Raw genomic sequence first — 55219 nt, forward strand, 5'->3', positions numbered from 1 at the left:
AAGAAACTCGTCGTGGCGGACCTGTCGAACATCGAGGGCCGGGTGCTGGCCTGGATCGCGCGGGAGGAATGGAAGCTCAAAGCCTTCCGCGAGTATGACGCTGGCACAGGGCCGGATCTCTACAACATCACAGCGGTGAGCATCATCGGCGGCGACCCGTGGAACGTCGAGAAGAAAAACCGAAACGCTTTCGGCAAGGTCCCCGACCTGGCCTCCGGCTACCAGGGGGGCGTGGCTGGATACCAGACGTTCGCGCGCAGCTACGGCCTGAAGATGGCCGACTTCTGGGACACCATCCAGCAGATGGTGCCGGCCCAGCACGTCGCCAAGGCATGGGAGAACCTGGCCTCCTGGGGCCACCCCCAACTGGAGTCCCTGGAGATCGACGAAATCGAGTGGGTGGCCAGCGAGACATGCAAGCTCGCCTGGCGCGCGCGGCACCCGGCCACCAGCAAGTTCTGGTACGCCCTGGGCGGCGCGGCCAAGGACGCTATCCGCAACCCAGGCTCCGTTTTCACCGCCGGGCCCTTCATCAAGCTGCGCACCGTCTCGCATCGCGGTCAAAAGTGGCTGGTTGTGCGCCTGCCCAGCGGCCGGTTCCTGACGTACTTCGAGCCACACATTGTCGGCCAGGGGCGTGACGAGGCCATCGCATATTGGGGCGAGGCGTCCGAGGAAGGCAAGACCACGCGCCAGTGGGTGCGCGTCTTTACCCACGGGGGCAAGATGACCGGCAACTGCTGCCAGACCATCGCACGCGACATCCTGGCGCCCTCCATGGCCGTCGCCGAGAACCGCGGCTACCTGCCGGTGCTGTCGGTGCACGACGAGGCCTTGACCGAGGTGCCCGACACCGACGAATTCACGGCTGCCGGGCTGGTCCAGATCCTGGCCACCAACCCCGCTTGGGCGCCAGATCTGCCACTGGCCGCAGCGGGCTTCGAGGCATACCGCTACAAAAAAGACTGATGCTCCACAGCCCCGCAAGGGGCTTTCTTTTTTGCGATATTTCATTTAGCATTTGCGTTATAAATTTCGCAACCAAGGAGCACCGCATGCCCGTCACCACCCCCATCACAGCCAACAGCCTGGATATCACGAAGGAACGAGTCAAAGAATGGAGCGCCTGCGCCGGCGGCTACCGTTGGTTCCTTGAGCAGTTCCCCCAAGGCGGCCAGTTTGTACCCGTCTACCGCGCGTTGCGTGCAGCAGGCCGGGCTGACGACGCAAATTGGCTGGTTGGAAAGATCAGCCCGGAGCTGGACCCCGTACTGCGTGTCGCACAGATCGCCCAGGTGGTCGGCGCGGATCGCGAATGGGTGGCAGAGCAGGTGCAAGAAGTGATCAAGGCTGCCGACAAAGATGTCGCCACTGGCTACAAGGGCCACGCCGCAGCCACTGGCGACGACGGCCACGCCGCAGCCACTGGCGACGACGGCCACGCCGCAGCCACTGGCAACTACGGCCACGCCGCAGCCACTGGCTACAAGGGCCACGCCGCAGCCACTGGCTACAAGGGCCACGCCGCAGCCACTGGCAACTACGGCCACGCCGCAGCCACTGGCTACAAGGGCCACGCCGCAGCCACTGGCGAACACGCAATTGCAGCCGCCCTCGGTACAGCATCGAAAGCGATGACCGGTGAAAAAGGCGCAATCGTGCTGGCCCATTTCAACGACGACGGCGAACTGATTCACATCCGCGCGTCGAAGGTGGGCGAGAACGGCGTGGCGGCCGGCAAGTGGTATCTGCTGGACGCCGACGGCCAATTCGCGGAGTGCGAAGAATGACCTACCCCGACCTCGACTCCCTCGTCCAGCGCGCCAACCGGCAACTGGACGGGATGACCATCAACCGCGACCAGTTCTCGCGAGACACCATCGCCTTGGCCGGCGAGCTGAAGCGCTGGCGCGAGGCCCACGCCCGTTTGGAAGCAACCCGCCCTGTGGGGCAGGGCCACCCTTTCGACGGCATCTTCGGAGATCTGTTCAAGGGCCAGGCGCGATGACTCAATTCTTCGACCTGATGATCGACACCGAGACGATGGGGTTGCCGCCGGCCGGCGCGCTCCTGTCGATCGGCGCCGTCTTCTTTGACCTGCATACCCAGACCCTGGGGCCGACGTTCAACCGCACGATCAACCTCGCCTCCAGCGTCAAGCACGGCGGCACCATCGACGCAGGGACCGTGCTCTGGTGGTTGCGCCAGGGCGACGAGGCCCGCAAGGCGGTTGCCTACGGCGGCGAACCTATTGACCTGGTGCTCGCAGACTTTGCCACCTGGATCGCGCAGACCTGCCGCCATGACGACGTGCGCCCCTGGGGCAACTCATCGACGTTCGATCTGACCATCGTGGGCGGGGCCTTCCAGCGCCTGGGCCTGAAGGCTCCTTGGTATTTCACCAACGAGCGCGACTTCCGCACCGTGCGCAATATGTTCCCGCATATTGAATATGACCCGGGCGAAAAGGGTGCTGGCGCGCACAACGCACTGGCAGACGCACAGTTTCAGGTGGCCCATCTCTTCAAGATCAAGAACCGCAATAACCATGAGTAGCCCGACCATACCTCTTGTCGGTAGGTCTACCGTTCGATCGGTGTCCTGCCCTGAATGCGGAGCCATCCCGGGGCGCAAGTGTTTGGGACACAACGGCAAACCGCGAACCAGTTGCCACGCAGATCGCTGGATCGCCTATCGGCAACAAGCCTCAGCGGCACTTGTCCAACGTTCCTCGACTACCACGCACTGAATCCTGTATGCCCCGTGAATCCGCCATCGAGCGCGCTGACCGCAAGAACCACAAGTCTGCGGGCCACCTGCTGCTGAAGTTTGTCAGCCCAGGCCGAAACGGGATGCCCGATGACATTCTGCTGAAACCTATTCCACCAGAGCACCAAGAACTCGTGGCCCGTTATTTCCGCTTCGTTGAATACAAGAAGCCGAAAGCGACGCCGCGATCCGACCAATTGCGCCGCCATGCCGAATTGCGCGCATTGGGTTTTACCGTCGACGTGATCGACAGCCAATCCGCATAAGGACACATCCGCTATGCCTCTTATTCAAGTTCGAAATACCAACGACTCGGGCACGACAATTATTCAATCGGACCTGATTGAAAAAATGGAATGGGTGGGCCGTGCATGGCCGCCCTACACCGCGATCACGATATACGGCAAGGTCATGACTTCAGCCGAAAGCCCCGAGGAAATCCAATCGAAAATCCGCGCAGCTACCACCCAGCCCCCAACGGCACAGTCGAAGGCTGACACCCTGGCCCGCTACGCTGCGGCATTCGAGCTTTGGGAAGACGAGTTCCGGGCCGACCCCAGCACCTTCTTGACGGCGGAAGAGATCGCCGCCATGGAAGTCGCGCCACTGGCAGTACAGCGCGCCATGACTTTCGTGGGCTACCTGCGCGCCGGCGGACAGGAGGGCTGAACCATGCCCACCCTTCCACAAAACTCGGATGAGCGCGACGCCGCGCTGCGCGAACTCGCCACGGCCCTGTCGGCCACCGCCGCCGGCAACCCACTGGATATCTCGATCGGCGCGGCTGCGACCTTCATCGTCAGCCAGGTTGAGGCCGTCGGCGATCCTGACCTCTTCGCATACGCTGCGCGGACGCTGCGCCGGGTCGCAGACATCCTGCAGCCTCCGGCCGAATGACCAAGCGGTACACGCCCCGTCCGTGGCAGCCCCAAATGACAGAGCACATGCTGCGGGTGCCGCGGGGCAACGTGTTCGCTGGGATGGGCTCCGGAAAAACGGCGGCGACCCTGGAGGCCCTGGCCACCCTGCTGCTGTTCGGGGTCGTCCGGCGCATCCTGGTCATCGGCCCGAAGCGCGTGGCGCGCGACACCTGGCGCGACGCCATCCGCAGCTTCGGCCAGTCCTTCGGCTGGATGACCATTGCGGTTGCCATCGGCGACGAGAAAAAGCGGCGCGCGGCCATCCAGGCCGGCTGCCACATCACCGCGATCAATTTCGACAACCTGGACTGGCTGGTCGACAACTACGGCCCGGACTGGCCGTTCGATATGGTGGTCGTGGACGAGTCCACCAAGCTGCGCGGCCTGCGCGTCTCCATCCAGACGCACAAGAAGTCCGGCAAAAAATGGCTGGCCGGCCAGGGCGCCAGCCGGGCAAAGGCCCTGGCGCGCGTGGCGCACACCCGGGTGCAGCGCTGGGTGAACCTCACCGGCACGCCGGCCCTGGCCGGCCTGGAAGCACTCTGGGGGCCAACCTGGTTCCTCGACGCGGGCCACCGCCTGGGCAACTCGTTCACGGCTTTCTCGCACCGCTGGTTTCGTTCGGTGCCCGGATCAGACCCACAAAAGCAGGTGATCGAGCCCATGCCCTTCGCCGAAGAGCAGATCCGCAACGCCATACGCGACATCACCCTGGTGGTCGATATCAAGGACTACGTCGACGTGGGCGAGCCCCAGGAGAACGTGATCTACGTGGACCTGCCAGCGCCAGCCCAACGGCAATACGACGAGATGGCGCGCGAGCTGGCCACCGAAATCGACGGCCAGGTGATCGAGGCGTTTTCGGCCGGCACGAAAAGCCAGAAGCTGCTGCAGATCGCCAGCGGCGCGGCCTACACAGACGACCAGGGCGCCTGGGCACTGGTGCACGACGAGAAGATCGAAGCGCTGAAGTCTGTCGTCGAAGAGGCCCTGGGCATGCCACTGCTGGTCTTCTACCACTTCAAGAGCGATCTCGCCCGAATTCGCAAGGCCTTCCCCAAGGCGCGCACGCTCGACGACAAGGGCGCCAAAGAGGACTTCGAGTCCGGGCACCTGCAGATGCTGGTCGTGCACCCGGCCAGTGCCGGCCACGGCGTCGACGGCCTGCAGCACGGCACCAGCCAGTGCGTCTTTTTCTCCACGAACTGGTCTGCCGAGAACGACGCCCAGGCGATCGAACGCATCGGGCCCACGCGCCAGATGCAGTCCGGGTACGACCGCCCGGTCACCGTCCATCGGATCGTGGCGCGCGACACCGTGGAAGAGTCCGCGATGTACCGGCTGCGCAGCCGGGTGTCGGTCGATGAGGCCCTGCGCCAGGGGCTGAAGAAATATCGCAAAACTTAGCGAAATACTTTCGCATTTCGCTTTGTTTTGCTAAACTGAATTTCGCATTCAACAAAGGAGGTGCGAAATGGCAGTTCAAGGCATAGAGCTGGCGGTTGGCCAGCGGTGGCGGACCCGAGGCGGGGCGGTGTTCGAAATCAAGGATGTGGGCAGTAGCTTCGTTCACGAAGGGTATCCCTACCCTGTCATGGGCAACTTCGTCGGCGCCCACCCCGGGCCCGCCCCCATCTACTGGACTGCTGAAGGCGGCAATCACCGCCAGCAGGCTTCGGGGCTGGATCTCGTCGAACTGATTAGCCAGCCTGCCCCCGCGCCAGTGCCCCAGGCGGTAGACCTCCCGGTCGAGAGCATCGAGCTGGCGGCAGCGGATCTTCCCGGCCGTGCTCCAGACATCCTGGAAACTGCAGCGGGCCACCTGCGGGACCGTGCAGCAACCTACGACAAACCCGAAGGCGAACGGTCGATGGCCCAGACCGTGGCCATCTTCAACCAGTTTCACGGCGCCAGCATGACGGAGGCCCAGGGGTGGCACTTCATGCAGATCCTGAAGGACGTGCGCCTCTTCACGCGCGACGGCTACCACCAGGACAGCGGCGAAGACTGCGTGGCCTATGCGGCTCTGAAGTGCGAGGCCAAGGCCCGTGAAGGCGGTGCCGCATGCTGATCACTGCCTTTGCCATCCTCAGCGGCGTGGCGCTGCTGTTCACTGGCTACCTGGCCGGCTTGGCCCGGGGCTCGGCCACCGGCCGCGATACCCAGTTGCTCGACTTCCTGGAGGCGGGCGGCTACTCCCTGCAGTGCCTGCGCGGCATGAATGGCGATGACGACACCTGGGCGGTGACCGATGGCGCCAAGGGTGTCATCGGCTCGCCGACCTACGACTTGCGCGAGGCTGTGGAAGCGGCGACGGGGAACGAACCGGAGACGACCCATGGCTGACGAAGCAGACATCACCGCCGACCGCGAAGAGCGCGAGGCCCCCATGCGCCTGGCAGCGAGCCGGCGCAACCCCGGCCCGGCTGCCAACGGCCTGTGCCACTGGTGCGACGAGCCTGTCGCCTCCGGTCTGCGCTTCTGCGACGCAGACTGCCGTGACGACCACGCCCGGGCGCAGCGGGCGAAGGGAGTGGCGCAATGACCATGAACCCCTGGCCGGCCTTCTTGGCGGCTCGTAAAGATGCGATCCACCATTACGTGGCCGAAGGCTGCACTTTCGCTGACATCGCCCACGCACTGAGTTTGCAGAATGCTGAGCATGCACAGCGCATCTACGAAGCTACGAAAAATGAAGCAGTGCCGCCGTCGAATGAGCGAATGGTTGGTGCAAGGCCCGAACTGGCGGCGCCCTATGGCGACCACAAGCGCGCTCTAGCGGCCGCGCAACTCCTGAACTCTGCTGCGGCGTTCTTTGCCAGCGAGGCGGACCACGGCATGCGCGGCGCTGTGAAATGGGTCGAAGGGGCCGGTGGTGCATTGGTCATTTTCACCCGGGGAGAATACCGCGAGCAGTTGCTGCGCGCTGTCGACGGGCCGGACGACCCGACGCACCGGTTCGCACCGGCGGAAAAGCCCGAAATCAGCGACGAGGCGATCAAGGAAGCTGCGCTGGCGGCTGGCGCGGCCAAGTTCTACCCGGACGCCCAATCCAAGAAGCCGTGGGCCGAGGAAGCCTTCTTGGTCACGGGCGGCTTTTTGCAGCGGTTTGTGAAGGCGATCTGCGCAAATTTTCCGGCGGATGTCGAGACGATCAAGAAGGCTGCCCGCTGGCAACCATCCACACCACTCGACAGCTGCACAGACCCCTACAACTGCGCCCGTTGCAAAGCGCACCCTGCGCACCGACAAGGGCTGCATCACGCAGGCATTTCCAGTTCATCCCGCAGGGAGGACAGCGAATCATGAAAGCCGCACTTACCTACGGGGGAGTCGCATTTTTCGCAGCCTGCATGCTTTCCAGTGGCGTCTCTACTCTCAGAGACATGCAGTGCCACGCCCGTTGGGCAAATTCAGGCTTCAAGGCGTCCTATTCCATAAGTACCGGGTGCCTCGTTCAAAAGCCCAACGGCCACTGGATTCCAGAGTCGGCAGTGCGGGAAACGGGAGTGTTGACATGACGAAATGCATCAATTTGCTGGATGACGACGGCGAGAACCAAGCCGTGCGCATGTTCCTGCTGCTGTACGGCCAGCCCGGGCTGACGGTGGCCAGAATGCGTGAACACATGGAGTCCGCCGGCTGGCCACAGGTGCCGGAATGGGCGACAAAGCCCGAGGCGCAGGGGCACCTCACCAAGGCTGGCGCCCAGTCCTGGCTTCGCCACCTGTTCGCGCTGGAAACACCCTACGTCGTGATACCCCCTCTATCGGAGGCCGACGACAACGCCGTATCCCTGCTTTCCATGGCCATGACCACGAAGCTGCGCAAGATGCGCGCCAAGGGCCGGGCCGGCTGGGATTCTGAAAGCTGCACACAGCAGCGCCTCTCCAACCTCCTGCGCGCGGCCGTGGAGAAAGGCGACACGGTGGACGTTGCCAACTACTGCGCCTTCTTGCTGGCCCGTGACGAAAGCATTCTCCCCCGGCGAACAGCCGAAGCCGGTGGCTGGATGGAGCAGCTGGGATTCGAGGTGCGACAGCACGATGACATGCTGCGGATCGTCGTAGACGACTGCGGCAACGAGCGCGAGTCCACGCTGACCGAGCGCGTGCTGTGGGATATGCTTATGGCCGCGAACGCCGAGTTCGTCTCAGCGCCCCGGGCGCCTGCAGAAACCGATAGGCACCACGAAGCTGTTCTGCGCCTTGAGGCAACGCAGGCTGCGTTGCAAGCCGTCATCGATGCCGTGCTCCCAGCGAACCTGCGTACACCGGGAGCGATGGACCGCATGGACGCCCCGTGGCCTGAAGCGGCTCGCGCCCTGTGGGGTGCGCGGCAGGACTGCGCTGCTGCCGGCGCCGCCGTATGAAGGCATTACCCGTGCGACTCATCCGCGGCCAGGGGTACGAGCCATGCGGTGCAGATGAAGCCACTCATGTGACGCTGCACCTCCCTGGCCCGACAGGCCGGCTTACCTTACCCGTTATGCTCAAGGGAGCACGCGAAGGCACGGGCTGCTGGTCTTGGAACGGTTCCACCGATGCGCCAACGCTCAGGCCCAGCGTGCTCACCACCAGTCACGAAGGATGGCGTTGCCACTCGTGGATCAACGATGGCAGCGCGCAATTCTTGGACGACTGCTCGCACCAATTGCGCGGCCAGACTGTCGCGCTGCTAGACGTGGCCCCAGCCTCAACAACACGATAGATCAAAGGAAAGAACCAGTGAACGCAGCACCTGCACCAGAGTTACTGCCCTGCCCTTTTTGCGGCGGCAGACAAACAATTGTCCAAGAGGGTATCAAGCCCTTTCCCCGCCTGAACTACAGGCAGCCAGAAAGCGTCACCGTTACGCACCGCTGCACCCCCTCGAATGGACTCCTGACGCGCGCAATCTCGTTCGCGGCTCGTGACCGCGCCAGCGCTATCTCCGCCTGGAATCGACGTAACGCACCAGAGCAGCCGCACTCGTTGTCAGCGGAATCAACGCCTCAAAATTCGGATTGACGGCTACGCCACGGCTACGGCGACTTAAAAATAAAAAAGCCCGCTACTTTTCAGCAGCGGGCTTTTTGTTCTAAGTTCTTGTTTTTATTCAAGAATTCTTTGGTGGGTCCTGCGAGATTCGAACTCGCGACCAACGGATTAAAAGTCCGCTGCTCTACCGACTGAGCTAAAGACCCGAACCACGCTTTGCATGCATCAGATGCTGCTCAGCGAAGACATAGATTCTAGCACCAAATTTTACGCCTCAATTCTTGATGCGGCTCAGTTGATCGATGATCCAGCCTGCGGCGCACTGGCCGAAGGTGGCGGTGACGGCTACCACCGAGCCGTAGCCATGGCAGTTGAGCGTGCCGTCGCCTTCGATGGCGCAAGAGGCATCGGGCGGGGCGACGGCCTCGCGGCTGAAGACGCAGGCGATGCCGATGCGCTTGCCTTCCTTGGGCGCGCCATGCTCGCGGCGCAGGCGGTAGCGCAGTTGGGCCAGCAAAGGGTCGTGCGTGGTGGCGCTGAGGTCTTCGATGTCCACCTTGTGCGCCAGGCGCTTGCCGCCGGCCGCTCCGACCGAAATGAAGCACTGGCGCGTGGCGCGCGCATGGGCGGCCATGGCAGTCTTGGCCTTGACCTGGTCACAGGCGTCGATGACGGCGTCCGCGTTCTGGGGCAGCAGGCGCAGCCAGTTGTCCGGATCCACGAAGTCGTCGATGCAGTGCACGCGGCAGGCCGGGTTGATCTGGGCAATGCGATCGCGCATGGCTTCGATCTTGGCCTGGCCCACGGTGGTGGAGAGCGCGTGAATCTGGCGGTTGATGTTGGACTCGGCGACATGGTCCATGTCGATGAGTGTGAGCTCGCCCACACCGCTGCGCGCCAGCGCCTCGGCGGTCCAGGAGCCCACGCCGCCGATGCCCACCACGACGACGTGCGCGGCGCGGATGCGCGCGGCGCCCGGCACGCCATACAGGCGCTCCAGGCCGCCGAAGCGGCGCTGCAGGTCGGCATCAGAAAAAACAGCGCCTGCTTCAGGCGCTGTCTTGTCTTCTCCCGGAAGGGATGAAGAGACCGTGTCGTTCATCACTTGAGACTGGCGAGACGGTTCTTGGCCGCGGCTGTGGCTTCGGCGTTGGGATAGGCCTTGATCAGGTCTTCCAGCGTCTTGCGCGCGCCCTTGGTGTCCTTCATCTCGATCTGGCAGTTGGCGATGGACAGCGCCGCCTCCGGCGCCCGGCCATGCATGGGGGCTGCCGCCAGCAGCGCGCGGAAGTTGGAGATCGCGTCCTTGTAGTTGCGATTGGCGTACTGCGCGTTGCCCAGCCAAAAGCGTGCCGAGGGCACGTAGCCGCTCTTGGGCCACTGGTTCAGGAAGGACGAGAATGCCGTGCCGGCTTCGGCAAAGCTGCCTGCGCGGAACTGCGCCAGCGCGGCTTCGAAGTCGCGCTTCTCTGCCGGGTCGGCCGCGAATTCCTGGCCGTCCACCGTCACCGTGACCGGCTCGAACTGGCGCAGGCGCTCGTCCACGCCCTTGGCGATGTCGCGCTGGCCGCGCTGCAGCTCGGCCACATCGCGCAGCAGCTGCTCGTTCTGGCCGCGCAGCTTGGCTTGCTCGGACTTGAGCTGCTCGATCTGCGACTGCAGTTCGAGCAGGCCACGGCGCGTTTGCGCGCTTTCCTCGGTCATGCGCTGCTGCGACTGCTGCATGCTGTCGACACGCTGGCGCATTTCGAGGATGGCGCGGCGCGCCTCGTCATCGCCGAACAGCGCAGCATGGCCGCTGGCGGCGTAGCCGGCCATCAGGCCGGCAGCCAGCAGCGTGCGCAGCGCGGTGCGATGCAGGATCGGGGAGCGCTGCATGTTCATCAACGGTAGGACAGTTCAGCGCGGCGGTTTTGCGCGTAGGCGTCTTCGGAATGGCCTTCGGAGGCAGGCTTTTCCTTGCCGTAGCTCACGGCTTCCATCTGCGCGTCGCTCACGCCCAGCAGGCCCAGCGAGCGGCGCACGGCTTCAGCGCGCTTTTGGCCCAGGGCCAGGTTGTATTCGCGGCCGCCGCGCTCGTCGGTGTGGCCTTCGATCTGGACCTTGCGTGCAGAAGACGCCTTCAGGAAGCGTGCATGGGCTTCGATCTGGGGCTGGGCGTCGGCCTTGACGACGTAGCTGTCGAAGTCGAAGTAGACGATGCGGCTGACGCCCTGGGGACCTGCCTTGTCGGCAGCCGAGCCGGTCAGGTCCACGCCCGAGATGCCGCTTTGCGAGGTGCTGCCGGTGCCGGCACCGCTGCCCTGGCCCGTGCTGGAGGCGCCCGCGTCGGTGACCGGGGTTTCGTCGAGCTTGACGCCCGAGCTGCAACCTGCCATGAGTGCGGTGACTGCAAGTGCCAGGGAAAGTCGTTTGATGGTGATCATGAAAAATCTCCGTATGTCCGGATGGACTTCGTGCTGAGTTGACTTGTTGACTGAAAAGAAATCGAGGAAGCCGGGCTATCACTGGCGCTGGAACGGACCCCAGTCGGGCTCGCGGATGTCTCCGCCCTGCCCTGCCAGCCGCGCCTTGATCTTGCCGTCCAGCGTGGTGGTCATCAGGGACTCGCGGCCCTGCTGCAGCGTGGCGTAGACGATCAGGCGGCTGTTGGGAGCGAAGCTGGGGCTTTCGTCCGCCGTGGTGTCGGTGATGGCATTCACGGTGCCGGTGCCCAGGTCCATGACGTGGAGCTTGAAGCCGCCGCCCACGCGCGAGATGTAGGCAAGCCACTTTCCATCGGGGCTGACACTGGGCGAGATGTTGTAGTTGCCGGTGAAGGTGACGCGCTCCGCGCTGCCGCCGGAGGCCGGCACCTTGTAGATCTGCGGGGCGCCGCCACGGTCGCTGACGAAGTAGATGGAGCGGCCGTCGCTGGAGAAGTTCGGCTCGGTGTCGATGCCGCTGCTTTGCATCAGGCGGCGGGGCTCGCCGCCCTGGGCGCTGATCAGGTACAGCTGCGAACCACCATCACGGCTGAGCGTGACGGCCAGCGAGTTGCCATCGGGCGCCCAGGCCGGCGCGCTGTTGGAGCCCCGGAAGTTGGCGACCAGGCGACGGCGGCCGCTGGCCACATCGTGCACATAGACCACGGGCTTGCGCGACTCGAAGGACACGTAGGCCAGCTGGGTGCCGGTGGGCGACCAGGCGGGCGAGATGATGGGTTCCGGGCTGGACAGGGCGGACTGCGCGTTCTCGCCATCGGCATCGGCCACCCACAGGCGGTAGTTGCTTCCTGCCTTGGTCACATAGGCGATGCGTGTGGAGAACACGCCTTTCTCGCCCGTGAGTTTCTCGTAAATGTAGTCGGAGATGCGGTGGGCCACCAGGCGCAGGTCGCCGGTGGTGACGGCAAAGCCCTGGCCGCCCAGGTCCTGGCCCTTGACCACGTCCCAGAGGCGAAAGCGCACGTCGTAGCGGCCATCGGCCAGGCGCGTGATGCTGCCCACGGCCAGGGAATCTGCGCTTTTCTGGCGCCACATGGCGACATCGGGGCGCGAGGTTTCATCGAGTTGCACGCCGGCCGTGTCCACGGCGCGGAACTGACCGCTGCGCTCCAGGTCGGCCTGGATGATGGCCGAGATCTTCTGGGGCGCCTGCCCTTCTCCCTTGAATGCTGCAATGGCGATGGGCAACTGGGTCAGGCCCACGCCCGTCACTTCGACGCGGAACTGGGCCAGCGCGGGAATTGCAGGAGTGGAGGCAAGAGCGGCCAGCAGGGTTCGGCGCGAAGGGCGCGGCACGGCCGCCAGGGAGGAAGGAGAAAGGAGTCGGTCAATAGTCATTGGCATTCATCAATATCTACGGGAAGACCCCGGTACTTGCACAGGTGCGAATGTTACACACACTGGATGCGTCACGATGTAAGAACGTGCACTGTAGGGTCTGTCGGCCCAGGCTTTGTCGATCCCCGCCAGCCGCATCGGTTCCCCATGGGGCAGCCCCAGGCAAGCCCGCCGTAAAATCCGCGCTTCATGCACGCACCATCCTCACCGCCGCCGGCCCCTGCGCCGTCCGCCGCACCGGCGGCCCATGATCTCGCCAGCACCCTGACCCTGTCGCAGCGCCTGAAGCGCCTGTCCCCCTATTTTGGTGGTCAGCGCCTGGCCTGGACGATGGCCGTGGCCGCCACGCTGGTGGGTGCGGTCACCGAGCCGTTGATACCGGCATTGCTGCAGCCGCTGCTGGACAGCGGCTTCACCGACGGCACGCTGCCCCTGTGGTCGGTGCCGCTGGCCATCATCGGCGTGTTCCTGGTGCGGGGCCTGTCGCAGTTCGTGGGCCAGTACGCGCTGGCGCGCATTGCCAACGAGGGCATGCTGGCGCTGCGCAGGCGCCTGTTCGAGCGGCTGCTGGCGGCCGACATGGCCTTGTTCTCGCGCCAGTCGGCCTCATCGCTGTCCAACACCGTGGTCTATGAGGTGCAGACCGGCTCCACCCTGCTGGTGCAGGCCATGCTGGGCATCTCGCGCGATGGCTTCACCCTGGTGGCGCTGCTGGGCTACCTGCTGTATCTGAACTGGCAGCTGACGCTGGTGGTGGCCGCCGTGGTGCCGGGCGTGGCCTGGATCATGAAGACGCTGTCGCGCCGCCTGTACCGCATCACCAAGATCAGCCAGGAAGCCACCGATTCCCTGGCCTACGTGGTGGAGGAGAACGTGCTGGCCCACCGCATGGTGCGCCTGCATGGCGCGCAGCAGGGCCAGCAAAAGCGCTTTGGCGGCCTGAGCGGGCAACTGCGCAAGCTGGCCATCAAGGCCACCATCGCCTCTGCCGCGATGACGCCGCTGACCCAACTGCTGGCCGCTGCCGCCCTGTCGGCCGTGATCTGCATCGCACTGTGGCAAAGCCGGGGCACGGGAGCCGCCGCGGCCAATGTGCAGGATGTGACGGTGGGCAGTTTCGCGGCCTTCATCACGGCCATGCTGATGCTGATTGCCCCCATTCGCCGCCTGGCCGATGTGGCCAACCCCATCACGCGTGGCGTGGCGGCGCTGGAGCGCGGCCTGCACCTGCTCGAAGGCTCGGGCGACGAGACCGGCGGCACCCAGGTGCCCGGCAAGGCGCGTGGCGAGATCGAGCTGCGCGACGTGTCCGTTCAGTTTGGCGAGGACAAGGCGCCCGCCCTGAGCCATGTGGACCTGCGCGTGCGCCCGGGCGAGGTAGTGGCCCTGGTCGGCCCCTCCGGCGCGGGCAAGACCACGCTGGTGAACCTGCTGCCGCGCTTTCTGCAGCCCACGGATGGGCAGTTGCTGCTGGACGGCACCCCCCTGCCCGAATGGGATCTGGCCGCCCTGCGCCAGCAGTTCGCCATGGTCAGCCAGGATGTGGTGATGTTCAATGACACCATTGCCGCCAATGTGGCACTGGGTGGCGTGGAAGACGAGGCACTGCTGTGGGCGGCGCTGGACGCCGCCAACCTGGGCTCGCACGTGCGCGGCCTGCCCCAGGGCCTGCAGACGGTGGTGGGCCACAACGCCAGCCAGCTGTCCGGCGGCCAGCGCCAGCGGCTGGCGATTGCGCGGGCGCTGTACAAGGATGCGCCGGTCCTGATTCTGGACGAGGCCACCTCGGCACTGGACAACGAATCCGAGCGCCTGGTGCAGGAGGCGCTGACACGGCTGATGCAGGGCCGCACGACCCTGGTCATCGCCCACCGGCTGTCCACCATCGAGCATGCCGACCGTGTGGTGGTGATGGAGCGCGGCCGCATCGCCGAGCAAGGCACGCATGCCGAACTGCTGGCGCGCGACGGGCTGTATGCCAGGTTGAGCAGGAACCACGCCACCTGAGCGGACAGGATTGGGGGCGGCCATGCCGCTTTCGCTTGCGGCTTGCAGCTGGCGGCTACCAGCTCCCGCGCGAGGGCTGGGTCTTGCGTTCGGCCTTGATGGCCTTGGTGAGTTTGTCGACCATGTATTGGCGGTCCACCTGCCTGGCGAAGTCGGCGGCGGTAAAGCCCCGCTGGTTGCGCAGGATGACGTCGGCGCCTTCGGCGATGAGCAGGTCCACCACGGCTTCGCTGCTGTACTGGGCAGCCAGCATCAGCGGCGTGGTGCCGTTGGGCGATTCGGCGTCGATGTAGGCGCTTTTGTCCAGCAGCAGCTTGATGATGTCCAGCGTTTGGGGCAGGTCGGCAGAGGTGGCGTAGTGCAGCGGTGTCCAGCCGGGGCGGTTGACATCGGCGCCCCGGCGTATGAGTTCCTTGGCCAGGTCCAGGTGGCCCTTGATGCAGGCCATCATCAGCGGCGTTTCGCCCTGCTGCGAGGCTTCGTTGACCTTGATGCCAGGGGACTTGAGCAGCACGTCGAAGACGCCCAGGGAGCCCTGGTGCAGGGCCGCAACCAGGCCCGGGCGGCCGCGCGTGTCGCGCGTGTTGGGATCGAAGCCGCGAAAGATCAGGTTGACCATGGCGCGCTCGTTGTCGCTGACGATGGCACGCACGTAGTCGTCGTACTGGCTGGCGTGCGCCAGCCCGGCACCGGCTGCAGCCACGGCCGTCAGGGCGCGGCCGGCCCGGGCCAGCCAGCGGCGACGGTCCACGCGGCCGACGGCCGCAGCATTCAGTCTCATGCGACAACCCCCTTGAAAAGCTGATCGAAGTTGGCACTGGTCAGGGCCGCCACCTCCTCGACCGGAATGCCGCGCACCTGTGCAATCTGCTGGGCCACGTACGGCACATACGACGGATTGTTGGTCTTGCCGCGATAGGGAACAGGCGCCAGATAAGGGCTGTCGGTCTCGATCAGCAGGCGGTCGGCCGGCACGAAGGCGGCCACGTCGCGCAGGTGCTGGGCGTTCTTGAAGGTGACGATGCCCGACATCGAGATGTAGTAGCCCAGGTCCAGCGCCGCGCGCGCGACCTCCATGGTCTCGGTGAAGCAGTGGAAGACACCGCCGGCCTGGCCTGCCGAGCCGTCCTCGCCTTCTTCGCGCAGGATGGCCAGCGTGTCGTCCGAGGCACTGCGGGTGTGGATGACCAGGGGCTTTTGCGTCTGGCGCGCCGCGCGGATGTGCACGCGAAAGCGCTCGCGCTGCCACTCCAGGTCGGCAATGGTGCGGCCGCCCTTGCGGTCTTCCATGCCGTAGTAGTCCAGGCCCGTCTCGCCGATGGCGACCACGCGCGCCAGCGCGGCGCGCTCCACCAGGTCGCCCACGCTGGGCTCGGTCATGTGTTCGGTGTCGGGGTGCACGCCCACGGTGGCCCAGAAGTTGTCGTGGTCCAGCGCCAGCTGGTGCACATCGCCGAACTCCTCCATCGTGGTGCAGATGCACAGCGCGCGGGTGACACGCGCGGCCGCCATGGCCTCGCGGATCTCGGGCAGGCGGCTTTGCAGCTCGGGGAAGTTCAGATGGCAGTGGGAATCGGTAAACATGGAATCTCGTGGTTCAGAAACAGCCATGCCGACCCGGGAGCTGTCCTCCCTGTCGGCATGCATGGCAGGCAGGTGCACCTGAAACAGGTGCAGCCATCAGACCGTCTGCGTGGCCTTGTCCGAGCTCAGCGCCGCGCCCAGGATGTTCTCGATCTTGGCCTTGAGCTCGGCGGATTTCTCGTCCTTGGGAAACTGTATGCCTATGCCCTGCGTGCGGTTGCCCGAGGCGCGTGCGGGCGTGATCCACGCCACGCGGCCGGCCACGGGATAGCGCTGGGGCTCGTCGGGCAGGGTCAGCAGCACGTAGACATCATCGCCAAGACGGTACTCACGCTGCGTGGGCACGAAAACGCCCCCTTCGGCGAACATGGGAATGTAGGCGGCGTACAGCGCGGCCTTTTCCTTGATCGCCAGTTGCATCACGCTGGGACGGGGTGTGGAGGGTGCGGTGCTCATGGATGGTTTGCAGACATTGGTTCGGTGAGCGGCCGGCGCAATCGGCACCGGGCCCAGGGCCGTAGGTTAACAGGCCGGGCTTTCATGTGGCGAAAAGCGCCTGGCCATGTTCTCCCGTGCCCCGCCCTTCATGCCCGGCGCTGGCGGGCAGGCTGGCCGGACATGAGCACGCGCCGCGCCTCTGCGGCCAGGGCTTCTGCCATGAGGCCTGCGTTGAAGGGATGGTCGGCCGTGCGCGCGGCCTGGGCCAGGGTTCGCGACCATTCGGAAAGCAGGCCTATGTCCAGCGGCCGCGAAGGCAGGTCGGCCGGCGTGAAGTAGCGCGGCGCGGCGCCTGCGGCCAGTGCCATCAGGTCGTGGCAGATCTTTTGCAAGGCCTCCACGGCATGGGGCGGCGCGTAGGCGGCCAGGGCCGCCACATCGCCCTTGGCCAGCGCACGCGGCAGCTGTGACCACGACGCCATGTCGCTGCCGCCACCGCTTTGCGCCAATGCCAGTGCATCGCCGGGCCGCCCGCCTGCTGCGCGCAGCGCCACGGCGGCCGCTTCAGGGGGCACGCCCTGCGTGTCCAGCCAGGAAAGGGCCTCTTGCTGATCCGGCCAGGCCATGGTGTGGATCAGGCAGCGGCTGCGAATGGTGGGCAGCAGCTGGTGCGATGCCTCGCTGGCGAGCACGAAACGCGCATCGCCGGGCGGCTCCTCCAGCGTCTTGAGCAGCGCATTGGCCGTGATGGCATTCATCTGCTCGGCCGGATAGACCAGCACGGCCTTGCCGCGCCCGCGCGCACTGGTGCGCTGGCAGAACTCCACGGCGTCGCGCATGGCCTCGACACGGATTTCCTTGCTGGGCTTGCGCTTCTTGTCGTCGATGTCGGCCTGGGCCTTCTCGGGCAGGGGCCAGCCCAGCGCCATCATCTGCACCTCGGGCATGAGCACGCACAGGTCGGCATGGGCGCGCACGTCGATGGCGTGGCAGCTGCCGCAGTGGCCGCAGGCCCCCTGGGGCGACGGCGACTCGCACAGCCAAGCACGCACCAGTGACAGCGACAGCGCGTACTGCCCCAGGCCCGAAGGCCCCTGCAGCAGCCAGGCATGGCCGCGCTGTGCGAGCAGGCGTGTGCGCTGTTCGGCAATCCAGGAGGTGTCGGTCTCGGCCGGCTGTGGCAGGGCTTCGTTCATGCCGCACCTCCCTGGCCGCCGACCATGATGGCCAGCCAGCCCCGGCGCACCATGACCTGCGTGATCTGCTGCCAGACCGCATGCCGGCTGGCGTTGGAGTCGATGCGGGCAAAGCGCTGGGGCGCTGCTGCAGCGCGCGACGCATAGCCCTGGGCCACGCGGGCGAAGAAGCTGCCGGGTTCGGACTCAAAGCGGTCCGGCACGCGGGCCGAGGCCAGGCGCTCGGCGGCCACCTCGGCGGGCAGGTCGAACCAGAGCGTCAGGTGGGGCTCGCGCAGCAGATCGGGCTGGGGGGCGGTGCCCGTCTGCACCATGCGCTCCAGCGTGGCCAGCGGCTGCAGGTCGAAGCCACGGCCTGCGCCCTGGTAGGCAAAGGTGGCATCAGTGAAGCGGTCGCAGAGCACGACTTCGCCGCGCGCCAGCGCGGGCTCGATCACCTGCACCAGGTGGTCGCGTCGCGCGGCAAAGGCGATCAGCGCCTCGGTCAGCGGGTCCATGGCGTCGTGCAGCATCAGCGCGCGCAGCTTTTCGGCCAGCGGCGTGCCGCCGGGCTCGCGCGTGAGCGTCACCGTGCGGCCCTGGTCACGGAAAGCCTGGGCCAGCGACGCGATGTGCGAGGACTTGCCGGCGCCATCGATGCCTTCGAAGCTGATGAACAGGCCGGCGGGGGTTGCATTGGTCATATGGAAAGAGAGGATACGCAAGCGCCGCGGGAACCGCAGCAGCCCTGGGGAATATCTCAGTGCTTTTGCTCAGGGCTTTTGCTGGCCGCGCTGGTAGCGGTTGACGGCGCGGTTGTGCTCGTCCAGCGAGGCACTGAAATGGCTGGTGCCGTCTCCGCGCGCCACGAAATACAGCGCCTTGGTCTGGCTGGGCTGCACGGCGGCCATGAGGGCAGCCTTGCCGGGCATGGCGATGGGCGTGGGCGGCAGGCCCGCGCGGGTGTAGGTGTTCCAGGGCGTGTCGGTCTGCAGGTCGCGGCGGCGCAGGTTGCCGTCGAATTTCTCGCCCAGGCCGTAGATCACGGTGGGATCGGTCTGCAGCAGCATGCCGATGCGCAGGCGGTTGGTGAACACGCCTGCGATCTGGGCACGGTCGGCCGCGCGGCCGGTTTCCTTCTCGACGATGCTGGCCAGGGTCAGGGCCTCGTCGGGGCTCTTGAGTGGCGTGTCGGCCGAGCGCAGCGCCCAGACATCGGCCAGGCGCCGGTCCATGGCATGCAGGGCCCGGCGCAGCACGGCCAGGTCGGAGCTGCCCTTGGCGTAGGTATAGGTATCGGGGAAGAAGCGGCCCTCCGGCGCCACCCCGGGACGGCCCAGGGCCTGCATCAGGGCCGCATCGTCCATGCCCGCGCTTTCCTGGCGCAGGAATTCCTCGCGGGCCAGGGCTGCGCGCACCTGGCGCCAGTTCCAGCCCTCGACCAGGGTCAGCGCCTTGAGCGATTCCTCGCCACGCGCGAGCTTTTGCAGCAGCACATAGGGGGTCAGGCCCGTGGTCAGTTCATAGTTGCCGGCCTTGATCTGCCGGTCCTGGCCCGAGACGCGGAACCAGGCGTACAGCAGCCGCGCATCGGTCTGCACCCCGGCCTTGACCACTTCGCGGGCGACGCCGCGCGGCGTGGTGCCGGGTTCGACCTCCAGCTCCAGCGTGGGCTGGGACAGCTGCAGGGGCTGGTTCAGCCACCACCAGCCGGCACCGGCCAGCACGGCTGCCAGCACCAGCAGCATCATCAAAGCGCGAAAGATAAAGCGCACAACCTCGGTCCAAGCAAGCAATAGAGCGGCTGATCATAATTCAGCCATGACCCAGCCTTTACTGAACGGCATCGCCCCCGTTTCCCATCTCGGCGTGATACGCGCCCTCGGCGAAGACGCCGCCCCATTCCTGCATGGCCAGCTGACCAACGACTTCGCGCTGCTCGATCTGCAGCATGCGCGTCTGGCGGCGTTCTGCACGGCCAAGGGCCGCATGCTGGCCAGCTTCATCGGCTTCAAGCGCAGCAAGGACGAGATCCTGCTGCTGTGCGACCGCAGCCTGCTGGCACCCACGCTCAAGCGCCTGTCCATGTTCGTGCTGCGCGCCAAGTGCAAGCTCAGCGATGCCACGGCCGACTTCACCCTGCTTGGCCTGGCTGGCGATGCCGCCGTGCAGGCCCTGGGCGCGGCCGCCGCACCCTGGACCAAGACGGACGACGGGGCAGCCAGCCTGATCGCCCTGCACCCGGCCGCCGGCCAGCCGCGCGCCCTGCGCGTGGCCCCTGTCGGTGCGCCCCTGCCCGAAGGCCCCGCACTCAGTGAGGCCGATTGGCTCTGGAGCGAAGTCGCCAGCGGCATCGCCACGCTGTCGGCACCCGTGGTCGATGCCTTCGTGCCGCAGATGCTCAACTACGAATCGGTGGAAGGCGTGAACTTCAAGAAGGGCTGCTACCCGGGCCAGGAGGTGGTGGCCCGCAGCCAGTTCCGGGGCACGCTCAAGCGCCGCGCCTACATCGCCCATGCCCAGCAGCCGCTGGCAGCCGGCATGGAAGTCTTCACGCCCGAGGATCTGGAGCAGGCCACCGGCACCGTGGTCCAGGCCGCCCCGGCGCCCGGCGGCGGCTGGGACGCCATTGTCTCCATGCAGATCAGCTCGGCTGAGCAGCGCCTGCTGGCCCACGCCGCCCTGGGCGAGGGCCAGCGCGCCGATGCCGCGCAGGCCGTGGCGCTGCAACTCAAGCCCCTGCCCTACGCGCTGCGCGAGGACATTTGAGATTTGGGCCTTGCACCGCCTGAGCTGCCTGCAGCTCAGGCGGTGAGCACTTTCCTCATGGTGATGTGGGGAATGCCGGCCTCTTCATAGGGCTCGCCCTCGGGCGTGAAGCCCGCGCGCAGGTAGAACGACTCGGCATGGCGCTGCGCGTGCAGCACGACTTCGCGGTCGCCGCGCTGGCGGGAGGCCTCCACCAGGCTGTCCAGCACGATGCGGCCCCAGCGGCCGCCGCGCACGCTGCGGTCCACGGCCATGCGGCCGATCCTGCCCGCGCCGGGGCTGTCGCTGACCAGGCGGCCGGTGGCAATGGGCTGGCCCAGGCCGTTGTAGACCACGGCGTGGCGGGCCACGGGGTCGAACTCGTCGATCTCGATCTCGCGCGGCACGCCCTGCTCGTGCACGAACACGGCCAGGCGCAGGCGCTCGGCGTCGCGGCCCAGGTCGTTCCAGCTGCCCGATGCCACACGCACCACGCTCTGGCCGGCCTCATAGGCGGTGAGCACGTCGCGCAGCTGCTGCGGCACGGGCAGCGGCTGGCGCGTGGTGGCATCGGCGAACACATAGACCAGTTCCACGGTGTTGAGCAGTTCCATGCCGCGGAAGATGCCGGCCTCGAACAACAGCGAGGTATTGCCCTGCCTGGCACAGCGTATGCCCACATGCAGCACGTCGCCCAGCGTGGCCGATGCGTGGTAGGTGGTGGTGGCCTTCTTGACGAACAGCTCGCCGCCCAGGGCCGCGAAGGATGACTCATAGGGCATGCCCAGCTGGCGCCAGTAGTCGGTGACGGCCACGTCGGCGTACATCAGGTAGTGGGCGTTGAAGACGATCTTCTGGGCGTCCACTTCGGACCAGCGCACTTCGATGCGTTGCAGCGTGCGGAAATCTTGGCGTTGCATGGGTTTTTCTCTCCTGTTGTCTTGGGTGTCTTGGGTGCCCTGGCTCTCAGGCCGCAAAGGCGTCGGCCAAGGCGCGCGCCATGTCGGCATGTGCACGGCGCGCTTCGGCAATGGCGCGGCCCATCTTGACGAATTCATGGGTCACGCCCCGGTAGATCTCCAGATCCACGGGCACGCCCGACATGCGCAGCTTGTCGGCGTATTCCACGCCCTCGTCCACCAGCGGGTCGCATTCGGCCAGGCCTATCCAGGCCGGGGCCACGCCGTCCACGTCAGGCGCCAGCAGCGGGGCGAAGCGCCAGTCCTCGCGGTCGGCAGGGCTGTTGAGGTACTGGGCGAAGAACCAGGTGATGGCGGGCTCGTCAATGACCAGCCCGTGGGCGAAACGGCGGTGCGAGTCGGTGTCCTGGTGGGCCGTCGTGCCCGGGTAGATCAGCAGTTGCAGGGCCAGCTTCAGGCCTGCATCGCGCGCATGGATGGCGCAGGCTGCGGCCAGCGTGCCGCCCGCGCTGTCGCCGCCCACGGCAAGGCGTGCAGGGTCGGCGCCCAGCAAGGCGCCCTGCGAAGCCAGCCATTGCAGCGCATCCCAGGCGTCGTTGTGGGCCGTGGGGAATTTGTGCTCTGGCGCGCGCCGATAGTCCAGCGAGACCACCATGGCGCCCGACAGATGGGCCAGCTGGCGGCACAGCACGTCGTGCGTGGCCACGCTGCCCACGGTGAAGCCGCCGCCGTGCAGGTACAGCAGCACGGGCAGGCCCGTGGCCGGCGTCTGGCTGCGCTCCACGGGCGCATAGAGCCGCGCAGGCAGCAAGGCGCCATCGCGCGCGGGAATCTGCAGGTCCTCGACACGCGGCAGGACGGGCTTGGGAATTTCGAGCACGCCGGCGCCCGCCTCATAGGCGGCGCGCGCACCCTCGGCGCCCAGCTGGTGCAGGGGCGTGCGCGCGGCGCGCTCCATGCGGCGCAGCACATCGCGCATCTGGTGGGTCAGGGACGCCGGCAGCGGCGTGGCATGGGGGCGGGATTCGGGCTGGGGCACGTTCAGGAGCAAGTTCAGGGACAGGTTCGATCGGAGCCATCTGGCAAGGCACGGCAGGCGCCGCGCAGCAGGCATTGTGCCGCGAGCACAAGGCCCTGGCAGCCATGCGATGGCAGTGCACGCCCGTGCTGTCGCCCCCGTGACCGCGCAGGCGCCCTCTCAGGGTTTGCTTTGTTTGCAGTGCAGCACGCGCGGTCTAGATTCGGCGCACTCCCCCTGATCCCCACCACGGGCCGCAGCGGCCCGCAACGAGTCACCGACCATGGCTTTCATCAACTACGTCACCCAGATCCAGTTTGACTTCGGCGCCGTGCGCCTGTTGCGCCAGGAGTGCGAGCGCGTGGGCATCACGCGGCCGCTGATCGTCACCGACCAGGGCGTCAAGGCGGCCGGCGTGCTGCGAAAGGCGCTGGATGGGCTGGGCGACATGCCGCACGCAGTGTTCGACCAGACGCCCTCCAACCCCACCGAGGCCGCCGTGCGTGCGGCCGCGGCAATCTACCAGGAGCAGCGCTGCGACGGCCTGATCGCCGTGGGCGGCGGCAGCGCCATCGACTGCGCCAAGGGTGTGGCGATTGCGGCCACGCACGAAGGGCCGCTGTCGCACTACGCCACCATCGAGGGCGGCTCGCCGCGCATCACCGAGCGCGTGGCACCGCTGATTGCCGTGCCCACCACGAGCGGCACGGGCAGCGAGGTGGCGCGCGGCGCCATCATCATCGTGGACGACCACCGCAAGCTGGGCTTTCACAGCTGGCACCTGGTGCCGCGCGCCGCCATCTGCGATCCGGAACTGACCTACGGCCTGCCCGCCATGCTGACGGCCGCCACGGGCATGGACGCCATCGCCCACTGCATGGAAACCTTCATGGCAGCCGCCTTCAATCCGCCTGCCGACGGCATTGCGCTGGACGGCCTCACGCGCGGCTGGGCGCACATAGAACGCGCCACCCGCAATGGCCAGGATGCCGAGGCACGCCGCCAGCTGATGAGCGCCAGCATGCAGGGCGCCATGGCCTTCCAGAAGGGTCTGGGCTGCGTGCACAGCCTCAGCCACAGCCTGGGCGGCGTGAACCCGCGCCTGCACCACGGCACGCTCAACGCCATGTTCCTGCCCGCCGTGGTGCGCTTCAATGCCGAGGCCGAGAGCGTGCGCGCCGAACAGCGCCTGCAGCGAATGGCCCACGCCATGGGTCTGGCCTCGGGCAGCGACATTCCCGAAGCCATACGCGACATGAACGCCCGCCTGGGCCTGCCCACGGGCCTGGCCGCCATGGGCGTGGAGCGCGCCCAGTTCGCGGCAGTGATCGGCGGGGCGCTCAAGGACCATTGCCACGGCACCAACCCGCGCCTGGCCAGCGCCGACGACTACGAGCAGATGCTGGCCACCTCGCTGTGAGCCGCCGTAGCCGCTGTGAGCGGGCTCAGTGGCCGGGCGGTGACTGCTCCGGTGACTGCTCCGGTGACTGCTCCGGTGGCGGCGCCGGTACAGACGTGGAAGCGGGAGCGGGAGCGGGAGCGGGAGCGGGAGCGGGAGCGGGAGCGGGAGCCGGCGCCGGCACTGCGCCGCTTTCCATCATGCGGCGCACTTCCACGGTCTGCATCAGCTGCTCGGCCATGACGGCCAGCAGCTCCAGATCTGCCGGCGAGACCTCGCGCGGTGCGTCGTCCATGATGCAGAAGCTGCCCAGCACCGCACCGTGGCGGTTCCTGAGCGGCACGCCTGCGTAAAAGCGCAGCCGCATGGCCTGCAGTGCGGGGTTGCCGGCAAACCGGGGGTCGCGCGCTGCGTCGTGCACCACCAGGGGCTCGCCGCCGTGCACCACATACGAGCAGATGGACTGCCCGCGCGGCATCCCGGCCGATGCGGGGTCGCCCTGGTCCGCCACCAGCAGGCTGCCGGGCGTGTGCACGCGGTCGGCATCAACCCATGAGACCTGGGCCCATTTCACGTCGAAGGCATTGGCGGCCTGCTGGGCTGCCTCGTGGTACAGCGGCGGCAGGCCGGGCCCGAGCACGCCGCTGTCGCGCAGCTGGCGCACGCGCTGCTCATCGTCATCGGGAATGGGCGCGGCCAGGCCCTGGCCTGCCGCGTCGGGCAGGCGCAAGGCGTCCACCCACAACTGCAGCTCGCGCAGGCTGGACACGCAGGCGGCGGCGCCGCAGCGGCGCGCGAACTCGGGGTCGGACACCACGGCCGGCGCATTCCACAGCGCCAGCACCACGCGCAGATGCGGCCAGTGGCGGCGCACCCGCCGCATGATCTGGCGCGCCACGGTCTGGGGCTGGGCGCTGAAGACCGAGAGCACCAGCAATTGCGCCTCGGCAAGGGCCTGTGCGCCTGCGTGGCCCTGCGGCAGGCCGCCGCCCTCGCCCTGCCCCAGCTGGCGCCATTGCGGATCGGCCGCCAGCGCCCAGTCCGAGCAGCTGACCACGTGGCCGCGCAGCGCCTCGCTGTGCGCCACCATGGCCGCTGCCAGGGCATCGACCTCCCAGCGCGCACCCACGCAATGGATGCGCAGGGCCCGCGAGGACAGGTCTGCAGGCGCGGGATGGCTTTCGCGCAGCTCCTCGACCAAGGCATCCATGCCGCTGGACAGGCGCAGCCGGTGCTCGGCCGTGGCCGACTCCAGGTGCTGCTGGGTGGCCAGGCGCAGCGCGGGGATCGCCACCTCGTCATAGAAGCCGGCCACTGCGGCCGAGCGTTCGTCCGCCGAGGCCCGCGCCGGCAGCCTTGCGTCCACCAGTTCATGCGCCAGCGTGACCGCATCTTCCACATCGTCGGCCAGCAGGCGCTGGTACAGCCGCTGGGCCGGACCCAGCACGGGGGAGCTGCCCAGCAGCACCTCCATGAACTGCAGCGCCGGTATGTAGCGGCCCAGCACCAGCAGGCAGACCGTGAGCGGCGTGGACAGGATCAGCCCTATCGGCCCCCACAGCGCCGTCCAGAAGGTCGCGGCCGCAATGATGGACAGCGTGGACAGGCCCGTGCTGCTGCCATACAGCCAGGGCTCGATGAGGTTGTTGCTGATCAGCTCCAGCGCCATGATCAGCCCCAGCGTCATCAGCAGCATCTGCCAGCCCGGATCCACCGCAAAGGCCAGCGCCAGCGGGAAGGCGGCAGAGATCATGGCGCCCACATAGGGAACGAACCGCATGATGGCCGCCAGCACCCCCCAGAGAATGGCGCCCGGCACGCCGATGAACCACAGCCCCGCCGCCATGGGCAGTCCATAGGTGATGTTGACCACGAACTGCATGCGCAGGTACTTGCCTATGCGCTGCGAGGCCTCGTCCAGCGCGTCGGTGGCCACATGCAGGTTGCCGCCCATCAGGCGCAGCAGCCGGTCGCGCAGGTCATCGCGGTCCAGCAGGATGAGGATCACGAACAGCAGCACGATGCCGGCCGTGGTCACGGGCTCGGCCACTCGGCCCAGCCACTGCAGCATGCGCGCCGTGGGCTTTTGCTCGGGCGACTGGATCTCCACCTTCTGCACGCGGGGCGTGGTGGCGCCGCGGGAGATCTCACGCTCCACCGTGTCATAGGTGCGCAGGGCGCCGTCCCAGGCGCTGGGCATGTTGGCATTCCTGCGCAGGCTGCGCAGCTTGTCGCGGATGGTGCTCTGGTAAGTGGGCAGGTCGGCGCTGAGCTGCTGCACCTGGCTGCCCAGATAGGTACCCATTCCGGCCAGCGTTGCCAGCGCCATGACCACCACCAGCAGCGTCGCCGCCATGCGCGGCAGGCCCCAGCGCCTGAGCCGGGAGACCGCAGGATCGAGCAAAAAGCCGAACAGCAGCGCCAGGGCCAGCGGAATCAGCAGTCCCTGCCCGAAATACAGGCCCGCGATGATGATGCTGGCCACCAGCAGGCCGGTGAGCAGGCGCAGCGCAGGCACCATGTCGGCCAGCTGTGCCAGGCCCGGCAGGGCCGAACGCACGCTGCGTGCGAAAGCCGCGTCGGCAGCGGCCGCGTTGCCGGCCGCATCGGCTGCGGCGTTCTCAGCGCCTGGTTTTCTGGAAGGCGCTGGTGTGAGGTCGGGATGTGGATTCATGGGGGGACAGGCATCAGGGCTTGGATACGTGCGTGGATGCTGCCGCACTTGCGCCCATCGTGGGATTGCACAGCGCGCTGCGGGCCGGCCCTGTCAGCGGGCACCGCAATCGCTGGAACTCCGCCGCCGCCGCTGCCACAGCGCGCCAGCTCACCAGCGCACACGCACCACCGTGCCGCCGCCAGCACGCGGCGCCAGGTCCAGCGTAGCCCCTATGGCGTGGGCACGGCGGTGCATGCCTGCCAGGCCCATGCCCTGCGCCTCATCGGGTGTACGCGGCGGCAGGCCGCGGCCGTCGTCTTCCACGCGCAACTCCCAGCGCAGCTCGCGGCGCGCGCCGGGATGGGCGCCGTTCGCCCGCGCAATACCCGGCTCCAGGGGCTGCAGCACCAGCCACAGCGTGCTGGCCTGTGCGTGCTGCAGCACATTGCTCACGGCCTCCTGGGTGATGGCAAGCAGGTGCTGGGACGACTGGCCTCGAGGAAGATCGGGCAGATCGGGCAGGCCCGGCTCGGACTGCGGATCGGCCACGCTCCAGCGGATCTGCATGCCACGGCGGTCCAGCACGGGCTGCAGCCGGTGGCGCAGGCGCGCCAGGCGCACGGGCAAGGCGTCCTCCACGGCGTCCATGGCGTCCACCAGCAGGCGCAGGTCCAGCAAGGCCTGCTCCAGCAACTCCTGCGCCTGGCGCTGCCGGGTTTCGCTCGGCTCCAGCAAGGCCATGGCATTCACCAGAAGGCCGCCCACGCCGTCGTGCAGATCGGCGGCAATGCGCCGGCGCTCGGCCTGCACCTCGCGCGAAGGCCGGGGGCTGCGCCTGCGCCGCCACAGCAGGAGCCTGCGCAGGCGCGAGGCACCCATCGCACACAGCAAGGCCGTCAAGACCAGCAGGGCCAGGCTGCACAGGCGAAGCCACAGCGGAGCCTGGTCGCCCTGCTGCCAAAGCCAGGCGCAAAGCGCCAGCATCTGCAGCAGGCCCAGTGCCAGGCAGACTGCCAATGCGCGAAGGGAGTCCTTCATGGCCATGCGGTGGGAAGCGGCGGCGGGGCGGGCCGCACGGGCCCCTGCGGCGCCAGCCAATCAGAACAGGCCGCGCAGCGATGCAAAGCGCACCGCCTGGGCGCGTGTGCGCACCTGCAGCTTGCGGTAGATGTTCTTGATGTGCGTGTTGACCGTCATGGCGCTGATCATCAGGCGCGAGCCGATCTCGGCGCTGGTGTAGCCGCTGGCGACCATGCGCAGCACCTCGCGCTCGCGGGTGGACAGGCGGTCCGCCTCGTCGGGCGAGCGGCGCTTGGGCTCGGCGCCCTGGGTCTTGTCGAAGCGCTGCAGCAACCTGCGCGCCAGGCTGGGAGTGACGGATGCGCCGCCATTGGCCACCTGCAGCACGGCCTGGGGGTAGTTGCCGAACCAGGAGTTCTTGACGAGGTAGCCCGTGGCACCCAGCTCGAAGGCGCGCAGCACCTGCTCGTCGTTTTCCATCACGGAGATGATGACGGCCTCGGCCGTGGGCCGCACGGTCTTCATCATGTCCAGCAGCTCGAAGCCCTCGCCGTCGCCCAGGTTCAGGTCGACCAGCATCACGTCGAACTCGTGCTGGCGAATGGCCTTTCGACCCTCTCGGACACTTCCGGCCTGGGCCACGACCAGGGTGCGCGGGTCGTTCATGATTTCCTGGGCAATGACCATGCGGATGTGGGCATCGTCATCGACCAGCAGCACGCGCACGGGCTTGTCGGGCTGGCCGGCCAGATAGTCTGGCCACATGGCGGAACTCAGGCCCGTGCCCAGCATGGCCTGGGCGCGCGAGGAATCGGCGATCAGGGGACGGGCATCGGCGGGAACGTCGGATGGATTCATGCTGTTCTCCTCAAATGTCACGTCATGTGTATGACGCAACCGATCACATACGCGCCTTTCACATTAAGAGAAATCGCCACCGATATCCACAATCTTTGACGAAGTTTGTGAAAGATTGCGTAGCTTGCAAATTAACACATTTGTGTGAGAAGCCGGGTCCGTACTTTCTTGATCACCTGACCGGCAGGCCTGTCGGGCCTGGCAGGCCATGCCCTTCCCGATGCCCGCCATCCTCCCCTTGATCCAGCCTCATAACAGCCCCCGGTTCAACGCCTTCCTCCTGCGCCTGCACCGAGCGTATGCAATTCGATACACCGGGTTGTCTGGATGGCCCCATGCCCGCCGGATCAACGACCTGAAGCGAAGCTGCAACTGCAAATTTTCTGTCGTTACACCTTGAAACTACCCAACTCCATTCACCTCCCAATGCCGCTGCTTTAACGCGATGCAGCCCGCCAGCCAAAGGTTTGCACGGGTAAGTACCCGCCACGTGGATCAGCGCTCACGGCTACCCCGTACAAGAGATGGAACGGCAGGGGCACCCCAAGCACATTGGAGTCCAGACAACGAGCTGGGGTCCAGGGAGACAAGGCCGGAAACCTCCGCAAAGTGTCTGAAAAACGGGTGCTTACACACCTTTTCCTGATAGTCCGATTCCTTATCAAGGAGCCATCATGAAATCGCTTGCAATTCTTTCCCTGAGCCTGATCGCAACAGCAGCCATGGCTGGCCCCATGGGCGGTGGCGGTGGCGGTGGCGGTGGTGGCGGCGGCGGCGGCGGCGGCGGCGGCGGCGGCAGCAGCAGTTCCCAGATCGAAATCAACGGCCCCAGCGTTCAGGTCACCCTGCTGAACAGGAGCGGCGTGCTCAACGTAGCAACGGGCGGTGGCAAGGCCTCCCAGAACCTGGCCAGCAATGCAGGCAACGTCACCATCGACCGCAGTGGCAGCTCTCTGCAGGTCGTCGCTGCCACCGGCAGCGGCATCTTGAACAAGGCCGATGGCTACGCAGCAGTGGCCGTCAACAACCTGGCCTCCAACTATGGCGAAGTGGAAGTCAAGAACACTTCGATCCAGGTGGTGGCTGCCAAGAACTCGGGCATCGTCAACTATGCCGGTAACGGTTCCATGGCAGTACAGAACATCTCCAGCAACAACGGCTGCGTGACCTGCTACAACAACCACTGAGCCTGACTGCCGGACGAAGGACACTGCCGGACGGCCCCAGGCCTTCCGGCAGCACCTTCCCGGCGAATAGCCAGCTCACCGCACCAGGAGAGCCCACCATGCACACCGCCGCCCATCTCTGTTCGGCTGCCCTACTGGCCTGGCTCGCACTCGGAGCGCCCCCCCTTCATGCAGCAGCCCCCGGCGAAGATCCAGTGGTGCTCAGCAAGCCTGTCGACTATCTGAGACTGCCCACGGCCAAGCAGCAGACATCGTCGGGGCTGGACACCGTCACTGACATCCCCATCAACGTCAAGGCCAAGATCGCGCGCTACGAAGCCATGTCCATGACCAATGCTCCCGGCATCTCCACCGAGGCGAACGTGGTGACCACGACCACAACGAGCAGCACGGGCATGCAGCGCACCTGCACCCAGGACCTGGCCAGCAACACCAACGCCAGCGCGTTCAACCGCTACGGGCCACAGACCAAGGACCAGATCGTGGTCCTCAAGGGCGACCTGATCAACGTCTGCCGCTAGTGCGGCCAGGCGGCCCGCGACCCGGCCGCCTTTCATTTCCAAAACCCATTTCCGGTGCCGGTGCCCCTGGGCGCCAGTGCCCTGGCTCGCCGTTTTCCAGCAGAGGTCCATCATGCGCAACCGCCTTCCAACGCCAGGACTTCCCCGCCCCGATGCCGCGCTGCAGCCGGCATTCGGCGGACATGCGGACAACCGAGGGACTTTCCGCCAGCGATGGGCTGGCAGACAGGGCTGTATGCGGGTGGTGGCCTGCGCGGTATCGGCATCCATCGTGCTGCTGTCGGGTTGCGCGCCGCTGGATGCGCGCAAGGATTCCAAATACCTGGAAAAAGTCTATGCGGCCGACCGCCCGGTGGTGCGGCCGGTGCGCTCCATATCGAGCTTCTCCGATTCGCTGATGTGCATGGACAGGATGTTCCGCAACAGCCACATGCCCACGGTGCTGATCACCAGCAAGCAGTTGCCCGACTATTCGGGCCGCGTGGCCGTGGCCGCCAAGGAGATGGTGGTCACCGCCCTGTCCCAGATGTCGCGCGTCAGCAGCGCCTTCCGCTACGTGGACTATGAGGTGGACATCGCCCGCCAGGACACGGTGCAGAACCTCACCACCATCTTGCTCAACAACAACCAGATCCAGCTGCAGCGCCCGGCCCTGTATGTGTCGGGCGCCGTGTCCTTCATGGACCAGAACGTGCTGCGCAACAACGTGGACATAGGCACCAGCGCCTCGCGCCTGGAAACCGGCTACAGCGCCAACCGCAGCGGCGCCGTGCTGGGCATGGAGCTGCACCTGGGCGACTTCCGCACGCGCACCATCATTCCGGGCCTGGATTCGGCCAACGAAGTCGTCATCGGCAACGGCAGCCAGGGCCTTGACCTGTCGGGCCGTATCGGCAACTACGGCGTGCAGTTCAGCGTGGGCCGCGACTATGCCCAGGGCTCGGGCCCGGCCGTGCGCACCCTGGTCGAGCTGGGCATGATCGAGCTGCTGGGCAAATGGTCACGCCTGCCCTACTGGCAGTGCCTGACGCTGGACCAGACCCATCCCGACTTCCAGCGTCAGCTGCGCGACTGGTATGAGGAAGGCGAAGCCGGCATCCACCAGGAGCTGGTGCGCCAGTCGCTGATCAGCAAGGGCTATCTGCCGCCCGACGCACCGGCCTTCACCGCAGGCAACCCGCAGTGGCGCGAGGCCATAGGGCGCTTCCAGGCCGACAGCGGCATGGTGGTCAATGGCGTGGTGGACTTCAGCACCTACGAGCGCGCACTGCGAGACTTCGTGGCCGTCAGCGCCGATGGACACATGACGCGCATCGGCTGGAACACCAAGAGTGCGGCACCGGTCACCACCGCCTCCGAGAACGTGGCCGTGGCCACGGGTGACTACCGCTACGGCGCCCCCGCGCCCGACCGCAAGCTGGACCTGTGGGTGGAGAACATCACGCCCACGCGCACCTCTTTCGAGACGGGTGAGCAGCTGTTCCTGTCCACCACCGTGTCGCGCGCCTCCTACCTGTCGTGCTTCATGGCCGGTGCCGATGGAGAGGTCACCCGGCTGGTGCCCAACGATGTGAACCGCTCGGGCTGGATCACCGCCGCCCAATCCGTTCGCCTGCCAGACTGGATGAGTCCCAACCCCGGCTACGTCATCAACGCCGGGCCTCCCGGCAAGGAAGGCGTGGCCTGCTTCGCCACCGAGCAGAACATGACCGACAAGCTACCCACGCTGCTCCAGGGCAAGGCCTTCATCGCCATCCCGGGCATGCGCTCCCTGGAGGATGTCAACCAGTACATGGCCAACTCTCTGGGCGCCGACCAGTACACCGGCTCGGCCCGCTTCTGGCAGGTGGTTCCGGCCCAGGCCAAGCGCTGATGAGCGGTGCACGTCACAAGCCAAACAGAGGCAATTGCCATGCCCTCCAGCGCTCATGAATCCCCGCCACGGCGGCGCATCGGGCTGCGCCTGACCGCAAGGCTTGTGCTGCCCGGACTGCTGGTGGTGCTGCCAGGTCTGGCTCCCGCCGTACTGCCGCATGTGCAGGCGGCGGCCCGCTTCACGCCGGTCATGCCCATTCGGGTGGCGACGGCCAGCGTGTACGGTTCCCAGCCGGGCACCAGCAACATCACCTCGACCTCGGACACCGCCCAGCAACGGGCCCTGTCCCAGCTGCGCAGCCGCGCCGAAGGCAAGGGCGTGAGCCTGGCCACGCAGCGCGAGGCGCAATGGGTGATGGGCCTGCTGGCACTGCATGGCATTGCCATGGCGCAGGACGGGCCGCAGGCCAGGCAATGGTTCGAGCGCGCGCAGCGCGCCGGCCATCCGCTGGCCAGCGCGGGACTGGCCTGGTGCGCCATGGACGGCTGCGGCCAGCCCCCCGATCCACCGGCTGCAAGGCCCTGGATCGCCCAGCTGGCCAAGACCGACCCGGCCCGCGCCCAGTACCTGGAATGGCTGCTGGCCCGGCGCCTGGCACCGCTGTCCACGGCCGAGCCCGTGGGCGAGGCCTTGGCCGTGGCAGGCACGCCCGACCAGGAACTGCTGCAGCGCGCGGCACGTTCGGGCAGCCCTGGCGCCCAGCTGGAATGGGGCCTGGCCCTGCTCGCGCAGGACGAGCCCGAGGCAGCGCTGCGCCAGTTCCGCGCGGCAGCGGCGCGCTCATCCAGCGCCGCGACCAATGCACAGATGCTGGGCGAGCGCCTGCGGCCCGCAGGCCAGCTGGTGTCGGCGCAGGGCAGCTCCACGCCTGCAGCGCAGGGGCCGCAGGCCATGCAGCGCACGCCGCAGCTGAGTGGAGCGCCCAACGAGCAGGACATCCAGGTGCGCCAGCCCGTCACGGCCCAGCAGCAATGGGAGCAGGCGCAGCGCTACCATCGCGGCGACGGCGTGCCGGCCAACTACACCGAGGCGCTGCGCCTGTACCAGCAGGCCGCATCCCACGGCCATGTGGCATCGCGTCGCATGCTGGAGCTGATCTACTCGCGCCCCGCACCGGGCGGCGGCGTGGACATCGGATGGATGCAGCAGCTGGCGCGCATAGACCCCATGACCATGCAGCCCATGGCGCCCGTCAGCCCCGCGCCCTACCGGCGCGATCCCACGCCGCTGTTCGACATGGTGCCGGCGCCCTGGCACAGGCACTGAGGCAGGAGCGAGGCGCTACAGCACCACGTCCAGGCCGGTGTCGGCCATCCAGTCCACCGGGTCCTGACGCAGGACCATGTCGATGTCCAGGCCCAGGGCCACGCCCACTTCGCCGGGAAAGCTCACGGCCAGGGCACGCTCGTCCCACTGCGCCTCGCGCGAGCGGGCGCGCCAGGCAGCGATGTGCAGCACGCAGGCCAGCGGATCGAAGCCCGGCTGGGCCAGCGGCGCGTACAGGTGCTGCAGCGCATCGGCCAGCAGCGGCGGAAGGTTCCAGCGGCGGGCCAGGCCCGCACTGACATGGCTGTATGTGTAGCCGCACAGCCGCATTTCCAGCTCGGCGCGACGCGGGTCCAGCGGGCCGACCAGTTCGGTGATGGTGGCGGCGCGGCCGGGGTCGATCATGTGCATGGCCAGCTCCCCCAGGCCATGCATCAGCCCTGCGGCATAGGCCGCCGTGGGGCTGGCCTGCACGGTGCCGGCCAGCGCTCGCGCCACGCGGGCGGCTTCCACGCTGTAGCGCCAGAAGGCCGGCATGGCCATGCCCGGCACGGCATGGGCGCCCACGCCCAGCGGTATGCCCCGCACGATCTGGCGCAGCTGCGCGGGCGCCAGCAGGGCCAGCGCCTCGGGAATGCCGGTGACACGTCCCCCCATGCCGAACACCGGGCCGTTGGCCTGGGCCAGCAGCCCGGCGGCCAGCGCAGGATCGGCTGCGAAGAGCTGGCTCAGCCGGCGCAGGCTGGGCTGCTCGGGCACCAGCTCGCGCAGCAGCAAGGCCACGATGCGCGGCTGCGCCGGCAGGGCCAGGGCCTGTGCCAACAGCGTCTGCAGGTCCAGTGCATGCGCAGCCATCGCGTTTCCTGCCTTGCCGTGCGCGGGACTACTTGCGGGTCTGCAGCTTGGCGAAGGCCGAGGCCATGGCCGATTGCTGCACCGGCTCGGGCGCGCGGCGCTGCCCGCCCTGGCTGCCGCGGCCTGCGCTCTCGAAGCGGTTGTCACGGGGGCCGTCGCGCAGGGCCGGTGCCGCATCGAGCTTCATGGTCAGGCTGATGCGCTTGCGCGCCACATCGACCTCCAGCACCTTGACCTTGACGATCTGGCCGGTCTTGACCACCTCGCGCGCGTCCTCGACGAACTTGTGGCTCATCTGGCTGACGTGGACCAGGCCGTCCTGGTGCACGCCCAGGTCCACGAAGGCGCCGAACTGGGCCACGTTGCTGACCGTGCCCTCCAGCGTCATGCCTTCCTTGAGGTCCTTGATGTCCTCCACCCCGTCATTGAAACGGGCCACGACGAAGTCCGGACGCGGATCGCGGCCGGGCTTTTCCAGCTCGCCCAGGATGTCCTTGACGGTGATGGCACCGAACTGCTCGCTCACGAACTGCTCGGCCTTCAGGCCCTTGAGCACTTCGGAGCGGCCCATGAGCTGGTCCACGCTCTTGCCCGTGGTGGCAATGATGCGTTCGACCACCGGGTAGGTTTCCGGGTGCACGCCCGTCATGTCCAGCGGATTGTCGCCGCCGCGGATGCGCAGAAAGCCCGCCGCCTGCTCGAAGGTCTTGGCGCCCAGGCCGGCCACGTCCATCAGCTGCTTGCGGCTCCTGAAGGAGCCGTTGGCATCGCGCCAGCGCACCACCGACTTGGCCACGCTACCCGACAGGCCCGAGACGCGCGACAGCAGCGGCGCCGAGGCCGTGTTCAGGTCCACGCCCACGGAGTTCACGCAGTCCTCGACCACGGCGTCGAGCTGGCGCGCCAGCTCGCTCTGGTTCACGTCGTGCTGGTACTGGCCCACGCCAATGCTCTTGGGGTCGATCTTGACCAGCTCGGCCAGCGGGTCCTGCAGGCGGCGCGCAATGCTGGCGGCCCCGCGCAGGCTCACGTCCACGTCGGGCATTTCCTGCGAGGCGAACTCGCTGGCGGAATACACAGAAGCGCCAGCCTCGCTGACCACGACCTTCTCGATCTGGCGGTCGGCCTTGCTGGCGATCTTGATCAGGTCGGCGGCCAGCTTGTCGGTCTCGCGGCTGGCCGTGCCGTTGCCGATGGCGATCAGGTTGATCTGGTGCTTTTCGACCAGGCGGGCCAGCACGGCCAGCGAGCCGTCCCAGTCGCGGCGCGGCTCGTGCGGGTAGATGGTGGTGGTGTCCACCAGCTTGCCCGTGCTGTCCACCACGGCCACCTTGACGCCCGTGCGGATGCCCGGGTCCAGGCCGATGACGGCGCGCTGCCCCGCAGGGGCGGCCAGCAGCAGGTCGCGCAGGTTGTCGCCAAAGACCTTGATGGCCACCTTCTCGGCGTCTTCGCGCAGGCGCGAGAACAGGTCGCGCTCGGTGGACAGGCTGAGCTTGACGCGCCAGGTCCAGGCCACGCACTTGCGGATCAGGTCGTCGCTGGCGCGCTTGGCGTGGCTCCAGCCCAGGTGCAGGGCAATCTTGCCTTCGGCCAGGCTGGGCTGGCCGGGCTCGGGCTCCACGGGCTGGACCAGCTTGGCCTCGAGGATTTCCAGCGCGCGGCCGCGGAACACCGCCAGCGCGCGGTGCGAAGGCACGCGGCCGATGGGCTCGTCGTATTCGAAATAGTCGCGGAACTTGGCGACCTCGGGGTCGTTCTCGTTCTTGGATTCGACCTTCTTGGAGCGCAGCAGGCCGTCTTCCCACAGCCATTCGCGCAGCTTCTGCACCAGGGCCGGGTCTTCGGCCCAGCGCTCCGACAGGATGTCGCGCACACCATCGAGCACGGCCAACGTGGTCGAGAAATCAGGGCCCGGCTTGCCGTCGTCCAGGGTGGTGGCCGGCTTGCAGAAGGCCTCGGCCTCCTTGTGCGGGTCCAGCGTGGGGTCGGCAAACAGCTTGTCGGCCAGCGGCTCGATGCCGAATTCCTTGGCGATCTGTCCCTTGGTGCGGCGCTTTTGCTTGAAGGGCAGGTAGATGTCCTCCAGCTCCTGCTTGGTGGGCGCATTGGCAATGGCCAGGCGCAGCGCGTCGGTCAGCTTGCCCTGCTCGTCGATGGCCTTGAGCACCGCGCCCCGGCGGTCCTCCAGCTCGCGCAGGTAGCCCAGGCGTTCGTCGAGCTGGCGCAGCTGCGCGTCGTCCAGTCCGCCCGTGACTTCCTTGCGGTAGCGCGCGACGAACGGAACCGTGGCTCCGCCATCAAGCAATTCGACCGCGGCACCCACCTGCTGCGGCTTGACATTCAGTTCTGCGGCGATTTGGGCAATGATTTTTTGCATTCGAGAGGCGCCCCGTGGCGTGGAATCCGGAAAAGCGGCCAAGTGTGCCACACGCGATTCGGGCCGGGCCGCTCACGGCCGACCCGCAAATGCAAGCATTTCTTGCAGGCCAATGAATTCAAGGGCTTGCAAAATCAATCCACTGCCTGCTTTTGCCGGGGCCCTGCGGCAGGCACCCTCTGCCACAATCACCAGCTTCGAATGCAAGACGATCTGTTCGGTTCTCCCCCACCATCGGCCCCTGCCCCGCCGCCCGCGCCTGCCGGCCGCACACCGGCACCGCGCAAGGCCGCCGGCGCCGTGCAGCTGGCGCCCCAGGCCCTGCAATGGCAGGCGCTGGCGGACCAGCTTGCGCAGGGCCTGCGCATGGGAGTCTCCACCTGGTCCTACCCGGGCTGGGAAGGCTTGATCTGGGATGGCGCCTATGACAAAAGCGTGCTGGCCAAGAAGGGACTGGAGGCCTATGGCCGGCATCCGTTGATGCGAACGGTCTGCGTGGACCGCAGCTTCTGGAGGCCGTTGACGGCCAGCCAGTACCTGGCCTTCGCGGGCCAGGTGCCGGCCGATTTCCGCTTCGTGGTCAAGTGCCCATCCGTGGTTACCGACGCGCAGGTGCGTGACGAGGACGGCAAGGGCATGTCGCTGAACCCGGTGTTCCTTCAACCCGATCTGGCCGTCACCAGCTTCGTCGAGCCCACGCTCGAAGGGCTGGGCGAGCGGCTGGGCGTGCTGGTGTTCCAGCTCAGCCCGATGACCTGGGGCCTGCTCAGCCGCCCCACCGAACTGCTGGCGCGGCTGCAGGCCATGCTGGAGGCGGTGCGCGCGGCGCTGGCCGCCCATCCGCTGGGCGCGCAGATCATCGTGGCGGTGGAGGTGCGCGACCCGGAGCTGCTGACGCCGCAGTTGGCCGACACCCTGCGCGCCAGTGGCGCCACCTTCTGCCTGGGACTGCACGGCAAGATGCCCCCCATCGAGGAGCAACTGGTTTTTCTGCGCGGGCTGTGGCCCACCCCGCTGGTCTGCCGCTGGAACCTGAACCGCGAGTTCGGTGCCTACGGCTATCCCGATGCGCAAAAGAAGCACGACCCCTTCGACGAGATCCGCACGCCCGATGCGCACACGCGCGCCATCCTCGCCAAGACCATCGATGGCATCACCAGCCGCGGGCTGCCCGCCTTTGTGACGGTGAGCAACGATGCCGAAGGCTGCGCGCCGCGCTCCATCGCGCTGCTGGCCGAGGCCGTGGTCCAGGCGGAGGCGGCCCGGGTTCAGCGCTTGCCGTAGGCGCGCTCCACGCGGGCCACGCGCAATTCATAGTGCTCGTACCAGGCGTCCTTGCCCAGTTGCTGGGCGACCAGGTGCTCGGCATCCTGCTTCCAGCGCGCGATGGATTCGGCCGTGGACCAGTAGGACACGGTGATGCCGAAACCGTCCTCGCCGCGCGTGCTTTCCGCACCCAGGAAACCCTGCTGCTGCGCGGCCAGGTCCACCATGCGCTGGGCCATGAGGCCGTAGCCATCATCGTCGTCCGGCGTTCTGCGCGACGAGAAGATGACGGCGTAGTAAGGCGGCTCGGGGGTGTTGGCAAAGGGGCTCATCGTGGTCGGGCGGCAAGTTCTGCGGGCCCGCAGAATACACCGCCCGCGCTCAGGAATTCGCCGGCTCAGAGGCGGACGGCGCCTGCACCTGCTCGCCGCCCAGCACCTTCCACAGCGTGACGCGGTTGAGCTGCTCGGACAGGCGCAGGCCGATCAGGGTCTGCTGGGCCGTGTAGAGGCTGCGCTGCGCATCCAGCACGGTGAGGTAGTTGTCCACGCCGGCCTTGAAGCGTGCCTCCGACAGGTCGAAGGCCTTCTGCGTGGCCGCGACCATGCTGGTCTGGGCGGCCAGGCGCTCGTCCCACTGCGCGCGGTCGGCCAGCACGTCGGCGGTCTCGCGGAAGGCCGTCTGCACGGCCTTCTCGTACTGGGCGATGGCGATGCGCTGGTTGGCCTCGGCCACCTGCACGCCCGCACGGTTGCGGCCACCGTCGAAGATGGGCAGGCGCACCAGGGGGATGAAGCTCCAGGTGCTGCTGCTGCCGCCAAAGAGGCCATCGAGCTCGCGGCTGCCCGATCCCACGCTGGCCGTGAGGCTGATGGTGGGGAACATGGCTGCGCGGGCGGCGCCGATGTTGGCCTCCATGGCGCGCAGGTTGTTCTCGGCGGCCTGGATATCGGGGCGCACCAGCAGCACGCTGGAGGGCAGCGGTGCAGGCACGGGCTGCAGCGCCGCCGCAGGCTGGGCGCCGGCGCGCAGCGTGGCGGCGCCGGGCAGCAGGCTGTCGGGCAGCGGACCGCCCACCAGCAACTGCAGGGCGTTGCGGTCACGCTCCACCTGGGAGGTGAAGCTGGCCACGTCGCCGCGCGCCGTGTCCACCGTGGTCTGGTTCTGGGCCAGCACCAGGCCCGAAGTCGAACCTATCTCATGCATGCGCCGCGTCAGCTCGTAGGCCTTCTCGCGGCTGGCCAGGGTGTCGCGTGCCAGCTGCAGGCGGGCCTGGTCGGCGGCCAGCGTGAGCCAGGCGTTGGCCACGTCGGCCACCAGGCCGATCTGCACATTGCGCCGGTTCTGCTCGCTTTGCAGGAACTGCTGCAGCGCGGCCTCGCTGAGGTTGCGCACGCGGCCCCAGAGGTCGATCTCGTAGCTGGCAAAGCCCAGCTGGGCCGTGTACTGGGTGCTGACCGATGCCGCCTGCGTGGCGCTGGTCATGCCGGCGGCCGTGCGCGCACGGCTGGCCTGGGCCTGGGCGTTGACGCTGGGCAGCAGGTCGGCGCGCGTGATGCCGTACTGGGCACGCGCGCGCTCGATGTTCTCCACGGCCACGCGCAGGTCGCGGTTGTTGGCCAGGGCCAGCGCAATGACCTCGCGCAGCTGCCGGGACTGCACCCAGTCCAGCGCGGCGGCCGCCTGCAGGCTGGCCTCGTCGGCCTGTGCCGGATTGGCTGCGGTGCTGCCCACCGTGTCGGGCACGGGCATGTCCGGCGTGCGGTGCTGCGGCGCAAGATTGCAGCCGGACAGCAGGGCCGCCAGCGCGGCCGCAGCGGCGAGGGTGGAACGGTGCATTCGGCGCCTCATGCTGCGCTCTCCTTGGTGGTATGGGGTGAGTCGGTTGCCTGCTGCGGGCTTTCTTCATCCGTGCGCGAGTGACTCTTGAACCAGCTGCGGATCAGCAGGAAGAACACCGGCACCAGGAAGATGCCCAGCACCGTGGAGGCCAGCATGCCGCCGAGCACGGCCGTGCCGATGGCATTGCGCCCGCCAGCGCCGGCACCCGTGCCGATGGCCAGCGGAATGACGCCGAAGCCGAAGGCCAGCGAGGTCATCAAAATGGGCCGCAGGCGCAGGCGCACGGCCGAGACCACGGCGTCGAAGATGCTCTTGCCCTGCTCCTGCAGCTGCACGGCAAATTCCACGATCAGGATGGCGTTCTTGGATGCCAGGCCCACCGTGGTCAGCAGGCCCACCTGGAAGTACACGTCATTGGTCAGCCCGCGCGTATAGGTGGCGGCCAGCGCGCCCACCACGCCCAGCGGCACGGCCAGCATCACGGACAGCGGCACGGTCCAGCTCTCGTACAGCGCCGCCAGGCACAGGAACACGAAGAGGATGGAGATGGCGTACAGCAGCGGCGCCTGCGCGCCCGACTGGCGCTCCTGCAGCGAGGCGCCCGTCCACTCGTAGCCTATGCCGGCCGGCAGCGTGCGCAGGATGTCCTCGACGATCTGCATGGCGGTGCCCGAGCTGACGCCCGGCGCGGCGCGGCCTTCCATTTCGTAGGCCGGGTTGCCGTTGTAGCGCATGAGCTGGGGCGAACCGTAGGCCCAGTAGCTGCTGGAGAAGGCGCTGAACGGCACCATCTCGCCCTTGCCGTTGCGCACCGTCCATTTGGCGATGTCCTGGGGCAGCATGCGGTGCGGCGCATCGCCCTGGATGTAGACGCGCTTGACGCGCTCGTTGTTCAGGAAGTCGTTGACATAGGTGCCGCCCATGGCGCTGGACAGCACGCTGTTGATGTCGGTGTACGACAGGCCGAGCGCGGCGGCCTTGCGGTCGTCGATGTCCAGGCGCAGCTCGCTGGCGTCCTCCAGGTTGGTCATGCGCAGATTGGTGAGCTCGGGGCGCTTGCGGGCCTCGGTCAGGAATTTTTCCTTGGCCTGCAGCAGCGCCTGGTGGCCCAGGCCGTTCATGTCCTTGATCATGAAGTTGAAGCCCGAGCTGGAGCCCAGGCCGCGCACGGCCGGCGGCAGCATGACCAGCACGCGCGCATCGCGGATGGAGGCCAGCTCCCGGGTCGCCCGGTGCGCGATCTCGGAGGCCGACTGGCCCGGCAGCGGGCGCTCCTCCCAGGTCTTCAGCCGCACGAAGGCGCGTGCCGAGGCCTGGTCGCCGTTCAGGCCAGAGACCTGGTAGAAGCTCAGCACGTCGGGCTGCCTGGCAAAGTAGTCGCGCACCTCGTCGAGCACGCCCTGCAGCCGCGTGTCGGCCGCGCCCGAGGGCAGGTTGATGTTGACGAAGACAAAGCCCTGGTCCTCGTCGGGCAGGAAGGACGTGGGCAGGCGCGCCATCAACAGCCAGACCACGCCGCAGACGGCCAGGAAGATCAGCATCATGCGCTTGGCGCGGCGCAGCGAGTACGCCACCGTGCCCTGGTAGCGCGCGGCCGTGGCGTCGAAATGGTGGTTGAACCAGCGGAAGAACCGGTCGTTCACCCCCAGGATGCCGCTGCGGATGGGGCGGTCATGCCCTGTCCCGCCCGCTGCGGGCGGCTTGAGCAGCGTGGCGCACAGCGCCGGCGTGAGCGTCAGCGCCACGAACACCGACAGCGCCATGGCCGCGACGATGGTGATGGAGAACTGCCGGTAGATCACGCCCGTGGAGCCGCCGAAGAAGGCCATGGGCACGAACACGGCCGACAGCGTCACGCCGATGCCCACCAGGGCCGGCGTGATCTCGCGCATGGACTGGCGCGTGGCCTGCTTGGGCGACATGCCCGTCTCGTGCATCACGCGCTCGACGTTCTCCACCACGACGATGGCATCGTCCACCAGCAGGCCGATGGCCAGCACCATGGCGAACATGGTCAGCGTATTGATCGAGTACCCGGCCAGCGACAGCACGCCGAAGGTGCCCAGCAGCACCACGGGCACGGCGATGGCGGGGATCATCGTGGCGCGGAAGTTCTGCAGGAAGATGAACATCACGATGACCACGAGGATCATGGCCTCCCCCAGCGCGCTGACCACTTCCTTGATGGAGGCGCGCACGAAGGGCGTGGAGTCCGAGCTGACGAAGTAGTCGATCTCGTTGGGAAAGAAAGGCTTGAGCTCGGCCAGCTTGGCGGCGATGGTGTCGGCCACGTTCATGGCGTTGGCGCCATCGGCCAGCACGATGCCCATGCCCGCGCCCGGCAGGCCGTTGAGCTTGGCCTTGATGGTCAGGTTGTCGGCGCCCAGCTCCACGCGGGCCACGTCCTTCATGAGCACCACCGAGCCGTCCACGGACGACTTCAGGACGATGTCCTCGAACTGCTCCACCGTCTTGAGCTTGGTGCGCGCCGTGATGGTGGCGTTCAGCTGCTGGTCCGCGACGGCGGGCAGCGCGCCCAGCTGGCCGGCCGAGACCTGGGCGTTCTGCGAGTTCAGCGCATTGACCAGGTCCGACGGCATCAGCGCGTACTTCTCCATCTTGGCCGGGTCCATCCAGATGCGCATCGCATAGTTGGTGCCGAAGACGTTGACATCGCCCACGCCGTCCAGCCGGCCGATCACGTCGACCAGGTTGCTGGTCAGGTAGTCGCCGATGTCGACCGCGGTCATGGCCGGGTCCTTGGAGAAGAAGCTGTAGGTGACCAGGAAGTCCTGGCCGCCCTTGTTCACGAACACGCCCCGGCTCTTGACGGCGTCGGGCAGGCGGTTCACGGCGGACTGCAGCTTGTTTTGCACCTGCACCTGGGCCACGTCGATGTTGGTGCCCGGCGCAAAGGTCAGCGTGGTGCGCGCGCGGCCCGAGGCGTCGGACGTGGAGCTCATGTAGAGCATGTTGTCGATGCCCTTGAGCTGCTGCTCGATGATCTGGGTCACCGAGTTCTCGACCGTCTCGGCCGAGGCGCCTGTGTACTGCGCGCCGATGGTCACGCGCGGCGGCGCGATGTCGGGGTATTGCTCCAGCGGCAGCGTGAAGATGGACAGCGCGCCGCCCAGCATGATGACGATGGCGATGACCCACGCGAAGATGGGCCGGTTGATGAAGAACTGAGCCATGTGACGGGTTCCTGCGGCTTAGCCGGCGGCGGGAGCAGGAGCCGCTGCCGGTGCAGGGGCTGTAGCAGGCGCCTTGTCCGCAGCGCCAGGTGCTGCCGGCCCGTCGGCCGGCTTGCCCTTGCGGGCCTGGGCCTTGGCGCGCAGGTCCACCTCCACGGCACGCACCTTGTCGCCGGGCTTGATGCGCTGGAAGCCATCGACCACCACGCGCTCGCCGGCCGACAGGCCGTCCTGCAGCAGCCACATATTGCCCACGGCGCGGTCGATGTTCACGGGCCTGCGCTCGATCACGTCGTCGGCCTTGGCCACCAGCACGCTGGCCTTGCCGGTCAGGTCGCGCGTCACCGACTGCTGGGGCACCAGCATCGCCTCGGGCGCCAGGCCCGTGGGCAGCAGCGCCTGCACATACATGCCGGGCATGAGCAGGCCCTGCGGATTGGGCACCACGGCGCGCAGCGTGACGCTGCCCGTGGTGGCATTGACGATCACGCCGGCAAACTGCAGCTTGCCCTGGTGGCCGTATTCCGTGCCATCGTCCAGGCGGATACGCACGGCGACCTTGTCGCCCTCCACCTTCTGGAAGCGCCCGGCATCCCAGTCGCGTTTGAGCTGCAGCAGCTCGCTGGTGGACTGGGTGAAGTCCACATACATGGGGTCCAGCTGCACGATGGAGGTCAGCGCCTCCGTCTGGTTGGCCGTCACCAGCGCGCCCGGCGTCACCGTGGACAGGCTGATGCGCCCGCTGATGGGCGCCTCGATGCGGCTGTACTTGAGGTTGATGCGCGCGGTCTCCAGATTGGCCTTGGCCACGGCCACGTCCGAGCGCGACTGGGCTGCGGCGGCCTGGCTTTCTTCAAACGCCTGCTGGCTGATGGCATCGATCTTGACCAGCTCGGCATTGCGCCGCGACGTGGCCTCCAGCGTGCGGGCGCTGGCCTCGGCCTTGGCCAGGGCCGCCTGGGCGCTGGCCTCGGTGGCGCGCAGCGAGGCCGCGTCGATCTGGTAGAGCTGCTGGCCCTGGCGCACCAGGGCGCCTTCGGTGAACAGGCGCTTTTGCACGATGCCCGAGACCTGGGGCCGCACCTCGGCGGTCAGCGAGGCGCGTGTGCGGCCCGGCAGCGTGGCCTCCAGCTGCTGGCTCTGCTTTTGCAGCGTGACCACGCCCACCTCGGGCGCAGCCTTGGCTGCGGCGGCGGGCGCTGCATCCTGCCTGGAGCAGGCGGCCAGGCTGGCGGCCAGTGCCAGCGCGCACAGCACGGCAGCACCGGGGCGCTTGCTGCGTGCAAGCGAGGCAGAAGGTTGTGTGTGCCCTGCGCCGGGCTGGGAATCGGAAGGCGCCGCAAGGCGCGTACTCGGCGAAAGAGGCACGTCAAAATTCATAGGAACAGCGAAGTCGTTGGGGGCATCGCACGATTGTGCAGTGCCCATATTTCTTGTTTGTAAAGTGGATGGCATGCCACCGCAGTCTCGTGGCAAGACCATCCAGGATGATGCAGGTGTCGGAGCGCGCCGACACATGCAAGTTCAATGCCATTTGCCGGTCTGTTCAGTGCCTTGCGGCGGGCGCCGTGCGCACGCGCAGCATGCTGAACACGCCCGCCATGGCCGCAAAGCAGCCCGCCACGGCCAGGGCCACGATTTCGGCATGGCCGCCATGCCCGCCCGAGACGGTGAAGATGGTGGCCAGCACCACGGCCCCCAGCGTCTGCCCCGTGAGCCGCGCCGAGCTCAGCATGCCGCCGGCCGCGCCGCTGCGTGCCAGCGGCGCCGAGGTCACGATGGTGTGGTTGTTGGGCGACTGGTACAGCGCAAAGCCGCTGCCCGCCAGCAGCATGCGCCAGACCATGTCCAGGGTCGAGGGCGCATCGGGCATGGCCGCCAGCGCCCACAGGCCGCAGGCGAACATGGCCATGCCGATGCCGCCCAGCAGCCCGTCCGCATAGCGGCCGATGAGCCGGCCCGCAATGGGCGCCGTCATCACCGTGGCCAGCGGCCAGGCCGTGATCAGCAGCCCGGCCTCGATGGGCGACATGCCGTGCGACTCCAGCAGCAGGAAAGGCAGGGCCAGGTAGGCCAGCATCTGCGCGCAAAAGGCGCTCACCGATCCGCACATGGACAGCGCGAACACCGGAATGCGCAGCAGGTCCACCGGCAGCAGCGGCGCAGGCAGGCGCCACTGGCGGCGCACATACCACAGCCCCACCAGCAGGCCCGCGCCCAGCAGCCACCAGCCCGAAGGCAGGGACGACTGGGCACCGCCGGCGCGCATGCCCAGCTGCTCGCCGCCCAGGAAGATCAGGCTGAACATGAGGATGTTGAGCAGCACATCCAGCGGCGACAGCCGCGCGCCCGCGTGTGCCGGCACCGCATTGGCCGGCAGCGCCCGGCGTCCCAGCCACAGCGTGAACAAGCCCAGCGGCAGGTTGGCCGCAAACAGCCAGGGCCAGCTGGCCACCGACAAAATGGCCGCCGCCACCGAAGGCCCGGCCATGGATGCCGTGGCCACCACCAGCGAATTGACGGCCATGCCCCGGCCCAGCAAGGCACGCGGATAGATCAGCCGCACCAGGGCGGCGTTGACGCTCATCACGCCCGCAGCGCCCAGGCCCTGCAGCGCACGCGCTGCCACCAGCGTGGGCAGCGACGTGGCCAGCATGGCCGCCAGCGAGGCCACGGAAAACACCAGCATGCCCACCAGGTACACACGTCGGTAGCCCAGGCGTTCGCCCAGGGCCGCCAGCGGCAGCAGCAGCACCAGGCTGGCAAGCTGGTAGGAATTGACCACCCACAGCGTATGGGCAGAGCTGGCCTGCAGCTCGCGCGCCATGGCCGGCAGTGCCAGATTGACCAGGGTGCTGTCCAGCACCGACAGCGTCAGCCCCAGGATGATGACCAGCATCGCCTGGCCGCGAGGGCCTGACGGAAGGCCATCGTGGACAGGCGCAGCCTCTGCCGCGGATGCCAGGTTCATGAATGGCCCTTTGTGCCCACGCGATGGGCACGCGCACCGCCCAGCGTGATCCAGGCCAGGGCCACGCCGATCAGCGCGCCCGTGGCCATGCCCACCACCATGGGCAGGGGCTTGCCCGTGGAGAACAGGCCCACGATCTGCATGGCCGCAGCGCCCGACAGCATCTGCAGAGTGCCCAGCAGCGCCGAGGCCGTGCCGGCAATGGCGCCGTGCTCCTCCAGCGCCAGCACCGAGGTCGTCGGAATCACCAGCCCCATCAGCGCGCTGGCCACGAAGTACAGGCCGATCAGCACGGCCAGCCGCTCACCGCCCAGCAGGTAGTACGACAGCAGCGACAGCATCACCAGGCCCGAGCCGGTGGCCGCCACCTTGACCACGCGCACCAGGCCGAAACGCTGGCCCAGCCAGCCCGTGAACTGCGCCGCGCCGATGAAGGCGATGGCGTTGAGCCCGAAGGCCAAGCTGTACTGGGTGGAGCTGAGCCCGTAGTAGTTGATCAGCACAAAGGGAGAGCCAGCCAGGTAGACGAAAAAGCCCGCCATGGCGCAGCCGCCGATGAAGACCAGGCCCAGGTAATGCCAGTCGCGCAGCAGCACGCCGTAGGCGCGCAGTGCGCCGGCCACGCTGCTGTCCAGACGCGCGGCGGCCCCGCGCGTTTCCTTCAGGCCCATGAACACGGCCGCCAGGCCGATCACGGCCGCCACGGCCACGGCCCAGAACACGCCGCGCCAGCTGCTGACGGCGATCACGCCGCTGCCGGCCAGCGGCGCCAGGATGGGAGAGACGCTGAACACCAGCATCAGCAGCGACATCATGCGGGCCGCCGCATGGCCGGTGTGCAGGTCGCGCACCACGGCGCGCGGCACGGCCATGCCGGCCGCCGCGCCCAGGCCCTGGATGAAGCGCAGCACCACCAGCGTCTCGATGCTGGTGGCCATGGCGCAGCCCACGCTGGCCAGCGCGAACACGGCCAGGCCGAAGTACAGCGGCGGCTTGCGCCCCACCATGTCCGAGACCGGCCCGTACAGCAGCTGGCCCACGCCCAGCGAGAGGAAGAAGGCCGTCAGGCTGGCCTGCACCGCGCCCACCTGGGCGCCCAGGCTGCTGCCGATCTGGGGCAGCGCGGGCAGGTACATGTCGATGGCAAACGGGCCGATGGCCGAGAGCAGGCCCAGGATCAGCACCAGGCGCAGCGTGTGGGAATCAGGGGAAGCGGGAGAAGAAGAGGGAGAAGGCATAGACGCAGACATAGACGCGCCATTGTGGCGGCAAGCGCTGCGGGCTGCAGGGCGGTGCTCACATTTCCTGGGCAGGCAGGCCGGCGCGTGCGGCGCTGGCGGCTTGCCGTGGCACAAGTTTGCGGGGCTGCAACCCTGTTACGCTCGGATACGAGATTGCCACCACAGCAGCATAGACACCCCATGCACTCATCCACGCCCCTCTTCCTGCCGACCCTCAACGCATTGCCAAGGCCCCTGCTCGCCGCCCTGCTGCTGGGCACGTGCATGCAGGACCCGGCCCATGCGGCGCCGCCGCAGGCCCGCGGTGACGCCAAGACCGGCGCCACTGCCATGCTGGAAGTGTCCGAAGACGGCCGCGACGTGATCGACCGCCGCGCCCGCCTGCTGTGGCCGCGCTGCGTGGAAGGCATGCACTGGAATGGCAAGACCTGCACGGGCCTGCCGGAGCTGTTCACGCACAAGCAGGCGCAGGCCCTGGCCGCCGAGCGGGCCAAGCAGGACGGCGTGCGCTGGCGCCTGCCGCGCGTCAACGAGATGCGCCGGCTGATCTCACGCGACATCCGGCCGCAAGGCCTGTCGCCCGAGCTGTTCCCGAGCGCACCGCGCGGCTGGCACTGGACGGGCACGGCAGCGGTGAACGCGCGGCCCGTCAATCCCTACAACTACAGCAACATCTCGGGCAGCGCCGGTACGCAGCTGTCGGCCCAGCAGGCCTGGGCGATTGACCTCGACAGCCTGGAGACGCGGCCCGACATGGGGCGCGGCAACCAGCTCATGGTGCGGCTGGTGCGGCCCCTGCCCTCCGCGCCGCCCGACGAAAAGGCCGAGGCTCCCGCCAAGCCAGCCCCCCACAGGCCGGACCCGGACGAGGAGGACTGACGCTCAGGCCGCGCGCAGCGAGGCCTTGAGGCTGGCGCCCAGTTCGGGCTTGTGCGCGAACGGGTCGGTGGGATTGCGCCCCTGCACCACATCTTCCATGCGGGTTTGGACCGAGCCCAGCGCCTGCGGATGGCTGTAGATGTAGAACTGGTTGGCCGCAATGGCGTCGAAGACCTTCTGCGCCACATCGGTGGCCGTGACCTTGCCCGAACCCACGGCCTTCTCGCTCATGGCCTGGCCGATCTTCTGGCTGGCCGTCAGCGGCTGCGCGGCCAGATGGCTGGGCCGGTTGCGCTCGCTGTGGCTGATGCCCGTGGGCACGAAGAAGGGGCACAGCACGCTGGCGCTGATCTGGTCGGAGACCAGGGCCAGGTCCTGGTACAGCGTCTCGGTCAGGCTGACCACGGCATGCTTGCTGACGTTGTAGATGCCCATGTTGGGAGGCGCCAGCAGCCCGGCCATGCTGGCCGTGTTGACGATGTGGCCCTCGAAGGACGGATCGGCCTTGGCGGCCTCCAGCATCATGGGCGTGAACAGCCGCACGCCGTGGATCACGCCCCAGAGGTTGACGCCCAGCACCCACTGCCAATCTTCCAGCGTGTTCTCCCAGACCAGCCCGCCCGCGCCCACGCCTGCGTTGTTGAACACGAAGTGCGGCGCGCCGAACTGCTGGCGCACCTCGTCGGCCAGGGCCTGCATCTGGGCTGCGTCGGACACATCCACGCGGCGTGCCAGCACACGCACGCCCTGCCCTTCGAACTCGGCGGCAGCCTTGTCCAGCGCCTCCTGCTGCACATCGACCAGCACCAGGTTCATGCCCAGCTTCGCGCCAATGCGCGCGCACTCCAGGCCGAAACCCGAGCCCGCGCCCGTCAGCACGGCCGTCTTGCCCTTGAAGTTCTTGATCATTCCCTTGTCTCCTTGTCTTGTCCTGATGTTCTTGTGGAAGGATTTGGCAATTAACCCTGGCCCGTACACAGCCCTCCCTCCTGGCACTGGCAGAGCCCGCCTCAGGGACACCGAGGAAGGGCCGCCCCGCACCGAGGGTGTCGTCCCCCTCCCTCGCGAAGCGAGTAGAGAGGCGACGTGCCACGGGGGGAAGGCGCGAAGCGACTCAGGGGGTGAGCTTCACAAGCTGCTTTCCGAAGTTCTTGCCCTTGAGCAAGCCCAGGAAGGCCGAGGGTGCGGAGGCAATGCCTTCGGCAATGCTCTCGCGCGGGCGCAGCTTGCCGGTGCCCACCAGGCGGCCCAGTTCCTGCAGCGCCTCGGGCCAGACTTCCATGTGCTCGCTGACGATGAAGCCTTCGATGCGGATGCGGTTGATCAGGATGAGCGCGGGATTGGTCATGGGCAGCGGCGTGCCGTCGTAGCCCGCGATCATTCCGCACAGCGCGATCCGCGCAAAGGCGTTGGTGCGCAGCAGCACGGCGTCGAGGATGTAGCCGCCCACGTTCTCGAAGTAGCCGTCGATGCCCTGCGGGCAGGCGTCCTTGAGCGCCTTGGCCATGGTCTTGGTGTCGGGGTGCTCGCGGTAGTCGATGCAGGCGTCGAAGCCCAGCTCCTCGGTGGCGTAGCGGCACTTCTCGGGGCCGCCCGCAATGCCCACCACGCGGCAGCCGCGCGCCTTGGCCAGGGCCGCGAACGCGCTGCCCACGGCGCCCGTGGCGGCGCTGACCACCACGGTCTCGCCGGCCTTGGGGGCGATGATCTTGACCAGGCCGTACCAGGCCGTCACGCCGGGCATGCCCACGGCGCCCAGGTAGTGCGACAGCGGCACATGGGTGGTGTCCACCTTGCGCAGCATGCCGGGCGCATCGCCATCGACCACGCTGTATTCCTGCCAGCCGCCCATGCCCACGACCTTGTCGCCAACGGCAAACTTGGGATGGCGGCTTTCCACCACCTCGCCCACGGTGCCGCCGATCATGACCTCGCCCAGCGGCTGGGGCTGGGCATAGCTCTTGCTGTCATTCATGCGGCCGCGCATGTAGGGGTCCAGGCTCAGGTAGTGGTGGCGCACCAGCACCTGGCCTTCGGCCAGCGCCGGGGTCTCGGTACTGACAAGGCGGAAATTGCTTTCCACGGCTTCGCCCTCGGGGCGGTTGTCGAGCAGTATCTGCTGGTTCACGGGCATGGGAAAACCTCCGGTGGCATCACAAACAATGGAACCAGTTCCCGGTGCTGCCGGGGCTGGCGTGTGGCATTGGGTATCTGGCAAATTCGCCGTGCGGATCAGTCCGTGGCGAGGGTTGTCTCGGCGGCGGCCGGCTTGGCCACGCGCGGCATGTACTTGAACGTTCCGGTCGCATGGCTGCACAGCCGGCCCGAGGCATCGAACACGCGCGCCTCGGTATAGGCCATGGAACGCGTGCGGTGCAGCACCACGCCCTTGGCCACCAGGGGGCCGCGCGCCGGCTGCATGAAGCTGGTCTTCATCTCTATGGTCACGCAGCCCATGTCGCGCTGCAGGCTGCGCGCGGCCACGGCCATGGTCACGTCCAGCAGGGTCATGGTGGCGCCGCCGTGGGTCACGTCAAAGGTGTTCAGGTGCTCGGGACGCGCCTCGAAGCGCAGTTCGGACTCCCCGTCCTCCATGCGGTGCAGGGTGAAACCCAGGTGGTCGACGAAGGGGATGGGGTGGCCAAAATCCAGCACGAAATTCTCCAGTTCAGATCGCAATGCAGGCGAGCATAAGGGCGCCCGAAGGCAGCATGGCGCGCGGCGGCACGATCTGCGGGAAAAACTGTCACCTCGGCAGCAGCGCCGCCGCGTTCAGCCGCCCACCAGGGCGCTGACGCCGCCGTCCACGGCCATCCACTGGCCCGTGATGTGCTTGCCCGCGTCGCTGGCGTACAGCAGGGTCAGGCCCTTGAGGTCCTCGTCGTCGCCCAGGCGGCGCAGCGGGGCATGGGATTTCATCTCGTCCTCGCCCAGGGTCTCGATCAGCACGCTGGCCATCTTGGTCTTGAAAAAGCCCGGGCAGATGGCGTTGACGGTGATGCCATGCACGCCCCACTCGCCGGCCAGCGCGCGCGTGAAGTTGATGACGGCTCCCTTGGAGGTGTTGTAGGCAATGGTCTTCATGCCCAACGGGTTGCCGCCCAGGCCTGCGATGGAGGCCAGGTTGATGATGCGCCCGGTCTTGCGCGGGATCATGCTGCGCCGCGCGATCTGCTGGCTCAGCAGGAAGTAGCCGCGCACGTTGAGGTTCATCACCTTGTCCCAGGCGGCCACGGGGTGCTCCTCGGCCGGCGCGCCCCAGCTGGCGCCCGCGTTGTTGATGAGGATGTCCACCTGGCCCAGGCGCTCCAGCGTCTCGGCGGCCAGGCGCTCGATATCGGCCTCGTTGGCGCAGTCGGCGGCGATCCAGCGGGCGTCGATGCCGGCGGCCTGCAGCTCGGCAGCGGCTTCCTCCAGGTCGGCGGCCTTGCGCGAACTCAGCATGATCCTGGCGCCCGCCTCGCCCAGCGCATGGGCCATCTGCAGGCCCAGGCCGCGCGAGCCGCCGGTCACCAGGGCCGTCTTGCCGGTGAGGTCGAAAAGTTGCTGCACATTGCGAGTCATTCGTCTGTCTCCTGGTCCGGGTCTTGTGTGCCGGTCATGGGTGGAATGGAGGGCGGCCCTCCCCTGCCGGGACGGCCTGCAGCGGCGATTGTGCAAGCCGCCCCGCCGTGCCGCATGTCACATGCGTGTCCGGCCCGTCAATCCCCGAACAGCGAGCGCGTGCCGCCCCAGGCCGCACCCTCGATCTCCAGCATGCGCAGCTTGGTCAGCGCACCTGCGCCGCCCGAAAAACCGCCCGGCTGGGCGCCGGCGGCCAGCACGCGGTGGCAGGGAATCACGGGCGCGAAGGGGTTGAGGCCCAGCGCCTGTCCCACGGCGCGCGACAGGCCCACCTCGCCCAACTCGCGCGCGATCTCGCCATAGGTGCGCGTATGGCCGGGAGCGATGGCACGCGTCAGCTCGTAGACGCGGCGGTGAAATTCCGACACGCCGTGCCAGTCCAACGCCAGCTCGGCCAGATCCGGCAATGCCTGGCCTGCGGGCAGCATGCGCCGTGCCCGCAGATCGGGCAGCACCGGGCCGTCACGCAACTGCTGCGCGCTGGGCGCGGAAGGCTCCACGGTCCATTCGCCATGGCCCGCCATGAGCACCTGCACGCCGGCGATGGCCTGCGCCACGGCGGCCGGCAGGTCCTCGGCGCGCACCGCTGCCGCATAGCTGCCGGGCCTGCGCGATTGCACGCCGCGCAGCATGCGCGTGCGCGTGGCAGCCGGGCCGTCCACCTCGGGCAACTGAAAGGCCGCAAGGCCGCATTCGCCCCAGGCCACGCCGCAGGGTCCCAAGCGCGTGGCAAACAGCGCATGGCCCGTGGCTTCGGGGTCCCAGGCCGGGCTGCCCGTGGTCGATTCGTTCGTCATGGCGGTGGTTTTCTCCTTGCAGGCGATTGTGGCCGCATGGCTGCCGCCGCTGCCCGCAGCGACCCCACCGGCACGACACTGTAAAAAAACACTGGATAAATACTGGATGTGCAGCCAGTTATTACTGTATATTTCGCCAGTCATCATCCTCATCTCATGAACCATGGACATGCAAGAAGCCGCCTTCACCGTCACCTTGTGTGACTACCCCAACCTGCCCGAGCAGGAACGCAACAAGGCCGAGGCACGCTATGCCCGCGTGCTGGAACGCCAGCTCGGCAGTGCCGAGCAGGTCAGCGAAACCCTGTCGCTTGTACAGGGGCTGGAGGACATGCCTCCAGAGGAAATCAGCGAAGACGCCAAGCTCGCCTTCACCCGCTGGATGAAAGCCGCCCGCGCCGCCACCGAGGCCGGCATGCAGGGCCTGGGCGATGGCGAGTGCAGCTTCTTCGAGGTGCGCCGCGGCTGGCGGCATTGAGCCTGCCCGCGGCACCGCTGAATGGGGCCTGAGCCCGGGTTTGCCTGGGCTGGGCCCCAAACTGCATACACTGGCAGACCTTTTCGTCGGCCCCTGCCTGGTTCCAAGCGGTTCCACCGGGCATGCCCGGCACCCCTGCCAGACCCAGCCTTTCCCATGCAAGCCCTGCTCGACGCCATCGCCCGGATGGCCCTGCCCTCCGACGCCCAACGCATCTTCCACGGCCGTGGCGGCCTGTACCCGGGCTGCGAGCATCTGGTGCTCGATGCCTTTCCGCCCGTGCTGGTGCTCACCAGCTTCCAGCCGCTGGACGAAGACGCCCTGGCCGCCATCGGCACGGCGCTGTCACTGCGCTGTAGCGAACTGGCACCGGGCCAGCCCCTGAACTGGGTCTACCAGCTGCGCCAGCCCGCCGCGCCCGCCGAAACCCGGCTCATGGCCGGCGAAGTGCCAGACCCGCACATCGTCACCGAGGCCGGCACGCGCTACCGCGTGCAGGTGCTGCGCGGCCAGAACCACGGCCTGTTCCTGGACATGGCCGAAGGCCGGCGCTGGGTGCACGCGCATGTCGCCAACCATCCCGAGCACCGCCATGGCATCAAGGTGCTCAACCTGTTCGCCTATACCTGCGCCTTTTCGGTAGTGGCCCTGCAGGCCGGGGCGCGCCATGTGATGAACATGGACATGGCCCAGGGCGCGCTGGCCACGGGCCAGCAGAACCACCGGCTCAACGATCTGTCGGGCGCCAGCTTCCTGGCCCACGACATCTTCAGCAGCTGGGGCAAGATCACGCGCGGCGGGCCGTACCACCTGATCGTGGTGGACCCGCCCAGCTACCAGAAGGGCAGCTTCGTCGCCACCAAGGACTATGCCCGCCTGATGCGCCGCCTGCCCGACCTGCTGCGCCCCGGCGGCCATGTGCTGCTGTGCCTGAACGCGCCCGAGATGGGCACGCAGTTCCTGACATCGCAGATGCAGGAAGTGGCCCCCGAGCTGGAGTTCGTCGAGCGCCTGGCCAATCCGGCCACCTTCGCCGACATCGACGCCGAGCGCAGCCTCAAGGTGCTGGTCTACAGGGCGCCCGCAACACCCGCAGCGGCCGACACGGCTTCCTGACCCGCCCGGCCCTTGAGCGCACGGCGCCCCGCATAGACGGCGGCCGGGCCCAGTTCGCGCTCGATGCGCAGCAGCCGGTTGTACTTGGCCGTGCGGTCGGCGCGCGACAGCGAGCCGGTCTTGATCATGGCGCACTGGGCCGCCACGGCCAGGTCGGCAATGCTGGTGTCCTCGGTCTCGCCCGAGCGGTGCGATATCACCACGCCATAGCCCGCGCCATGCGCCAGGCGCAGCACGTCCCAGGTTTCGGTCAGCGTGCCGATCTGGTTGATCTTGACCAGGATGGCGTTGCCCACGCCCCGGGCAATGCCGCCCTCGAACAGGCCGGGGTTCGTGCAGAACACATCGTCGCCCACCAGCTGGCAGCGTCCGCCCAGGCGCCGGCCCAGGGCCTGCCAGCCCTCGATATCGTCCTCGGCCATGCCGTCCTCGATGGAGACGATGGGGTAGTGCTCCACCAGTTGCGCCAGGTAGTCCACCTGCTGCTGGCGGCTGCGCACCAGGCCCTCGCCCGCGTAGCGGTAGCCGTCCTCGCCATGGAATTCACTGGCCGCAGGGTCCAGGGCCAGGGCGATGTCCCTGCCGGGGCGCAGGCCGGCGCGCTCGATGGCGGCCATCAGGTGGTCCAGCGCCTCGGGCGCGCTGCGCAGGGCGGGCGCAAAGCCGCCCTCGTCGCCCACGTTGACGCTGTGGCCTGCGGCCTTGAGGGCATGGCGCAGCGCGTGGAAAACCTCGGCGCCCATGCGCAGCGCCTCACCGAAGCTGTCCGCCCCCACCGGCAGCAGCATGAACTCCTGGAAGTCCAGCGGATTGTCGGCATGGGCGCCACCGTTGATGACATTGATCATGGGCACGGGCAGCACGCGCGCCTGGGCACCGCCCATGTGCCGCCACAGCGGCATGCGCTGGCTGGCCGCCGCCGCGCGGGCCACGGCCAGCGACACGCCCAGCAGCGCGTTGGCGCCCAGCCGGCTTTTGCCGGGCGTGCCGTCCAGCGCCATCATGGCCGTGTCGATGCGGCCCTGGGCGTCGGCCTGCATGCCGCGCAGCAGATCGCGCAGCTCGGTGTTGACGGCCTGCACCGCCCCCAGCACGCCCTTGCCCAGGTGGCGCGAGGCATCGCCGTCGCGCCGCTCCAGCGCCTCATGCCGCCCCGTGGAGGCGCCCGAGGGCACCAGGGCCAGGCCGCGTGCGCCGTCCTCCAGCTCGACCTCGACCTCCACGGTGGGATGGCCCCGGCTGTCCAGCGCCTCATGGGCCGCGATATCGGTGATCTGCATGGAAACTCCTTTTCGTCAAGAAATTGAACTGTGCAAAGGAGCTGGCAAGCCTGCACAACTCCAATGAACAGGCCTTCATGCTAGAAATCACGGCGATGCGGGACAATGCAGTTTTTCTGCCCATGCGTCAG

At 67.7% G+C, this 55219-nt stretch carries 57 protein-coding genes and 1 tRNA gene (2 of these 58 cut by a window edge); 28 read left to right on the forward strand and 30 right to left on the reverse strand.

What is annotated here, in order from left to right:
- From PO605_RS10810 to PO605_RS31020, 16 genes are all read left to right on the forward strand, one after another.
- Positions 1 to 969 carry the final stretch of a DNA polymerase I gene (locus PO605_RS10810; protein ID WP_272206472.1) on the forward strand. The gene continues 1146 nt to the left of window position 1, outside the view, so only the last 969 of its 2115 coding nucleotides appear in the window; its start codon lies beyond the left edge, outside the window; the stop codon is at positions 967 to 969.
- An 86-nt stretch (positions 970 to 1055) separates the two neighbouring features.
- Positions 1056 to 1790 carry a hypothetical protein gene (locus PO605_RS10815; protein ID WP_272206473.1) on the forward strand — a complete coding sequence of 245 codons (735 nt, stop codon included), beginning with the start codon at positions 1056 to 1058 and terminating at the stop codon, positions 1788 to 1790.
- Positions 1787 to 2008 carry a hypothetical protein gene (locus tag PO605_RS10820; RefSeq protein ID WP_272206474.1) on the forward strand — a complete coding sequence of 74 codons (222 nt, stop codon included), beginning with the start codon at positions 1787 to 1789 and terminating at the stop codon, positions 2006 to 2008. Before PO605_RS10815 ends, PO605_RS10820 begins: the two co-directional genes overlap by 4 nt.
- Positions 2005 to 2556 (forward strand): 3'-5' exonuclease, encoded by a 552-nt coding sequence (locus PO605_RS10825; RefSeq protein ID WP_272206475.1) that lies wholly within the window; start codon positions 2005 to 2007, stop codon positions 2554 to 2556. The genes PO605_RS10820 and PO605_RS10825 overlap by 4 nt, the downstream gene beginning before the upstream one ends.
- On the forward strand, positions 2549 to 2749 hold the full coding sequence (locus tag PO605_RS31010; RefSeq protein WP_442874708.1) for a zinc finger domain-containing protein: 201 nt from the start codon (positions 2549 to 2551) through the stop codon (positions 2747 to 2749). The genes PO605_RS10825 and PO605_RS31010 overlap by 8 nt, the downstream gene beginning before the upstream one ends.
- 7 nt (positions 2750 to 2756) lie before the next feature.
- Positions 2757 to 3035, forward strand: a complete 279-nt coding sequence (locus PO605_RS10830; RefSeq protein ID WP_272206476.1) for a VRR-NUC domain-containing protein — start codon at positions 2757 to 2759, stop codon at positions 3033 to 3035.
- A gap of 13 nt (positions 3036 to 3048) precedes the next feature.
- Positions 3049 to 3438 (forward strand): hypothetical protein, encoded by a 390-nt coding sequence (locus PO605_RS10835; RefSeq protein WP_272206477.1) that lies wholly within the window; start codon positions 3049 to 3051, stop codon positions 3436 to 3438.
- Between the two features lie 3 nt (positions 3439 to 3441).
- Positions 3442 to 3666 carry a hypothetical protein gene (locus PO605_RS10840; RefSeq protein ID WP_272206478.1) on the forward strand — a complete coding sequence of 75 codons (225 nt, stop codon included), beginning with the start codon at positions 3442 to 3444 and terminating at the stop codon, positions 3664 to 3666.
- A gap of 83 nt (positions 3667 to 3749) precedes the next feature.
- Positions 3750 to 5096 carry an ATP-dependent helicase gene (locus PO605_RS10845; protein ID WP_272206479.1) on the forward strand — a complete coding sequence of 449 codons (1347 nt, stop codon included), beginning with the start codon at positions 3750 to 3752 and terminating at the stop codon, positions 5094 to 5096.
- A gap of 67 nt (positions 5097 to 5163) precedes the next feature.
- Positions 5164 to 5760, forward strand: a complete 597-nt coding sequence (locus PO605_RS10850) for a hypothetical protein (protein ID WP_272206480.1) — start codon at positions 5164 to 5166, stop codon at positions 5758 to 5760.
- Complete coding sequence (locus PO605_RS10855) at positions 5754 to 6035, forward strand: hypothetical protein (RefSeq protein ID WP_272206481.1); 282 nt, start codon at positions 5754 to 5756, stop codon at positions 6033 to 6035. The genes PO605_RS10850 and PO605_RS10855 overlap by 7 nt, the downstream gene beginning before the upstream one ends.
- Entirely contained in the window at positions 6028 to 6234 is a 207-nt protein-coding gene (locus PO605_RS10860) for a hypothetical protein (protein WP_012205240.1), read from the forward strand. The genes PO605_RS10855 and PO605_RS10860 overlap by 8 nt, the downstream gene beginning before the upstream one ends.
- Entirely contained in the window at positions 6231 to 6998 is a 768-nt protein-coding gene (locus PO605_RS10865; RefSeq protein WP_272206482.1) for a hypothetical protein, read from the forward strand. Before PO605_RS10860 ends, PO605_RS10865 begins: the two co-directional genes overlap by 4 nt.
- A 208-nt stretch (positions 6999 to 7206) precedes the next feature.
- Positions 7207 to 8061, forward strand: coding sequence for a hypothetical protein (locus PO605_RS10870; RefSeq protein WP_272206483.1), 855 nt, complete (start codon positions 7207 to 7209; stop codon positions 8059 to 8061).
- Between the two features lie 116 nt (positions 8062 to 8177).
- Positions 8178 to 8399 (forward strand): DUF6527 family protein, encoded by a 222-nt coding sequence (locus PO605_RS31015; protein ID WP_151019427.1) that lies wholly within the window; start codon positions 8178 to 8180, stop codon positions 8397 to 8399.
- Positions 8400 to 8416: 17 nt separating this feature from the next.
- The gene (locus PO605_RS31020) at positions 8417 to 8698 is read left to right on the forward strand and encodes a Lar family restriction alleviation protein (protein ID WP_191625502.1); all 282 of its coding nucleotides are present in this window, start codon (positions 8417 to 8419) and stop codon (positions 8696 to 8698) included.
- A gap of 100 nt (positions 8699 to 8798) precedes the next feature.
- Here PO605_RS31020 and PO605_RS10875 read toward each other — a convergent pair.
- The 5 genes from PO605_RS10875 to tolB form a co-directional block, all read right to left on the reverse strand.
- A tRNA-Lys gene (locus tag PO605_RS10875) sits at positions 8799 to 8874 on the reverse strand.
- Between the two features lie 68 nt (positions 8875 to 8942).
- Entirely contained in the window at positions 8943 to 9770 is an 828-nt protein-coding gene (locus PO605_RS10880) for a tRNA threonylcarbamoyladenosine dehydratase (protein ID WP_047472114.1), read from the reverse strand.
- Positions 9770 to 10552 carry a tol-pal system protein YbgF gene (ybgF, locus tag PO605_RS10885; protein ID WP_034363943.1) on the reverse strand — a complete coding sequence of 261 codons (783 nt, stop codon included), beginning with the start codon at positions 10550 to 10552 and terminating at the stop codon, positions 9770 to 9772. Before ybgF ends, PO605_RS10880 begins: the two co-directional genes overlap by 1 nt.
- The gene (pal, locus tag PO605_RS10890; protein ID WP_016446824.1) at positions 10552 to 11094 is read right to left on the reverse strand and encodes a peptidoglycan-associated lipoprotein Pal; all 543 of its coding nucleotides are present in this window, start codon (positions 11092 to 11094) and stop codon (positions 10552 to 10554) included. The genes ybgF and pal overlap by 1 nt, the downstream gene beginning before the upstream one ends.
- A gap of 78 nt (positions 11095 to 11172) precedes the next feature.
- Positions 11173 to 12492 (reverse strand): Tol-Pal system beta propeller repeat protein TolB, encoded by a 1320-nt coding sequence (gene tolB, locus PO605_RS10895; protein ID WP_016446823.1) that lies wholly within the window; start codon positions 12490 to 12492, stop codon positions 11173 to 11175.
- 189 nt (positions 12493 to 12681) lie between these two features.
- Between tolB and msbA the strand changes: the two genes are divergently transcribed.
- Complete coding sequence (gene msbA / locus PO605_RS10900; RefSeq protein ID WP_016452860.1) at positions 12682 to 14499, forward strand: lipid A export permease/ATP-binding protein MsbA; 1818 nt, start codon at positions 12682 to 12684, stop codon at positions 14497 to 14499.
- A 55-nt stretch (positions 14500 to 14554) separates the two neighbouring features.
- Here the strand turns inward: msbA and PO605_RS10905 are convergent, their stop codons facing one another.
- The 6 genes from PO605_RS10905 to mltG all read right to left on the reverse strand — a co-directional run bounded on the left by PO605_RS10905 (position 14555) and on the right by mltG (position 19471).
- The gene (locus PO605_RS10905) at positions 14555 to 15280 is read right to left on the reverse strand and encodes an ankyrin repeat domain-containing protein (protein ID WP_016446821.1); all 726 of its coding nucleotides are present in this window, start codon (positions 15278 to 15280) and stop codon (positions 14555 to 14557) included.
- On the reverse strand, positions 15277 to 16083 hold the full coding sequence (locus tag PO605_RS10910) for a TatD family hydrolase (RefSeq protein ID WP_016446820.1): 807 nt from the start codon (positions 16081 to 16083) through the stop codon (positions 15277 to 15279). Before PO605_RS10910 ends, PO605_RS10905 begins: the two co-directional genes overlap by 4 nt.
- Positions 16084 to 16179: 96 nt before the next feature.
- Positions 16180 to 16539, reverse strand: coding sequence for a PilZ domain-containing protein (locus PO605_RS10915; protein ID WP_016446819.1), 360 nt, complete (start codon positions 16537 to 16539; stop codon positions 16180 to 16182).
- A 128-nt stretch (positions 16540 to 16667) separates the two neighbouring features.
- Positions 16668 to 17717 (reverse strand): DNA polymerase, encoded by a 1050-nt coding sequence (locus PO605_RS10920; RefSeq protein ID WP_034363947.1) that lies wholly within the window; start codon positions 17715 to 17717, stop codon positions 16668 to 16670.
- Positions 17714 to 18400 (reverse strand): dTMP kinase, encoded by a 687-nt coding sequence (tmk, locus tag PO605_RS10925; RefSeq protein ID WP_016446817.1) that lies wholly within the window; start codon positions 18398 to 18400, stop codon positions 17714 to 17716. Before tmk ends, PO605_RS10920 begins: the two co-directional genes overlap by 4 nt.
- Positions 18401 to 18469: 69 nt before the next feature.
- On the reverse strand, positions 18470 to 19471 hold the full coding sequence (mltG, locus tag PO605_RS10930; protein ID WP_082001625.1) for an endolytic transglycosylase MltG: 1002 nt from the start codon (positions 19469 to 19471) through the stop codon (positions 18470 to 18472).
- Between the two features lie 46 nt (positions 19472 to 19517).
- Here mltG and ygfZ point away from each other — a divergent pair, with 46 nt between their 5' ends.
- The gene (ygfZ, locus tag PO605_RS10935; protein ID WP_047474069.1) at positions 19518 to 20465 is read left to right on the forward strand and encodes a CAF17-like 4Fe-4S cluster assembly/insertion protein YgfZ; all 948 of its coding nucleotides are present in this window, start codon (positions 19518 to 19520) and stop codon (positions 20463 to 20465) included.
- Between the two features lie 35 nt (positions 20466 to 20500).
- Here ygfZ and PO605_RS10940 read toward each other — a convergent pair whose 3' ends face one another.
- Both PO605_RS10940 and PO605_RS10945 read right to left on the reverse strand, forming a co-directional pair.
- Entirely contained in the window at positions 20501 to 21364 is an 864-nt protein-coding gene (locus tag PO605_RS10940; protein WP_013802704.1) for a YbgC/FadM family acyl-CoA thioesterase, read from the reverse strand.
- A gap of 46 nt (positions 21365 to 21410) precedes the next feature.
- On the reverse strand, positions 21411 to 22415 hold the full coding sequence (locus tag PO605_RS10945) for an alpha/beta hydrolase (protein ID WP_272206484.1): 1005 nt from the start codon (positions 22413 to 22415) through the stop codon (positions 21411 to 21413).
- A 250-nt stretch (positions 22416 to 22665) separates the two neighbouring features.
- Here PO605_RS10945 and PO605_RS10950 point away from each other — a divergent pair, with 250 nt between their 5' ends.
- Positions 22666 to 23802: an iron-containing alcohol dehydrogenase gene (locus tag PO605_RS10950; protein WP_047472861.1), complete on the forward strand. Its 1137-nt coding sequence runs from the start codon at positions 22666 to 22668 to the stop codon at positions 23800 to 23802.
- Positions 23803 to 23827: 25 nt separating this feature from the next.
- Here the strand turns inward: PO605_RS10950 and PO605_RS10955 are convergent, their stop codons facing one another.
- From PO605_RS10955 to PO605_RS10965, 3 genes are all read right to left on the reverse strand, one after another.
- The gene (locus tag PO605_RS10955; protein WP_272206485.1) at positions 23828 to 26455 is read right to left on the reverse strand and encodes an AI-2E family transporter; all 2628 of its coding nucleotides are present in this window, start codon (positions 26453 to 26455) and stop codon (positions 23828 to 23830) included.
- A gap of 150 nt (positions 26456 to 26605) precedes the next feature.
- On the reverse strand, positions 26606 to 27475 hold the full coding sequence (locus PO605_RS10960; RefSeq protein ID WP_223275273.1) for a sensor histidine kinase: 870 nt from the start codon (positions 27473 to 27475) through the stop codon (positions 26606 to 26608).
- A gap of 60 nt (positions 27476 to 27535) precedes the next feature.
- Positions 27536 to 28315 (reverse strand): LuxR C-terminal-related transcriptional regulator, encoded by a 780-nt coding sequence (locus PO605_RS10965; protein ID WP_016446810.1) that lies wholly within the window; start codon positions 28313 to 28315, stop codon positions 27536 to 27538.
- 674 nt (positions 28316 to 28989) lie between these two features.
- On the opposite strand from PO605_RS10965, the gene PO605_RS10970 reads away from it, so the two are divergent.
- From PO605_RS10970 to PO605_RS10985, 4 genes are all read left to right on the forward strand, one after another.
- A complete protein-coding gene (locus PO605_RS10970) occupies positions 28990 to 29502 on the forward strand; it encodes a hypothetical protein (protein ID WP_272206486.1) in 513 nt (170 codons plus the stop codon).
- 197 nt (positions 29503 to 29699) lie between these two features.
- The gene (locus PO605_RS10975; RefSeq protein WP_227472563.1) at positions 29700 to 30023 is read left to right on the forward strand and encodes a hypothetical protein; all 324 of its coding nucleotides are present in this window, start codon (positions 29700 to 29702) and stop codon (positions 30021 to 30023) included.
- A 235-nt stretch (positions 30024 to 30258) separates the two neighbouring features.
- The gene (locus PO605_RS10980) at positions 30259 to 31896 is read left to right on the forward strand and encodes a DUF4384 domain-containing protein (RefSeq protein WP_043790348.1); all 1638 of its coding nucleotides are present in this window, start codon (positions 30259 to 30261) and stop codon (positions 31894 to 31896) included.
- A 39-nt stretch (positions 31897 to 31935) separates the two neighbouring features.
- Positions 31936 to 33165 (forward strand): SEL1-like repeat protein, encoded by a 1230-nt coding sequence (locus tag PO605_RS10985; protein ID WP_272206487.1) that lies wholly within the window; start codon positions 31936 to 31938, stop codon positions 33163 to 33165.
- 15 nt (positions 33166 to 33180) lie between these two features.
- Here the strand turns inward: PO605_RS10985 and PO605_RS10990 are convergent, their stop codons facing one another.
- Together PO605_RS10990 and PO605_RS10995 are read right to left on the reverse strand one after the other, a co-directional pair.
- On the reverse strand, positions 33181 to 34020 hold the full coding sequence (locus tag PO605_RS10990) for an HDOD domain-containing protein (protein WP_047472593.1): 840 nt from the start codon (positions 34018 to 34020) through the stop codon (positions 33181 to 33183).
- Positions 34021 to 34048: 28 nt separating this feature from the next.
- Positions 34049 to 36400, reverse strand: a complete 2352-nt coding sequence (locus PO605_RS10995; RefSeq protein WP_047472591.1) for a Tex family protein — start codon at positions 36398 to 36400, stop codon at positions 34049 to 34051.
- A gap of 201 nt (positions 36401 to 36601) precedes the next feature.
- On the opposite strand from PO605_RS10995, the gene PO605_RS11000 reads away from it, so the two are divergent.
- On the forward strand, positions 36602 to 37684 hold the full coding sequence (locus tag PO605_RS11000) for a DUF72 domain-containing protein (protein WP_016452869.1): 1083 nt from the start codon (positions 36602 to 36604) through the stop codon (positions 37682 to 37684).
- Here the strand turns inward: PO605_RS11000 and PO605_RS11005 are convergent.
- From PO605_RS11005 to PO605_RS11030, 6 genes are all read right to left on the reverse strand, one after another.
- On the reverse strand, positions 37669 to 37998 hold the full coding sequence (locus PO605_RS11005) for an antibiotic biosynthesis monooxygenase family protein (protein WP_016446802.1): 330 nt from the start codon (positions 37996 to 37998) through the stop codon (positions 37669 to 37671). The two genes, PO605_RS11000 and PO605_RS11005, sit on opposite strands and share 16 nt — an antisense overlap.
- 49 nt (positions 37999 to 38047) lie before the next feature.
- Entirely contained in the window at positions 38048 to 39505 is a 1458-nt protein-coding gene (locus PO605_RS11010) for an efflux transporter outer membrane subunit (protein ID WP_017407319.1), read from the reverse strand.
- A gap of 8 nt (positions 39506 to 39513) precedes the next feature.
- Positions 39514 to 42702 (reverse strand): efflux RND transporter permease subunit, encoded by a 3189-nt coding sequence (locus PO605_RS11015; protein ID WP_016452871.1) that lies wholly within the window; start codon positions 42700 to 42702, stop codon positions 39514 to 39516.
- 18 nt (positions 42703 to 42720) lie between these two features.
- A complete protein-coding gene (locus tag PO605_RS11020) occupies positions 42721 to 44082 on the reverse strand; it encodes an efflux RND transporter periplasmic adaptor subunit (protein WP_272206488.1) in 1362 nt (453 codons plus the stop codon).
- A gap of 166 nt (positions 44083 to 44248) precedes the next feature.
- The gene (locus PO605_RS11025; RefSeq protein ID WP_272206489.1) at positions 44249 to 45673 is read right to left on the reverse strand and encodes an MFS transporter; all 1425 of its coding nucleotides are present in this window, start codon (positions 45671 to 45673) and stop codon (positions 44249 to 44251) included.
- A complete protein-coding gene (locus PO605_RS11030) occupies positions 45670 to 46911 on the reverse strand; it encodes a multidrug effflux MFS transporter (protein WP_047475129.1) in 1242 nt (413 codons plus the stop codon). The genes PO605_RS11025 and PO605_RS11030 overlap by 4 nt, the downstream gene beginning before the upstream one ends.
- A 183-nt stretch (positions 46912 to 47094) precedes the next feature.
- On the opposite strand from PO605_RS11030, the gene PO605_RS11035 reads away from it, so the two are divergent.
- Positions 47095 to 47793, forward strand: a complete 699-nt coding sequence (locus tag PO605_RS11035) for an Lcl C-terminal domain-containing protein (RefSeq protein WP_272206490.1) — start codon at positions 47095 to 47097, stop codon at positions 47791 to 47793.
- Between the two features lie 3 nt (positions 47794 to 47796).
- Here PO605_RS11035 and PO605_RS11040 read toward each other — a convergent pair whose 3' ends face one another.
- From PO605_RS11040 to PO605_RS11060, 5 genes are all read right to left on the reverse strand, one after another.
- Positions 47797 to 48702: an SDR family oxidoreductase gene (locus tag PO605_RS11040; RefSeq protein WP_016446795.1), complete on the reverse strand. Its 906-nt coding sequence runs from the start codon at positions 48700 to 48702 to the stop codon at positions 47797 to 47799.
- Positions 48703 to 48907: 205 nt separating this feature from the next.
- Entirely contained in the window at positions 48908 to 49927 is a 1020-nt protein-coding gene (locus PO605_RS11045; RefSeq protein ID WP_012205200.1) for an NADP-dependent oxidoreductase, read from the reverse strand.
- Positions 49928 to 50025: 98 nt separating this feature from the next.
- Entirely contained in the window at positions 50026 to 50448 is a 423-nt protein-coding gene (locus PO605_RS11050; RefSeq protein ID WP_016446794.1) for a PaaI family thioesterase, read from the reverse strand.
- Between the two features lie 117 nt (positions 50449 to 50565).
- The gene (locus PO605_RS11055; protein WP_016452876.1) at positions 50566 to 51357 is read right to left on the reverse strand and encodes an SDR family oxidoreductase; all 792 of its coding nucleotides are present in this window, start codon (positions 51355 to 51357) and stop codon (positions 50566 to 50568) included.
- Between the two features lie 137 nt (positions 51358 to 51494).
- The gene (locus PO605_RS11060; RefSeq protein ID WP_272206491.1) at positions 51495 to 52214 is read right to left on the reverse strand and encodes a methylated-DNA--[protein]-cysteine S-methyltransferase; all 720 of its coding nucleotides are present in this window, start codon (positions 52212 to 52214) and stop codon (positions 51495 to 51497) included.
- Positions 52215 to 52377: 163 nt separating this feature from the next.
- Here PO605_RS11060 and PO605_RS11065 point away from each other — a divergent pair, with 163 nt between their 5' ends.
- Positions 52378 to 52692, forward strand: a complete 315-nt coding sequence (locus PO605_RS11065) for a hypothetical protein (RefSeq protein ID WP_016446792.1) — start codon at positions 52378 to 52380, stop codon at positions 52690 to 52692.
- Positions 52693 to 52848: 156 nt separating this feature from the next.
- Positions 52849 to 53808, forward strand: coding sequence for a class I SAM-dependent methyltransferase (locus tag PO605_RS11070; RefSeq protein ID WP_272206492.1), 960 nt, complete (start codon positions 52849 to 52851; stop codon positions 53806 to 53808).
- Here PO605_RS11070 and eno read toward each other — a convergent pair.
- A complete protein-coding gene (gene eno, locus PO605_RS11075; protein ID WP_272206493.1) occupies positions 53763 to 55088 on the reverse strand; it encodes a phosphopyruvate hydratase in 1326 nt (441 codons plus the stop codon). The two genes, PO605_RS11070 and eno, sit on opposite strands and share 46 nt — an antisense overlap.
- 105 nt (positions 55089 to 55193) lie before the next feature.
- Between eno and PO605_RS11080 the strand changes: the two genes are divergently transcribed.
- A protein-coding gene (locus tag PO605_RS11080) for a LysR substrate-binding domain-containing protein (RefSeq protein ID WP_047475301.1) crosses the window boundary here: on the forward strand, positions 55194 to 55219 show its beginning. The gene runs 892 nt beyond the window's last position; 26 of the gene's 918 nt are visible here — the first part of the coding sequence; it begins with the start codon at positions 55194 to 55196; the stop codon falls past the right edge of the window.

Origin of the sequence: Delftia sp. DT-2 (assembly GCF_028401915.1) — a bacterium.
GTDB lineage: Bacteria > Pseudomonadota > Gammaproteobacteria > Burkholderiales > Burkholderiaceae_C > Comamonas > Comamonas tsuruhatensis.

Excerpts from the sequence above, each read along its gene's own strand:
- PO605_RS10920 (WP_034363947.1), bottom strand. The coding sequence starts at position 17,717 with ATGAACGAAGCCCTGCCACAGCCGGCCGAGACCGACACCTCCTGGATT.
- PO605_RS10965 (WP_016446810.1), bottom strand. The coding sequence starts at position 28,315 with ATGAATCCATCCGACGTTCCCGCCGATGCCCGTCCCCTGATCGCCGAT.
- PO605_RS10880 (WP_047472114.1), bottom strand. The coding sequence starts at position 9,770 with ATGAACGACACGGTCTCTTCATCCCTTCCGGGAGAAGACAAGACAGCG.
- PO605_RS11015 (WP_016452871.1), bottom strand. The coding sequence starts at position 42,702 with ATGGCTCAGTTCTTCATCAACCGGCCCATCTTCGCGTGGGTCATCGCC.
- PO605_RS10850 (WP_272206480.1), top strand. The coding sequence starts at position 5,164 with ATGGCAGTTCAAGGCATAGAGCTGGCGGTTGGCCAGCGGTGGCGGACC.
- ybgF (WP_034363943.1), bottom strand. The coding sequence starts at position 10,552 with ATGAACATGCAGCGCTCCCCGATCCTGCATCGCACCGCGCTGCGCACG.
- PO605_RS10970 (WP_272206486.1), top strand. The coding sequence starts at position 28,990 with ATGAAATCGCTTGCAATTCTTTCCCTGAGCCTGATCGCAACAGCAGCC.
- PO605_RS10840 (WP_272206478.1), top strand. The coding sequence starts at position 3,442 with ATGCCCACCCTTCCACAAAACTCGGATGAGCGCGACGCCGCGCTGCGC.
- PO605_RS10825 (WP_272206475.1), top strand. The coding sequence starts at position 2,005 with ATGACTCAATTCTTCGACCTGATGATCGACACCGAGACGATGGGGTTG.
- pal (WP_016446824.1), bottom strand. The coding sequence starts at position 11,094 with ATGATCACCATCAAACGACTTTCCCTGGCACTTGCAGTCACCGCACTC.
- PO605_RS11055 (WP_016452876.1), bottom strand. The coding sequence starts at position 51,357 with ATGACTCGCAATGTGCAGCAACTTTTCGACCTCACCGGCAAGACGGCC.
- PO605_RS10830 (WP_272206476.1), top strand. The coding sequence starts at position 2,757 with ATGCCCCGTGAATCCGCCATCGAGCGCGCTGACCGCAAGAACCACAAG.
- PO605_RS10940 (WP_013802704.1), bottom strand. The coding sequence starts at position 21,364 with ATGCAACGCCAAGATTTCCGCACGCTGCAACGCATCGAAGTGCGCTGG.
- PO605_RS10915 (WP_016446819.1), bottom strand. The coding sequence starts at position 16,539 with ATGAGCACCGCACCCTCCACACCCCGTCCCAGCGTGATGCAACTGGCG.
- PO605_RS10990 (WP_047472593.1), bottom strand. The coding sequence starts at position 34,020 with ATGGCTGCGCATGCACTGGACCTGCAGACGCTGTTGGCACAGGCCCTG.
- PO605_RS10845 (WP_272206479.1), top strand. The coding sequence starts at position 3,750 with ATGGGCTCCGGAAAAACGGCGGCGACCCTGGAGGCCCTGGCCACCCTG.
- PO605_RS10985 (WP_272206487.1), top strand. The coding sequence starts at position 31,936 with ATGCCCTCCAGCGCTCATGAATCCCCGCCACGGCGGCGCATCGGGCTG.
- PO605_RS10950 (WP_047472861.1), top strand. The coding sequence starts at position 22,666 with ATGGCTTTCATCAACTACGTCACCCAGATCCAGTTTGACTTCGGCGCC.
- tmk (WP_016446817.1), bottom strand. The coding sequence starts at position 18,400 with ATGACCAATGCAACCCCCGCCGGCCTGTTCATCAGCTTCGAAGGCATC.
- PO605_RS11040 (WP_016446795.1), bottom strand. The coding sequence starts at position 48,702 with ATGATCAAGAACTTCAAGGGCAAGACGGCCGTGCTGACGGGCGCGGGC.
- PO605_RS10855 (WP_272206481.1), top strand. The coding sequence starts at position 5,754 with ATGCTGATCACTGCCTTTGCCATCCTCAGCGGCGTGGCGCTGCTGTTC.
- PO605_RS10955 (WP_272206485.1), bottom strand. The coding sequence starts at position 26,455 with ATGAATCCACATCCCGACCTCACACCAGCGCCTTCCAGAAAACCAGGC.
- PO605_RS11045 (WP_012205200.1), bottom strand. The coding sequence starts at position 49,927 with ATGCCCGTGAACCAGCAGATACTGCTCGACAACCGCCCCGAGGGCGAA.
- PO605_RS10820 (WP_272206474.1), top strand. The coding sequence starts at position 1,787 with ATGACCTACCCCGACCTCGACTCCCTCGTCCAGCGCGCCAACCGGCAA.
- msbA (WP_016452860.1), top strand. The coding sequence starts at position 12,682 with ATGCACGCACCATCCTCACCGCCGCCGGCCCCTGCGCCGTCCGCCGCA.
- ygfZ (WP_047474069.1), top strand. The coding sequence starts at position 19,518 with ATGACCCAGCCTTTACTGAACGGCATCGCCCCCGTTTCCCATCTCGGC.
- PO605_RS11065 (WP_016446792.1), top strand. The coding sequence starts at position 52,378 with ATGGACATGCAAGAAGCCGCCTTCACCGTCACCTTGTGTGACTACCCC.
- PO605_RS31010 (WP_442874708.1), top strand. The coding sequence starts at position 2,549 with ATGAGTAGCCCGACCATACCTCTTGTCGGTAGGTCTACCGTTCGATCG.
- PO605_RS31015 (WP_151019427.1), top strand. The coding sequence starts at position 8,178 with ATGCTCAAGGGAGCACGCGAAGGCACGGGCTGCTGGTCTTGGAACGGT.
- PO605_RS11060 (WP_272206491.1), bottom strand. The coding sequence starts at position 52,214 with ATGACGAACGAATCGACCACGGGCAGCCCGGCCTGGGACCCCGAAGCC.
- PO605_RS10960 (WP_223275273.1), bottom strand. The coding sequence starts at position 27,475 with ATGAAGGACTCCCTTCGCGCATTGGCAGTCTGCCTGGCACTGGGCCTG.
- PO605_RS10860 (WP_012205240.1), top strand. The coding sequence starts at position 6,028 with ATGGCTGACGAAGCAGACATCACCGCCGACCGCGAAGAGCGCGAGGCC.
- PO605_RS10995 (WP_047472591.1), bottom strand. The coding sequence starts at position 36,400 with ATGCAAAAAATCATTGCCCAAATCGCCGCAGAACTGAATGTCAAGCCG.
- PO605_RS10910 (WP_016446820.1), bottom strand. The coding sequence starts at position 16,083 with ATGTTTACCGATTCCCACTGCCATCTGAACTTCCCCGAGCTGCAAAGC.
- PO605_RS10865 (WP_272206482.1), top strand. The coding sequence starts at position 6,231 with ATGACCATGAACCCCTGGCCGGCCTTCTTGGCGGCTCGTAAAGATGCG.
- PO605_RS10870 (WP_272206483.1), top strand. The coding sequence starts at position 7,207 with ATGACGAAATGCATCAATTTGCTGGATGACGACGGCGAGAACCAAGCC.
- PO605_RS10980 (WP_043790348.1), top strand. The coding sequence starts at position 30,259 with ATGCGGGTGGTGGCCTGCGCGGTATCGGCATCCATCGTGCTGCTGTCG.
- tolB (WP_016446823.1), bottom strand. The coding sequence starts at position 12,492 with ATGACTATTGACCGACTCCTTTCTCCTTCCTCCCTGGCGGCCGTGCCG.
- PO605_RS11005 (WP_016446802.1), bottom strand. The coding sequence starts at position 37,998 with ATGAGCCCCTTTGCCAACACCCCCGAGCCGCCTTACTACGCCGTCATC.
- PO605_RS11030 (WP_047475129.1), bottom strand. The coding sequence starts at position 46,911 with ATGCCTTCTCCCTCTTCTTCTCCCGCTTCCCCTGATTCCCACACGCTG.
- PO605_RS10815 (WP_272206473.1), top strand. The coding sequence starts at position 1,056 with ATGCCCGTCACCACCCCCATCACAGCCAACAGCCTGGATATCACGAAG.
- PO605_RS10905 (WP_016446821.1), bottom strand. The coding sequence starts at position 15,280 with ATGAGACTGAATGCTGCGGCCGTCGGCCGCGTGGACCGTCGCCGCTGG.
- PO605_RS11035 (WP_272206490.1), top strand. The coding sequence starts at position 47,095 with ATGCACTCATCCACGCCCCTCTTCCTGCCGACCCTCAACGCATTGCCA.
- PO605_RS11070 (WP_272206492.1), top strand. The coding sequence starts at position 52,849 with ATGCAAGCCCTGCTCGACGCCATCGCCCGGATGGCCCTGCCCTCCGAC.
- eno (WP_272206493.1), bottom strand. The coding sequence starts at position 55,088 with ATGCAGATCACCGATATCGCGGCCCATGAGGCGCTGGACAGCCGGGGC.
- PO605_RS10835 (WP_272206477.1), top strand. The coding sequence starts at position 3,049 with ATGCCTCTTATTCAAGTTCGAAATACCAACGACTCGGGCACGACAATT.
- PO605_RS11020 (WP_272206488.1), bottom strand. The coding sequence starts at position 44,082 with ATGAATTTTGACGTGCCTCTTTCGCCGAGTACGCGCCTTGCGGCGCCT.
- PO605_RS11000 (WP_016452869.1), top strand. The coding sequence starts at position 36,602 with ATGCAAGACGATCTGTTCGGTTCTCCCCCACCATCGGCCCCTGCCCCG.
- PO605_RS11010 (WP_017407319.1), bottom strand. The coding sequence starts at position 39,505 with ATGCACCGTTCCACCCTCGCCGCTGCGGCCGCGCTGGCGGCCCTGCTG.
- PO605_RS11025 (WP_272206489.1), bottom strand. The coding sequence starts at position 45,673 with ATGAACCTGGCATCCGCGGCAGAGGCTGCGCCTGTCCACGATGGCCTT.